Source organism: Shewanella sp. SW1 (assembly GCF_025653545.1).
GTDB classification, from domain to species: Bacteria; Pseudomonadota; Gammaproteobacteria; order Enterobacterales; family Shewanellaceae; genus Shewanella; species Shewanella oncorhynchi.
Genome location: NZ_JAKKSG010000001.1, coordinates 1 through 57671, shown reverse-complemented (window position 1 = coordinate 57671; position 57671 = coordinate 1). Strand labels below are relative to the sequence as shown.

The window sequence follows — 57671 nt, the reverse complement described above, 5'->3', positions numbered from 1 at the left end:
CATCCGCAGCGACAGATGAAAGCCCGCAAAAAATCAGTTTATCTGATGCGGTTACCATGACTCTCACTCATCATCCTGATTTACAAGCTTTTGTATCGCAGCAGCGAGTCTGGGAGGGGCGTATTCAGCAAGCGAGTGTCGGTGAACGCCCAGAAATTGGGCTGATGATTGAGGATGCGTTAGGCACGGGGGAACACAGTGCATTGAAAAGTGTGCAATCTACGCTCACCTTCTCATGGTTGCTGCAACAGGACCTAATTGATAGTCGTGTTAACACGGTAAAAACGGAAGCCACTAAACTGGTCATAGAGAAGCAAATCAAGGCGCTCGATTTGTCTTCACAGGTGGCTAAGCACTTTATCGATATACTGGTTAAACAGGAGCGTCTTAAGCTCAATGTGATGGCAAAAGCTCAGGCTGAGAACGTTGTTGATACGATTGCCAAGCGGGTGCAAGCAGGTAAAAGTTCGGCGGTTGAAATGCAGTTGGCAAAGGCTGAATTTATCCGCCGAGGACTGGCGGTCGAAGATATCGAACACGAGCTGAAAGCGAGCCAGTATCAACTAGCCTCTCTTTGGGGTAAGCCCAAAGCATCATATTATTTCAACGGTGATCTGCTGGACATGCCAACAGTGCCGTCGGTTGACAGTCAGCTTACCCTGCTAAAGCAGAATCCGCGTTTTCAACAGTTTGCCAGTGCTCAGCGTATTGCTCAGTCACAAATGGAACTGGCACGAATTGAAGCCAAACCCCAGTGGCAATTTACCGCTGGCGTTCGTCGTTATGAGGCAAGCGATGACTTTGGTTTAGTAGCAGGCGTCTCTATCCCTTGGGGCACAAGTGACCGTAATGCAGGGACAATCGCAGCCCTCCACGCTCAGCAGGACGTGTTGGCCAACGAACAAAGCGCATTAATGCAAGCTCAAGATGCTCAACTCTATGTACTGCTACAGGAAATGGCACACTCTGCGCATGTGATAGACACAGTGCGCAACAGTATAGTGCCCACCCTCGAAAAAGCACTGTCAGAGGCAAGTAATGCTTTTGATAAAGGTCAACTCAGTTATAACCAATTTAATGATGTGTATCGGGAATTACTCAGTGCTCAATATCAGTTGCTGGATGCCTTTGAGAGCTTGCATTTGCAACACATCGAAATTCAACGCCTGACGGGTACGTCCATTTCTCAGTGAGATTACTTATGAAAAATAACCACACCCTTTCGTCACTGAGTTTGGCGATACTGCTCAGTATGGGTATGAACGCCTTCATCCCAACACCTGTAATGGCTTCCTCAGCCCCTGTTGCTGAGCAGGCTGAGCCAGAAAAAGGCCCGCACCGTGGACGTATGCTGCGTGAGGGGAATTTTGCTTTAGAGCTGTCCATTTTTGAAACGGGTGTCCCCCCAGAGTTTCGAGTGTGGTTGACCTATGAAGGGAAACCACTAGATCCCAAAACTGTTGATTTTAGCGTTAAATTGACTCGCTTAGGCAATGTCGTGGATGACATTCGCTTTAACGCACAAGGGGATTTCCTCCGTGGTGATATGGAGATCTATGAACCCCATTCGTTTGTGGTCACTATTGAGGCTAAATACCAAGGTAAAACGTACCTTTGGCAGTATGACAACTTTGAAGGTCGCACCACGATAGAGCAAGCCGTCGCCACCGCGATGGATATTCAAACCGATATTGCAGGTCCTGCCACTTTGCACCAAACAATCCCTGCCTATGGCACATTGGCGCTACCGGTAGAATCGCAGCGTGCCATCGCCGCTCGCTTTGAAGGAGAAATTACGCAGTTGTATGTTGGACTGGGTGACAGGGTAAAAAAAGGCCAACCCTTGTTAACCATAGAAAGTAACGAAAGTTTGAAGCCGTATCAAATCAAAGCGCCATCCGATGGCGTAGTCACGCAGCAGTTCGCTAACAGTGGCGAGCAAACCCTTGGCCGTTCGTTGCTGACGCTCACCGATAACAGTCATTATATCGCTAAACTGGCGGTATACCCCATTGATTATCAAAAGGTTAGCATCGGTGCTGCCGTCACTTTGCAGATAGAGGGCTCGGATGAGACTTATCAAGGTACTGTTTCATTTATCGAGCCCCAAGTGCGTGATGATCAAGCCCGTATCGTGTGGGTAAAACTTGCTAATGAAAAGGGAGCGTTTACCTCCGGCAGTTTTGTTCACGCCAAGATTGAAGTGGCCACCATTGAGGTGCCTTTGGCAGTTAAACGAATTGGATTGCAAGGGTTTCGTGATTTCACCGTGGTGTTTGCCAAAGTCGGTGAGCAATATGAAGTGCGTATGCTGGAGCTAGGCCGTCAAGGCGGTGAATGGGTTGAGGTACTGGGCGGTTTGAAACCTGGCACTGAATACGTCACCGAAAATAGCTATATCTTAAAAGCCGACATTGAAAAGTCTGGCGCATCCCACGATCACTAGGAGTGTAAGTCATGTTGGAATCGATTTTACGCTTTTCGATAAAGCGAAAATTCCTAGTGCTGGTGATGGTATTAGCTTTAGCCGGATTAGGCATATGGAACTTCACTAAATTGCCGATTGATGCGGTGCCGGACATCACCAATGTGCAGGTGATGATCAACACCGAAGCCCCAGGTTATACCCCGCTTGAGATTGAGCAACGGGTCACCTTTCCCTTGGAAACCGCTTTGGCAGGTTTACCTGGGCTAACTTACACACGTTCCGTTTCTCGCTATGGCTTGTCTCAAGTGGTTGCCATATTCAGTGACGACACGGATGTGTATTTTGCCCGCCAGCTCGTGAACGAACGATTATCCGCTGCCCGTGCTGAATTGCCTGTAGGACTTGAGCCGCAGCTTGGCCCTATTGCGACAGGCTTAGGTGAAATCTTTATGTTTACGGTGGATGCATTGCCTGATGCAACCCATGCCGATGGTTCGCCGATCACGCCAATGGATTTACGCACTGTGCACGATTGGACGATTAGACCGCAGTTGATGCGAGTGCCCGGCGTTGTTGAAGTGAATCCTATTGGTGGTTTTGAACGTGAAATTTTAGTGGCTTTCAAACCAGAAAAACTCTTGGCCTTTGGCTTAACTCAGGCAGATGTTGTCGATGCCATCGCTAAAAATAATCAAAATCAAGGTGCGGGTTTTATTGAGCAAAACGGCGCACAGTGGCTACTGAGAATGCCAGGTCAGGCAGAGGATATGGCCACGATTGGCAATATCCCGCTGAAATCGACCAATGGTTCAGCCTTGACCATCAAAGATGTGGCAGAGATTGAAAATGGCCAAGGTTTGCGAAACGGTGCCGCCACGCAAAATGGCCGTGAAGTGGTCATGAGTACCGTGTTTATGCTAATTGGTGAAAATAGTCGCACCGTAGCCCATGCCGTGGGCGAAAAGCTCAAAGAAATCAATGCAACTTTACCAGAAGGGATTGTGGCCACTGCCGTATATGACCGCACCACCTTGGTAGATAAAACGTTACAGACAGTACAAACCAATCTACTTGAAGGCGCAATTCTGGTGATCGTGGTGTTGTTTGTCTTGCTAGGAAACTTTCGGGCGGCATTTTTAACCGCATTAGTCATCCCTTTTGCCATGTTGATGACCATTACGGGCATGGTGCAGACTCGTGTTAGTGCTAACTTGATGAGCTTAGGGGCTCTGGACTTTGGTTTATTAGTGGATGGCGCGATCATCATTGTTGAAAACTGCCTGAGGCGTTTAAGTCAGGCGGGGGATGATCCCTTACCATTAAAAGAACGTTTAGAACTCGTCTTTGAGGCCACTCGCGAGGTTATTCGCCCGGCACTGTTTGGTGTCTTTATCATTACGGCGGTCTATTTGCCGATTTTTGCGCTGGAAGGCGTGGAAGGCAAAATGTTCCATCCAATGGCCATTACAGTGGTGATTGCACTGTTAAGTGCAATGCTGCTTTCCGTCACCTTTGTTCCTGCAATGGTTGCATTGCTGTTTAAAAAACCGGTGAAAGAGAAACACAGTCCACTTATTCGTGGCGCAGTGTTCTTATATCGCCCGGCCTTAAGCTGGGTCATTAAAGGGCGCTGGATGGTTGTCATCGCTGCCACGCTGTTAGTGGCAATCTTTGGTTATCAGGCGACGAAATTAGGCAGTGAATTCGCACCTAATCTAGATGAAGGGGATATTGCTATGCACGCCCTTCGAATTCCGGGAACCTCGCTGAGTCAGGCAATCGCCCTGCAGGAAACACTGGAAGATAAAATTAAACAGATGCCAGAGGTTGAGCGGGTATTTGCCAAAATCGGCACGGCTGATGTGGCTACCGATGCGGTCCCTCCCAGTGTGGCGGATAACTTTATTATCTTAAAACCGCGAGAACAGTGGCCCAATCCTGACAAATCGAAAGTACAAATCGTCGAAGAACTTGCAGCCCTAGTCGCCCCTATACCGGGTAACCGTTATGAATTCTTGCAACCCATTCAGATGCGTTTCAATGAGCTGCTGGCAGGGGTAAGGGCAGAACTTGCCATCAAAGTGTTTGGTGATGATTTTGATACGCTCACAGCACTGGGCGCAGAAATTGAGTCCGCCATCGCTCAAGTCGAAGGCGTTGCAGATATTCAGGTTGAGCAGAGCACGGGGCTGACGATGCTGAACATCATTCCAAATCGTCAAAAGCTTATGCAGCATGGTATCAGTATCATGGAGGTGCAATCTCAAGTTGCTACCACGATGGGAGGGACTGTGGCGGGTAAGTTCTACCAAGGGGATGTGCGTTCAGATATTGTGGTGCGTCTTGATGAGTCGCGTAGGCAAAACATCGATGCGCTCAGTTATCTACCTATTGCTTTGTCTGGCGGTCAAAGCATTCCACTTCAAGAATTAGCCTCCTTAGAGCTGGTTTCTGGCGCTAACCAAATAAACCGTGAAAACGGTAAACGCCGAATGGTCGTTACTGCTAACGTGCGTGGACGAGATTTAGGCAGCTTTGTCGCCGATATTCAGACCGTTATTGGTGAAAAAGTGGCAATTCCCGCAGGTTATTGGCTGGAGTACGGTGGCACCTATCAGAAACTGCAATCGGCTTCAAAACGCCTCAGTATTGTGGTGCCTGTTACCTTGTTGATGATTATCGGGTTGCTGATGTTGGCGCTTAACTCCTTTAAAGACGCAATGATTATCTTTACTGGTGTGCCTCTGGCGTTAACTGGTGGGATTGCGGCGCTGTTGCTGCGCGATATTCCGTTCTCAATTTCGGCCGCGGTTGGCTTTATTGCGCTATCGGGCATTGCGATTTTAAACGGTCTGGTAATGGTGTCCTTTATCCGCCAATTGCGTAAAGAAGGGATGGGACTCGATAGCGCCATTTTTGAAGGGGCACTTACAAGACTGCGTCCGGTCATAACCACCGCATTAGTCGCCTCGCTTGGCTTTATTCCTATGGCCCTCAATACCGGTATTGGTTCTGAAGTGCAACGGCCACTGGCTACCGTAGTGATTGGCGGTATTATCTCCTCTACGCTATTAACGCTATTTGTTATCCCCGCGCTATATCGAATTTTACACAAAGAAAAGGAGTCTATTTTGACTGAAGTAGAAGCAATGGAGTTAGCTGATGCCAAATAAGCTATTAAAAATCAGTCTATTCCTCTTAATTGGACTGTTAGGTTTTATCAGTGTCGATGTATTGGCCCATGGGGTCGATGACAATACCCGAGCCTTTTTAGAACAAAACCAAGGGGTGCAATTTATTCCGTTTTTGTATATCGGGGCTAAGCATATGATCACCGGATACGACCACTTACTATTTTTAGTGGGGGTGATCTTCTTTTTGTACCGCAGCAAAGATGTGTTGTTGTATGTCACCATGTTTACTATTGGTCACAGCACGACGTTGTTACTTGGCGTTATGACTGATGTTCAGGTTAATGCGTATTTGATCGATGCCATTATCGGCATTTCAGTGATCTATAAAGGTTTTGATAACTTAGGTGGTTTCAAGCGCTGTTTTAACTGGCAACCCAATACCAAAATAGCCGTGTTAATCTTTGGTTTGTTCCATGGCTTTGGACTGGCAACCAAATTACAGGAATTTGATCTGTCACAGGAAGGCCTGTTTACCAATTTATTGGCATTTAACATCGGGGTAGAGATCGGACAATTTGCTGCGCTGGCCTTTATTTTAATAGTGATTAACGCTTGGCGTCACTTTCCTTCATTTCAGCGATTTTCAACGCTCACAAACACGGCACTTATGAGTGCCGGGATCATGCTGATGGGCTATCAGCTTACCGGCTATTTCGTCAATTAAACTAATAATAAGAGAATATTATGCAACACACTGTCAGTACAACCACTTTAGTCAAAGCCAGTATTTCCGCAACTGTCATTGCGGCTATTGCTCTGGTGACTTTTATCCTTCCTGCCGAGTACAACATTGATCCGACAGGCGTAGGCCAAAAATTGGGATTAACGACACTTGCACAAGCCGCTGAAGCCGAAGGTGTGGTTTCAACGCAGGGCTTAGGTGAGAAAAACAGCCAAGAATTTCAAACGATTGAAGTGGTTGTTCCCGCTGGTCGAGGCGTCGAATACAAGTTTGCTATGCCACAGTATGCCAAAATGACCTATGAATGGTTAACTGATGGCGACGCTTTGTATTTTGATCTCCATGGTGAACCTGAGGGAAATACCACTGGATACTTTGAGAGTTATACCATTGCAACATCAAACGAAATGAAGGGCAGTTTTACCGCTCCCTTTACAGGTTCACATGGTTGGTACTGGAAAAATAAATCGGATAAGCCTATTGCCGTACAGCTACTGGTTAAAGGACAGTATGACGTCATTGGTCTTAAGCAATAATTGACATAATTTGGAGAATGCTATGAAAAAATTGATAACAGTTGTCGCCCTATGTGGCCTATTAATGAATGGTAGTGCTTTAGCTCATGCTGATCATGGTGTGATGAGTGGACAAGGTGCGATAAAGGTGGCCGCTAAGTCACTTAATCAAATGACATTTAAAGACTTTGGTTTTGAGGTCGGTAAATTAGATGGCTCATGGAAAGATGTACCTGAATCACAATTATCCATTGTGACTTTTGAAGGTAATTTCTATGTGGTAAGTGCTGTTAACCCCACCACTAAAAAACAGGTCTTTCTGAAAATCGCCAGTAACGGTGAATTATTGGCAGTAAATGACTCAAACAAGTTTTAATTCTTTCAGTATGGCGCTGCTGGTGTAACTGACAGTGCCATAACTCATATCGGTTGTCGTTTTTAGCCTTTGTTAATAGTCGTTTACCATACTTTTAGTGATCTAAAATTTAACCCTGTTTACTGTGTTTCGAAATCGCTTTTGTGCCAAATGTGTTGCCTACACGGCGTTTGCAGCAACAACCTTGGTAAAATTCATTATCCAATATAAACACATATATTCAGTGTGTTAAATTGATTTTGGCAAAAATTCCAGAATCACGACGGACCCTCAACAAATGTTGCTTATTAACATTTGTTCAGCTTTTTATTGCTGTAAGAGTTTCAGTCTCTTTTATTCGACAATATGCTAATAACTCTCAAGAACCACACTAATTTAAGCGTACTTTCTTAAAGTAGATTTTTTTAAGTAAAGTGGGATACAGCTAGCAAAGTTGGGTTATTGTTAATTTTTTGAAACAAAATGATATGGTATGATTGCATTCGATACGGGGCTTAAATACTTTTTGGTTCAAACCGATGATATTTTGAGACCTATCACTCTAATTAGATATAGCAACTCAAATGGATCTACTTTAAAAGGTTATTTCATCAGCATGAGGTTTCATAAAAAATAAATTTTATACTCCGCAGGTCGCTACTGTTTTTTGGAGATTTTATGACAGAAAAATTTAAAACAACTTGGTTCTGGTCAAACCTTAAGACAATTGAAAGTGACTTAGACTATTTACTTAACCAGAAGTCACACTGCATATCATTGCCTAGTGTAGATTTTGATGACTTTGCTAGATGTCTCCAGAACGCATACGAAGAGCTAGATACTGATGGATATGATGTTATTAATGTAGTGCCCATAATAATGAAGGAGCCGGTTGATACTAGCCAATCTGACGATACTGTCGGAAGTATTACTCGCGGCGCCATTGTTATTGGTAAAAAGAAAAATTGATATTACATATAGAATGGTAGTCACATTTTTAATATATAAACCACAATTAAAAATAAACTCACTTGTATAAAAAAGTATGCATATTGTTATGTGTGACAGCTTTCACACATAATCCCTATGGAACGATTATATACGCTCAACTGGGCTCACATTAACACCTAATAAAACGCTTCAGCTGGGCAAAGGCATTCCGAGTCTTCATATTGAGTTCAAACCGTCTTTCGTGCCATGTTGATATTTTCAGTAACTGATTCATCACGCTGCTTAAAGCCCTCCCAACAGCTCGTTTCCTGCTATTCTGGGACAGTTTTTCACTGAATATGAATAAAATTCTCTTCAGAACAGATTCAAACCGATGTAAAACACCAATATGGCAACCTGACAGAGTAAAGCCGTTGACTTGTTCTGAGTCAAACAACACCACATCTAAGCGCTGGGTTTGATCTGGCTGCGCTGCTGTAATACGTTTAGCAACGCAATTAACGTATTGCGTTAGCTTTTTATTGCTACTCACTTTTTGCTGCTTTTTCATTTTCTCGAAGGAAGCATCACCCATCTGCGTCGCAGAAAAGTGCAAGTTTACCCACGACCCGTTGGCGATTGCGTGGTCGCACAGGCCGATAATCCGAGTACGACAGCCAAACCCACTAAGCCCAAACTCATTGATTTAATGTGGTACTCCTTAAATCCCATGACGGGCGTGAAGATCCTTGAGCCAAACGGGCTCTACTAATGGAAAGATTTTACTGAGCTAGGGCCGATAAGCCAAATGTAAGTCGATGCAACCCAATTAAAGTGACTCAACATTATTTTTACCATCACCATGACAGAAAAAGATTAATCTCCATAAAAATTAACAAATGTAAATAACCTGCAAAACTTTTCAGTAATAATTATCATTCGTGCCCTTCTTGCTTGGTGCATAAGTCTTTGGTTGGACTCAATGCTAGGTTTTATTCCGTTTTCACTTATATAGGATTGACTATGCGACTCGCGCTCACCCCCTGTGCAGCTTCAATACGTTATGCCTTAGTTGGTTCAGTGTTATTCTCCGGTATGGCCTTTGCCACCACACCAGTGACCTCTACCACGCCACCTGCAAATATTGAACGCCTGATTATCTCAGGAAGTCGCGTCGTGGAGCGTATTGATGAAGTCCCCTCATCTGTCACCTTAATTGATAACGCCACGCTTAACCAAGATCTCAAGGTCAGTTCCGAGCTACAGAATATTCTAGCAATGCGAGTCCCTGGCTTAGCGCCATCTTCAGGAACCTCAAGTAATGCAGGACAAACGTTACGTGGCCGTAAGGCACTCATACTGATTGATGGTGTACCGCAATCGACACCATTGCGTAATGGCTCGCTTGATATGCGCTCAGTGGATGCGAACGCCATAGAGCGTATCGAAGTCATTAAAGGTGCAACCTCGATTTACGGTAATGGTGCAGCAGGCGGTATTATCAACTACATCACCAAGAAACCTGGCGACAGTAAAGCACAAGTTAATCTTGGTGCCTCGAGTAAATTCAGCACAGTCAAATTTGAAGACAGCGCTGGCTATCGCTTTAATGCTGGAGTGGATGGCTCACTTGAAAAGTTCAGTTATGTATTAAATGCTGTGACCGAAGAAACTGGCCTACAGCGTGATGCTGAAGGTGACGTACCAGGCCTAGTTTATGGATTATCCGAAACGAAAACACAAAACCTATTTACCAAATTGCAATACCAGTTTACTGATGCAAAGTCATTGCAATTCACCTACAACTACTACGAAGCACAACAGGATGCAGACTTAGTTGATGTCAGTGGCAGTATCAATTCTGGCGTTAAAACCTACGCCATTAAAGATACCTCAGGCAAGCCTAAACTCGGCGAACCACAGGGACCTAAGGGTAACCATAACGTTACCTTGAAGTATGTTGACGATGCATTATTAGATAGCACACAAATGGTGTTAGACGCCTACGGCCAAAAAATTGATAACATGTTTTTCTTCTCTTCCTCACTCGCTAATCCATCAGAAGGATACAGCGGTGGGCAATCAATTATTCTGTCTGAAAAAATTGGCTTACGCGCCAACTTTAATACCGAGGTCGATTGGGACAACATAGTCACCAATTTTGTTTATGGGGTCGATGCTTTGCAGGATATCAGCAGTCAGCCCCTTGAGGATGGCCGTATTTGGGTACCTGAAATGGACATGACCAATCTTGCTTTCTATCTGCAAACTAAATGGGTGATATTTGATGATTGGGTCATTAAGGCGGGAGTTCGTCAGGATAGTGTGGATTTAAGTGTTAAAGATTACAGTACGTTAAAACTGTGTGCGAGTGCGACTCAATGTACCGAATCGATTGATGTTAAAGGAGGCGATCTCGGCTTTAACGCCACCACCTATAACTTAGGGCTACGTTATACAGGCAGCAGCTTTGCTAGCCCGTTTATCAGTTATTCCCAAGGAGCAGATATTTCTGATCTTGGTTTGTTGTTACGCGCTGCGGCAGTCAATAATATCGCCTTAATCAAATCACAGGCAGCCATTATTGATAACTATGAGATAGGCATTTCAGGCTATGTTGATGCCTTTTCCTATGAGCTAGCGGCCTTTTTCAGCGAATCAGAACTCGGCACCAGCAGCAAATACGACGCAGTATCAGGTGCCTATGTTCCTATTCGTGCCCCGCAAGAAATTTGGGGTTACGAAGCACAAGTCAGTTACGCTTGGTTAGACAATCTCAGCACTGGCATGAGCTATAGTTTTGTCGAAGGTAAAGATACCGAAAAAGATGAGTATTTAGACGGGCAAATCATCTCACCACCTAAATTTACCGCTACCTTAGATTGGCAACCAACAGACAACAGCAATATTAGCCTTGCCTATTTATATATCGGCGATCGCGACCGATTCGAGCCAATTAATGGTGCATATGTTGGCAGCCAAGGCCCCGTTGAGCATTACAACATTGTCAATTTGAGCAGTAGCTACCAAATAAATGATTGGACTTTATCCCTTGGTGTAGAAAACCTGTTCAACGAAGATTATTACTCTGCCCGCTCGCAATCTTTTACCTTTAAAGGCTACAACACTAAAGGCTTAGGAACCACAATGAATGTCGGCGTGAGCTACCAGTTTTAAGGTGCTCTCGAAAAAGAGTTAATCAAAGAGTAAATGAAGCCAAATGGGATTGAGCATTCTACTTGGCTTCATACTCTACACCCACTACGAAACCTGCAGGTAAATGGCTCATGCAAAAGTCGAGACTATAAAATCGTCTGCGTAAGTGGCTTTATCAGAACGATATACAGTCATCGCTTACAATCATAAACTGCGTCATAGCAGGCTTCCAATCTAATCGCGGTATTACCCACTTTTTAGCAGTATCTGGTAAAAACCATTGGTGAAGCTACAACATTATCAGGCTACTAAAACACACATAAAAAGACTGATTTCCACTGGTAGATACCTATCAAGCAATCTTGAGCAAAAATTGCTTGAACTGCGTGATATGTCAATTCACTGCGATAAATCTTAAACAGATGTAAAACAGCTTTCTGACTTGATCAATATCCTCGAACGCGAATATCAACTTCCAGCTTGTGTTTTGATGCAGAGATGAAGTTTCAGCCACTGGCTGAAACTTTTTATTTACTGCCAGAGCACGTGATGTGCTCTATATGAAGCGGTGCAGATCGCTTATCAATTTAATGACAATAAGCCACAACTGAATATCACTAACACAGAGTTGAATGCTATTGCAGTTATAACTTATTAAACCGAACTCAAATTAAATAAGAATTGATCTAAATCATAAATCCAAATGCGAATTGTTTGCATTATTTAAACCAATGTGTAAAATCGCTAACAATTTTTACATACATTTACAAATTGTAACCATTTCAGGGGAAATAATGAAAAAAACACTACTTGCTACTGCGCTATTGAGCCTCTTTGCTAGCCATCAGGCGCTCGCGACGAATGAAACACAAGAACTGCGTAAAGTAATTGAGCAGCAACAGCAAGTGCTGCAGGATCTTGAAAAACGCTTAGAAGAAACTGAAAAACGAGTAGAAAAAACCGCCGATGCCGTTGAAGAAACTAGCTCAAGCAAGAGTGCAACGACTATTGGTGGTTATGGCGAACTGCACTACAACAACATTTCAGACAACATTAAAGGCAAAGACAAAAAAGAATTCGATTTTCATCGTTTTGTGTTGTTCGTTGGCCATGAATTTACTGAGAAAACCCGTTTTTTCTCTGAGCTAGAAGTGGAACATGCATTGGCTGGTGAAGGTAAAAAGGGGGAAGTCGAGATAGAACAAGCCTATATCGAGCATGATTTTAACCAGAGCTACACGGGTAAAGCGGGTTTATTCCTGATGCCTGTCGGTATTATCAACGAAACCCACGAGCCACCTGCATTTTACGGTGTTGAGCGTAATCCGGTTGAAGCTGACATCATCCCTGCTACTTGGTGGGAGGCGGGTTTAGCGTTAAATATTAAAGCGGCACCTGGCCTTGCATTTGATACCGCAGTGACTAGCGGTCTTGCTGTTGCCACAACGGGCGACAAAGCATTTAATATTCGTAGCGGTCGCCAAAAAGTATCTAACGCTAAGGGTGAAGATTTAGCCTATACCGCCCGCGTGAAATACACGGCTGTGCCCGGTTTAGAGCTGGCTGCTTCTGCACAATATCAATCTGATTTAACCCAAGGGGCTGCGGATGTCGATACGGCATCGGCCACACTGTTAACCGCGCACGCTATCTACAGCATTCAAAACTTCACCATTAAAGCACTTTATGCTCAATGGGATATCGATGGCAAAGAGGCAGAAGCCCTAGGACAAGATAAGCAGAAAGGCTATTACATTGAGCCTTCATATCGCTTCAACGAAAGCTTTGGTGTCTTTGCCCGTTACAATGCGTGGGATAACAAGGCTGGCAATGATGTTGACACCGAAATCACCCAAACTAATATTGGTGTGAATTACTGGTTACATGAAAACGTGGTATTTAAAGCCGATTATGAAAAAGCGGGCGGTGCTAAAGACGCCGACGGTTTCAACTTAGGCGTGGGTTACCAGTTCTAAACTTTGTTTCTCACTTTCGTCAAGTCACACATCTGCAGATGTGTGACTTTATTCGTTATTTTTGAAGGTTATTATGGGCACATTTTTCGCAGCACTGACAAAGGTGAGCCAGCGCCTTGGCAGATCATTGATTAGCAGCCTAGCGATATTATTACTCGCGGTATGCCCTCTGCGGCTAAGCGCCGTCGAATATCAAAGTACCGATGCTTTTATTCAACAGGCGTTTAATGGCAATAAAGGCACAACTAAGGTCTTTTGGGTTGATGATCATGCGAAGCAGGTTATCGAATCGATACTTGCCCATAGTTTCAATAAGATGCGCATTCGTTATTGGCAGCAAGACAATGAAACCGTGTGGATTTTAGATGAAATAGGCAAAGAAGCACCAATCACCGTCGGGATCCATATTAAAGATGAAGCCATCGTCAGAACGAAGGTATTGGTCTATCGTGAAAGCCGAGGCGATGAAGTTCGCCATGATTTCTTTACGGATCAATTCAAATCAGCCAAACTCGACGACCAAACACAACTCGATCAGCATATTGACGGTATTACTGGTGCCACCCTTTCGGTCAGAGCCTTGACGAAACTATCTCGTATTGCTTTGTGGCTCCATAACCATGTTACCAAAGCAGAAATGAGTCAATAATAGTCAACTAACTAGACGTAAATGTAACTATGACTCGAAAGCACAAATCACAAGCAATACCGACTATTCGCTACAAACTTGCCCGCGCACTTCGCCCTTGGCACCGCCGGCTGGGTATCTTAAGCTGTTTATTTATCCTATTGCTCGTCGTGACAGGTGTAGCCATCAATCACAGCCAAGCACTGCAGCTGAATAAATCCCCTGTGCAACAAACGTGGTTGTTGGATTATTATGGGATTGCGCCCCCCCATCATGTTGCCCAATTTGGCAGTCAAGTCCAGCCACTATTTGTCACAGATAACCGACTTTGGCTAGGGCATGAACCAATACTCGAGGCTCAAAGCCAATTAATTAGTGCGGCATTTTTATCTAATCTATTGATAGCTATTGATAATGATCAACTTTATCTGTTTGATAGCCAAGGGCACTTACAGGAAACTCAAAATAGCAGCACAGGTTTACCAAAGGGTTTAGAGGCCTTAGCCATAGAGTCATTCACTCTCGATGCAACTCGTCTCGAAACAGTCAATCGTGTTTGGCTTAAAACCACTTCAGGCTATTATCAAACTGATGAAAATCTTATCGATTGGATACCTGCGCAGCCATTAGCGCCGTTGCATTGGGTTACGCCAAAAGATTCAGTAGATGCTGATTTGATTCAATACGCCCGCAGCGCAAACCTCAACTGGGAAAGAGTGATGCTAGATCTACATAGCGGCCGCTTATTTGGAGCCTACGCCGTATGGATATGGGATATTTTCGGATTGGCATTGTTGTTGGTATCGCTGAGTGGTCTTTGGCTCTGGGTAAAGCAAACTAAACCTAGACGATAAACTATTTAACGGAGTCATGTTAACTAACCATAACTGCGCACTCAGTCATACGTTTTCAGTGAGTCTGACTTACCTAGCATGATTCACTGCCCTCTAGTAGAGTTCATAATTCTGCGATAGAACCACTTTGTTTCTTTTGTGTGTACATGTCTCCTTATCTATTTTATTCACCGTTCAGAGAGTTCACCGACCACTTTCCAACAAGGATATATATGCTCTGTATATCGCGTTCAATAGACAGATCATAAAAGAGCACATGCAAAGCTGGATCAATTACTTTGGCATCGCCAACACTTACCAAGGGAGTGTCGATGTGTACGAACGCACTTTTCTGTTTGAAAATAACAATGTCACTACAGTCTAAAAAACTGCCCGATACAGCAACTCAGAACTTTAAGCTCATACGAATCGGTGAGAACAGCCCGATAATGAATACGCGGCACACTATCCATTTACCGAGATAACGGGCCGAACCTTTGATAAAATCCTGTCAACGGGTTAGCAGTCTTGGTGGACAACCGTCTAACCCGCCAGCCCTCGCAAGAGGGCGTTCCTTCTAATTCATCCTATCTAGCAGTGCCATTTCAGCTTTTCTTAGCCAGAAGATGTAAGATTTTTTGCTGTCAAATCCCATTAAAGCCCACTGCTCTTTACAGAGGTAATGGGCGCGAATAGCGCGTTTGCAGTTAATGGATAACTGCTCAACGAGGTGGTCAAAATGGGCGACGTGGGCAGGCACGTTGAGTTCGTGCTTTAAGTTGCCGCCGCCCAGCGCTTCACCTAAACGGTCGCAGGCGCTGCGGTTTGAAAACCCCTTGCCCAACTCTTGGTACGCCCAATAACGGCCCCAGCGATACAGCCCTAACCGCAACGCCTTAATGTTCATCCTCTGCTCGGGTTCATCGCTAAAGCCCATTGGCCACCTCATTTATCTTCTCGATGGAAAGCTTAAAGACATCAAGGCATATCGATGTCACATCGTCATAGGGCGCAGTAGTACGGCCATTTTCCCAACGTTGATAAGTGTTGCGGCTAATGCCGTAAATCTCAGCCACTTCGTCTTGGGTCATGCCCCGTAAACGGCGCCCTATTTTCAATACATCCGCGGCGCGATTAGCCATAAATCCTCCTGCGTGAAGTCCATAACCCACTCGTTTTATTTGTGATTGTCATTGTCATTGTCATAACCACCCCACTAACATTGGCTCGTCTGGCTCAGTGGTCGATTGGCGCATAATCTCGGGCGCCACATCATCAAACCCCAGTGTGATTAAGTGTGCGTGGTAGGCATCTAATGCCATCAACATGCCCTTATCTAAGGTGCTGTTAACGTAAGTACGCAGCAGTAATGGCAAGGTGTGATTCAATATCCGCTCACCGACCATGGTATCTACGCCCATGTCGGCAATAATGGTGCGGCACAGTTTGCGCAGTGCATGGGAGGTAAACGCCTTAAACCGAATCGTCTCACTCCAATACTGTGCGGTGCGTATGCTCACCGGCCCTACTTCGCCTGGGAACAAAAACGCCCGCTTGCCCACATGCGTGTATTGCCATTGGGCGTAATGGGTTATGAGCTTCTTGGCAGTGGGCGTCATAGGTAAGCGATGCTCTTGGCGGTTCTTGGCATTCTCAGCGGGAATAAACCAGTAATCGCCGGCAAAGTGGTCCCATCTGGCTAAACGGGTTTCCCCTATGCGGGTACCGAACATCAGCATTAACACAAACAGCATGGCTACCGGTCTTGCTGCATTTCGCAATGCGCTGAATAACGGGCCCACGTCCGACTCGCTTAATTGCGTGCCCACCAAAGGCGGCATCTTCAAACTCATTTGCACCCGATACCCCGCCAAACTATTGGTGTCTAACACCCGTAAATCGGCCGCAACCGATAGCGCTCGCTTTAACACTTTCACCGCGGCTTTGATGTAATTGGCCGAGTAGCCTTGCGCCAACATGGGTTTGATTAAATAACTGTCCACCGCGATAAAGTTCAGCTCATTGAGTGGTAACTCACCAAAGCAGCCGCTGAGATGTTTACTCACTAACGATTTACAGTTACTGCGCCAGCTGTTACTTAAGGTGCGATTGCACTCCACATGGGTGACAAACCACGCCAGCAATTGCGCGACGGTGGCAAACTCGTTGCTGATGACCGTTTGGCCCATGCTGCGTTTGGCGAGCAAACTGGGTAACTCGGTTAAAAAGGTCTTTAAGCACATCACTGGCCACACGCCCTGCTTTTGCCACACGGTTTTGCCTGCTTCGTTCATCACTAAATACACCGAGGCTTGGCGTCTATCGGTCGAGGCCCGTAACCGCACCGCCGGAAACTGCGTATCCCGAAAGTCCCGCGTTATCCCTGCCCGCAACCAACGGCGCAATACCGCATCGTTTAACTTGCCTTGCTCTACGCCTGTTGCTGTCATCATCTGCGCCATCTAGCCCTCCAACCGATATTCAAAGGTGTGATGGGTACCCGAGCGAATGCGTTTTACCCGCTGGTTCATCGGCATATCCCGAAACCGCGCACTTAACGCCGTCTCGCTGTCGTGAACCCCAAAGCGGTTAAAGCTCTCTTGCTGGATTTCAAACAGGGTCCAAAACCGTTTGCCGGTGATGATGCGCATCAAGCGTTCGCGCTGGGTCAGAGGTTTATTCGCCATCGTTTGCCCCCTTAAGTCCAAGGTTGGTTCGTAGCGTGGCAATAATTGATTTCGCCTTGGCCGCCTCAGTGGGCCGTGTCACCGTTTCAGGTAATGCCTTTGGCAACTCAACATCGGTCAACTCGCCGCGGCTAAAGCGTCTGCATAACACTGTGTAATTGCGCTCAAAGGTCATTAACACGTCCTTTTCAAGCCCGGTCGCAAACATCCAACTGCCTGTTTCACGCACCGCTAAGCGCACCACATCATGGCTCCACGTATGCTTATCAGGGTGATGGTAATGGCGGGTCGCTTCCTTGAACGCCGCCTCTAACTTGGGCAATCCCAAATCACAGGCCGTGGGTTGGCACCACAAAGCAAACTGGCGCGGTGTCGGCCAAAACTGCCTATCGCCCTGCTCGCGTCTCGCGCGATTCAGCCCCGCTTGCACTTGCTCGCGGCTGGCAATCCCCTGCGCCGCCAAAGTTTTAAGCCACTCGGCTTTGTGGGTCGCTTCGTCCTCAGGCCGCGGCGCACTCACAGGGAACAACACCCGCAACTTGCTAAACACGCTGTCCACAATCGCCATGTCCATCGCCGTCGGCTCAGGTTGGCTAACACGCCCCTGCCCAACCAGCGGCTGGCGGATTAAGGTCTGCAGTGATTTCATGCTCGCATTTTGGTTGGCCGTCATATCAAGGGGTCCTCTGGGTCATACACCGCATAACTCCAATCCACTTGCCCAACGGCGGTTGCCATCGGTCTTGGCAACGGCGTTAACCAGTGGCGTTCACGGATAAACTTGGTAATACCGAGCACAAACTGGCCGTTCGCGCTAAAACCCCAACTCGCATCCTGCGCCGCAGCATCCTTCAACCAGCTCACCGCCAGCACACAATCGGCGTCGGTCAGCTTTTCGGCCTTCCACGCTTTCCACGCAGCCGAATCCGAGCCGCCTTTGCGATGGGCGGGATAGGCTTTGAAAAACGCATTGAAAACCGACTTAGCACTCGTTGCTGGACAAGAGTCTTTTAAAGATTCATTGATAGGTTCAAAAGAGTGACAGATTCTGGGTGCAGCTCCTGCACCCTCAGAGGGTGAATCTCCTGCACCCATGGGTGCATTTGCTGCACCCTCAAAATTGGCTAAGGGTGAATCTGCTGCACCCCCAGTATTTTCTAGGGGTGAATTTGCTGCACCCTCAGTATTTTCTAGGGGTGAATTTGCTGCACCCTCAGTAAAAGGTAGGGTTTGCGCAGGTTTATCACTCAGAACACACGATGAAAAATCCAAAATATACAGGTTGGATGTATTGCGTTTATGCTCACTCTTGCGGGTAATTTTGCGCACCAGTCCGACGTCAACCAGCGCGTTAATGTGGTTAATCGCCGACCGTTCGCTTATCTCGCAAGCCTGCGAAATATACTCGTAACTCGGCCAGCATTCGCCTTGGTCATTGGCGTTATCAGCCAGCTTGATCAACACCAGCTTGCGCAGTGGATTGCCCACCTTGGCCTTCATCGCTTTTACCATCAATTCCATACTCATAAGTCACCCCCAAACAGAGCAACCCACAAACTCGAATTGACGCAAACCCCATGCTTCAGTAACATGATATTGCCTCACTTAGGTATTAAGCCCGCATTCGTCGCCAAAACTTCAGCGGGCTTTCTTATGTCTACTGCAACGGGTCAACTGCAATGCGCCCCGTTGCCCTCCGCTCGCTCGCCTTCACCGCCAAGCAAGTAAACCTTGTGCGCCAAGTTACTGCGCAACTGGCTAAAAAAATCACGCCGTTTAATGTGCACGTTGCGGCTAGTCACGATGGCATTCACATTAGCTGCACTCATATCAACCGCGCCCACATCACCCGCACCTTTATCCACCGCCAATAGCGCAATAGAACGTTCCGCGCGTTGTTCTTCCATCAACAGATAATTCATAATCCAATCGATGCTCACCGTCGGCAGCAACAACTGCTTGCCACTGCCCAGCAACGCCTTATCCACGATGTCGGTCGCGATAACCGCCAAACGCTCGGGGCGACTATGCTGCAATTCATCGCAGCTCCTTAACACCTCAACCATTCGGCCCACCTGCGTTCGCTTAAACAACTCCGCCGTGGTATGCCCATGAAAACAGGCAATGTCTTTGCCCATGTTCACGCCGCTTAACGCAGCCCGCTCAGAGGTTGCCGCGCTAAGCTCAGGCACATTAGGCTGAGTGCTATTAGGCATGTTCGACTTAGCTTTAAGCGCCATCGCCTTAAGCATTAACTGCTTTGCCTGCATCATGAGTAATGTCACTTGCGCGGTTTCCATCTCGGTAAGCGCGGCCACGACGGGCCCATCAGCACGGCTAACTTGCCCATGTACCGAACACGCGGCGCCGCCCTCCAAACAACAAATTAAACATTCAGGATCAAACATCGTTATGCTCCTCACTGCCACTTAGGTATCAAGCCCGCATCGGTCGCCAAACTGTGGCGGGCAATTTGATAACGGCGTTTTTTACGCGCCCAGTTATCACTTAACTGATTTGTGAACATGCCATTCACTCCTTCTTTCATTTCAACAGCTCATTCCAACAAGTCATTTCAACAACTGCCACTTATGCCCATTGGCACACACGGCGCGTTTCGAGCCCGACTTGGTTTGCTTTAAAGCCAAACCGCATTGGCCACACGGCACATCAGCCACCCGCTTAAGCATCACCGCATTAATCTGTGCGCTGTGATTCGCGCGTTTAGGCCGATAACCTAACGCCCGCGCCACTTTCACATACTCTTTCGCAATCCATTTGCCATCGGGTTCTAAGTGCAAACCGTCGCCGATCATGTCGCCCAAGCGGATCAACTGCTGATGCAACTCGGTCTTAGCACTGGCGATAACATTGATGTGAAGGCTCGATTGCGGCATCACTGTCACTTCTCGGCCGCGTATTGCGCCGCCTTACCGCCATGACTCGCTAAATACGGGTACGCCAACTCTAACGCCGCCATGCTGGCTTGCGTGGTTGCCGCCGACTCTTTTAACTCGCGGTGCGCCGCCACTAACTGCTCGCGCTTGGGCTCATCGCCCAAATGGATCACCGCCACTTGCGCCTCGGCGTTCTCTTTGGTGAGCGATGCCGCCATATCAGCCACATGCAACACATGGCCATCATTCATGCGATCAGCAATGACAGTCACCCCAGTACAACCAAATACATCGTTGAGATACTGCACCCGCAAATGCTCGGGCAGTGCCGCCACCAGTGCTTGCTCAACATGAAACAAGCGGTCAACCTGCGGATGCTGGCCCTCGTACTGGCCAAGCCAGCGGAACAGCTTTTGCGCATTTATCCGCGCATCGTTGTGCACGTCTTGAGTGCGGGCAAAGCTAATGCCCTCCGCCGCTAACACCTCGCTTAGCCCAAGGCGTTCAACCGCCGCGACAAAATCTATCGCCAGCGCAAAACGTGTCATCTTGGGTAACTCCAACACCCGATGAATCGTTTTCATCAACAAATTCAAACGGCTGTCATTTTTACGTGAACTGGTTTTCATGTGTACAGTCCTCCTTCAACCTAAAGTGAATCTAAGCCACACTTGCCGACTCAGGATTATCTAAAACAACAACGGGGTTAACTTTGAGTGCGCCGTGGGTTAGGCGCTCGATTTGGTAAGCGCGGAGTTCGGGAACGTCTTCACCCCAACCTGAAACTGACGGGCTTTTAATGTTCAGTGCAGCCGCAGTTGCTGCGGTTCCACCAAAAAAGTTAAGGACATCTGTCTTTTTCATGAAGACCCCTGAAATGGATTTAACAAAAACTTGAAAAGATAATAGTAGGTTTTCCTACATGTGTAAACTAAAACTACGATTACAATGTAATGGTTTTTATGTAGTCTTGCCTACATGTAATATCTGGAAGTGCTATCAATGAAAAAAACCATGGGAAAACGAATTGCTGAGCGAAGGAAAGAGCTGGGATTATCCCAGAATGAAGTAGCTCAATATGTAGGTATTAATCGCGTATCAGTCAGCAATTGGGAAACAGATGGTAAGAATGGCACCTCACCAAAAGGTGCCAATTTGATAGCATTAGCAGAACTTCTCAAATGCACTCCAGAATGGCTACTCAATGGCGATGTAGAGCCTAAAGTAACAGTGGAGTCTAATGCAGAGTGGCATGCTGGCTTTGATTTGTGGGATGGTGATACGCCGCTAAGGGATGATGAAGTAGCATTACCTTTTTACCGCGAAGTCGAATTGGCCGCAGGTAATGGCTCTACGTTCGTGCAAGAAAATGGTGGTTGCAAACTCCGCTTTGCCAAATCCACCCTCAAAAAGAGTAATGTCGATCCCCAGCATGCCGCCTGTGTCACCGTTTCCGGCAACAGCATGTTACCCGTCCTACGTAATGGCACCACAGTTGGTGTCGATACCAGCAAAAAGAATATTGTCGATGGCGAAATGTACGCAATCGATCACGATGGTATGTTAAGGGTAAAAATCCTCTACCGTATGCCCGGTGGTGGCATTCGAATCAAAAGCTACAACAACGATGAGTTTCCTGATGAATTTATCCAACCAGAAAAAATGGCAGATATTAAGATCATCGGTTGGGTATTCTGGTGGTCAGTGCTGAATATTTGGAATAGTTAAGTACGAATCACTTGTAATACGCAAACAGCCTTTATTATTAAAAAACAAATACTTAAATATAAACCACTTCATTGCTATGAATGATTGATTTAATACGATGTGAATAAAACAGTAATGGGCAAACAAGAAATTTGAAGTTCTTCATTTATTAAATAACTAGTGAAGGTGATATCTAAACAAAGATGTGACTTACATCTTTGTTTTAAAAATTTACTTCCCCTCTTCAAAATGAGTAAAATATAACCAGTTTTTTCTGCAGAAAAATATCGCTAGCAAAAAATAAAGATAATAATAAATTCAAACACATAGCGTCACACGTTACTTTAGATCCATTTTGATTTTAATGGTATGATTGGGTTAACAATCCTGCAGTCAAAGCACCATGAACCAATTAACGAAACATAACGATGTAATACGCAGTATCTTAATGTCTTCAAATGTTAACTCTATGAAACATCTAGTCGATTTAGATTCTATCGACCTAGTATTGAGGGAATGCTTAACTATTGAAGAAATGCGTGATGCAGGAAGTTTTTTTACTGGTCAGTTATTAGCCTCCAAAGCTGTCAATTCTTTTGATGTACCTATCACATTTAGCTCAGTTGTCCTTGACCCTACTTGCGGCGCAGGGAACTTACTCATAGAATGTTCAAGAAAACTTGGTGTAGAAACAACGTTATCTAGCACATTAAAACGTTGGGGTCAGGTATTGTGGGGATTCGATATTCATGTTCATTTTATTGAAGCAACAAAACTACGTTTAGTTGTTGAAGCGATTAATCGAGGGGTTGAACGCGATTGTTCTTTAGAAGATGCATTAAAATTCTTATATAACATCAAAGTTCAAAATGCATTAACGGTAGATGCTTCCGATCTTGAAACTGTAACGCATGCAGTAATGAATCCACCATTCACAATTGGCCCATCACCCAAAATTAACTTTTGGAAGGATGGGAAAGTAAATCTTGCAGGTGTTATTTTTGATAAGTATCTAAGACTAATGCCAAAAAACTGTAACATAAGCGCAATATTACCAGATGTTCTTCGCTCAGGGAGCCGCTATCAAGATTTTAGAAGCTTCGTTTCATCACAGATGACAGCAATCTGTAATGTATGGGGGCAGTTCAACAAAAAAACTGATGTCGATGTCTTTTTGTTATTTGGAGTATTAAGAGAAACTTCCAAGCAGATTTGTTGGTATAAAAAAGAAAATGTCACTACACAAATTTCAGACTATTTTGATGTAAGGACAGGACCATTAGTCGCCTATCGTGATCCAGAAGAAGGTTCTAGATACCCATATTTCTACCCCAAGAACTGCCCGGCATGGGAGACATTAACTAGTGCGAATGAATATAGACGGTTTTCAGGCACCGCACTGATACCTCCATTTGTTGTAGTCAAAAGAACTTCGAGCCCTTCTGACAAAGCCCGAGCTTCTGCAACACTAATAAACTTGAAGAAACCTGTAGCAATTGAAAATCACTTAATTGTAATTAAACCTAAAGATGGAAAAATAAATACTTGTAAGAAGTTACTGCGGGCACTTAGCTCAGATGAAACAAACGCATTCCTTAATGAAAGGATCCGTTTACGTCATCTAACTGTAGGTGTAATTAAGGATATTCCATTTATTAAGGTTTAAATATGGCGCGTAGATTACTAGGTAAAAGACCATTCGACTTTTCAGCTAGAGTCCCTTTACAACTAGGTAGAGAGAGCATTTCTAGCTCAACAGTCGCAGTTTCCGAGCTAATTAAAAACTCGTACGATGCGGATGCTGAAGAAGTAAAGTTGCATTTTTACTTACGTAACAAGCCAACTATTTCAACAATTGTACTTCAAGACAATGGTAATGGAATGAGTGCAGCTACACTTTATGACCATTGGCTAAAAATTGGTACAGACTTTAAATTTGGAACTGAGTTCTCACACACAAAACAGCGTGTTTTGACAGGAGCAAAAGGATTAGGCCGGCTTGGTCTCGATAGACTATGCCATAAAGTAGTACTTTACACAAAAACTAAAGGTTCTGATTTAGTTACTCAATTAATCGTTGATTGGCGTAAATATGAAGGCAAAAATGCCACTATGTCAGAGATACAGCATAGTATATACGAACTAGACCTGCCTATTACCGATAAATATGGTGATATATTCACATCGAATGAAGAAAGTGGAACGTATATGGTTCTCATCGGATTAAAGGATCAATGGGACCGAGAGTTCTTAAACTCACTCAAACAAGAACTAAGATTGCTCATATCACCATATCGTTCTGCAAATGATTTTTCTATTGAACTAAGTACGCATATCAATAATCAAAGTCCAAAAAAAGAAATAATTGATTCCCAAGAGATTTTATCTGCTGCTAGTTGGGAGATTAAAGCTCAAGTTGATAATCAAAATCGAGTAGAACTTTCATTCAAAAATAACACAAGCGGTGAAACTATAAAACAAGTGCCTGTGCCATGGAAGCATTGGATCTCCAATCAAGGAGACTCACCTCTATTCGGGCCACTAAGATTTGATTTTTATTATATGGTTAACAAGAAAGAGTTCACCTCAAAGATAAATATGAGGAGTACAGATTGGTCACAGTTTATGACTGTAAACCAAGGAGTAAGAATTTATAGAGATGACTTTCGCGTACGACCATATGGTGAGCCTTCAGGGAAAGGGGATTGGTTAGATATTGGCCTTCGAAAAGTCTCAAGTCCAGGCGGTATAAAGCAAGGTGGATGGAAAATTGGTCCGAATCAAATTATTGGTGCTGTTAGTATAACCAAAACTAAAAATCCACAACTAAATGATCAAGCAAACCGAGAAGGAATTGTTGAGAATGACGCTTATTTGCAACTTCGCACTTTCGCAATTAAGGTAATTCAAACATTTGAAATAATTGCGCATAAAGATGCACAAGATAATGAAGAGATCAATCTAGCTGATGAGTTAGAGAAGACATTTAAAAAGTCAGATGAAAAATTAGTTCAAGCAATTGATTCTTTAACCGAGTCAGTTGGAACAATTAGAAAGTCATTTTCAAATAAGAAAGTAAAGAAAAAGAAGTTATTACCACCTGCTGTTATTGTATATCAAAAATTAAGAGAGTTAGAAAGAGCTAAAATCTCTCATGAAAAAGCACTCAATGATTATTACAACCAACTAGAAAAGGAGAGAAAACAATTAGAGAATCAAAAAAATACAATGTTAAATCTCGCATCTATTGGTGTACTAACAGTTTGCTTTGGCCATGAGATTAAGACGCATTCTGCCATAGCATTAGAAAATGCAAGAGAATTATTGTTAGTTTTTGAAGACAGTAGAAAAAACAATACAAATTTAGATTATGAAGACCTTGCGGACATGACAAAGGATGTTATTAATGGAACGACATATGTAAATAACTTTTCTGAATTAGCAATTAACAATATTAAACCAGATAAGAGAACACGAACAAAAAACAATGTACCGGAAATTTTCAATTACATCTTTGAATTAATGAAGGCAACATTCAACAAAACAGGGATAAATTGGGAATTCGATTTTATCAGAATTAAAAAAGAAGATTTTAATGTTCGTTCTTTCAGAATTGATTGGGAAAGTATTGCAATCAACCTAATAACAAACTCGATTTGGGCAATGAATAGAACTCCAAGAACAGACAGAAAAATAAAAGTTTGCTTTGAAAGAGTTGGAGGCACTAAGTTGATGGTTTCATTCCTTGATTCAGGTTGTGGCCTCGAAACTGGACAAGAAGAAACAATCTTCTTGCCTATGTATAGCGCTAAAGTCGATCGTACTGGAAATACAATAGGTACTGGTATGGGGCTTGCGATTATCAAAACTCAAGTTGAAGACCATATGTCTGGTCTGGTTTATGCTAAACAATTCTCATCAATAGGTGGGGCAGGTTTTTATATTGAAGTCATACAGGATTAAAAAATGATAGGTAATGTGATTTTTATCGATGATGATTCAGATATCAGAAAAATTTATAAGAAAAAACTACAGCGTATTTTTGGTGATGAATATGACATAATATGTCCTGAATTGTCTCGTACTGCATCAGATATGTTGAAATTACTTAGCAATATAAAATATATTGTAACTTATTTTATTGATGAAGATCTTATCCATACTGGAATTGCTGATTTTATGGGTAGCGAATTAATTGAAAAAATTAGAGTTAACGAACCGAACGTTCCTATATACATTATCACTAGTAATTTGGCGAGTATTGATGAAAAGCTTGGAGATATTGAGTTTGCCATTGATAAAAACAAGTGGAATGAAGAGGAAGACAAATATGCAAAGCGATTTCTTCGTCATATAAATACTTTTCGAACAATCAAGACTGAACAAGCAAGACGATTTGATGAGCTATTTTCAAAGTCTCTTACACAATCACTTACAGAAGTAGAAAAAAGTGAATATGAAAACTTAAATGTCTTACGTAGCAAGACTTTAATTGATGAGACCATTATTTCTGATGAGAGTGTTGCTGAACTTGAACGTCAATCTAAACAACTTGAACAACTGTATGCAGAACTAAAAGCATTTAAGGAAAGTGGTGATGCCTTTTGAATTGCACTATCCCATATTAAATCGTCAACCTGAGGATGCATACCGAAATCGCAAAGGTGAATTTTATGCAGCATCAAATTATCAAAGTAACTATGATAAAATTGCAGAAGATTGTAAGCATCGCTGTGTATATTGTGATGCAACAGAAATAGAATGTGGTGGAGAACGCTTTTCTTTAGACCATTTTCGTCCAAGGGCAATATTTGCAGATAAGTTTAATGGAGTTTTAGTCTATCACCCTTACAACCTACACTTGGCATGTCAAAAGTGTAATGTATTAAAAAGTATGGACTGGAAAGGTTGTTTAGAGGACAAAGATGGACCAACATACATTGATGGCAAAGGTTATATTGATAGATTTAAGTCTGACCTTTCAATGTTCTTAGATGTAGGTATAGATGGTAGAGTTATTGCCAAACAACCTGATCCAGCTAATAAAAGCCCTGCCGATTATATGATTAACCGTTTACTTTTGAACAGACCCAATAGAATTTACATTAGGAAAAAACGTGTTCTTGAACAATTAGTTAAAGATATAGAAAAGATTTTTTCCGATTGCACAGACGATATTATCCTGAAATCTAAAGTTGGAAATATAACGTGTAATCAGGCCATGCTTAGAATTGAAAGATTAGAAGATCTACGTAAGATACTTTTTAAAATAAAAAATCCAAATCCCCCATATGTTTAGAGTATGTTTAATCAGAAATGCTTTATCGTCATTCTATATTAGTCATCGATTACAAGCAGTTATTATGTTACTACATATAGCTGCTTCTCCCAATCTTGCCCTTCCTCTTGGCTTTGTTTCCTAAAAGCACAAATAACTACAGAGTACTTCCTGATCGCCAGAATGGCGCTTAAAACCCTTGTTTCATCGTCAGTCATTTATCTGTAATCAGAATATTATTTTGATTTAAACCCGACAAACATTGGATTTCACTATTAGGAAACAAAGCCCTTTCTCTTTATAAGCTTAAAACTCGCATCTTTCACTTTGAATCATGATTATTCATCACAAACAATTTACCACCTTCTTATATTTTTTCTCGATCTTTCAAGCGCTGTAGGTTTTCCTACATTCAACTTGACACCAAATAGTAGGTTATCCTACTATCATATTGTTCCCATTAAAACTGCCTTGCAGAAAGCTAACCCCAAGCACTGACATTTTGAACCATAAACGACTGACCGCCCTTTCGAGCTTTGCTCCCAATGGGCACTACCGAGGACAAGGAAATGATTCTAGCGAAAGTTCACACCACACCTAAGCAACGCGATGAGTTTCGTCTACTGGTTGCAATACGTTTTGCCTGCTTGATGGCGCTGGCCAAGGGCCACACCGACCCGATGGATTGCCTAAGAGTGCAAGCCCGCTGCGCCGAGCTGGTCAAGCATTTTGCCTATCACCACCCTAGCGCCGCCTTTTACCGCCAGTTTATTCGCCACACGGGCGAACTCGGGCTCAACTTCTGCCTGCGCTTCACTGAGCCCCTACAAGGTTTGTACGGCAAGGTGATGGTGTGGCGTAACGACTCGCAAGCCGTCACTAATGTGCATCCGCTGCACACGATGACGCCAGCCGCGCCCGTCGGCCACTAACGCAGTAGAGCCGCAGAGCCGCCGCGCACATTCACGATTTAGGCAGCCAAGGCAAAGCAACCAAGGGGTGATGGTCCATATCCCTGTAACGATAACGGCGACAGTTTCACCTTGTTGGAGGCAATTATGTTTTTTGTTTACGGCGTGTCCATGACCTTAGCGAAAAATCAAGCGGCCAAAAAGTGCAGCACCTCAGTCGGTGCTCACCCTAACCGCCGTCAACTGAGCCCCGACGAGTACCAAGCTAAGTTGGATGATATGGCGCAGCACTTGTTTGAAACCATGAAGCCACAACGCCTGTCGCATTCGTTATCGACGCCCGCGCTGTGCCAGCAATATATCGTGCTAGCCATGACCCAAGAAGCCCACCGCGATGTGCATATTCGCTATCACAAGCTGTCGGACAAGGTGAACCCCAAAACCAAGAAACCCATCATCAATCTGGTGGTGTTTAACGGCGAAACCGCAGCTTAGAACTGCGGTGTGTGATGACGAGAGAAGGAAAGCAGCATGTTAATTGATGACAAACCGCTACACAGCGATATCAAAATCGGCGTTGGCCATATCGTCGCGTTTAAGGAAGGTTGGATGTTGCCCGGTGGCAAGTTTACCACCGACCGCACTGTCGCCATTCGTGCCGCCAAAGGTCTGCACCGTTTCTTGGTTAAAAGATAAGGAAATCAACATGAGCCAATTTGACTACATCAAGCAGCATTACGCTGTTCCAGCAGAAATAGGCCGCTTAGTTAAAGTGAATGGCCGCGCTGGCGTGATCATCAAAGATTGCGGCCATCACCTTGGCGTTAATTTTGACGACGATAAGCCAGGCGTTATTCGTCATTGCCACCCAACTTGGGAAGTTGAATACGGTGGCATTGGCAAGATCCGCAAACAGACAAAGGCCCAACAGCGTTATCAGCGCTATTTAGAGTACGGCGACGGCTTTAAAAACTTTATTGAATTTTGTTGCTGGGATGCAAGCCCTGAGCACGAGTGGAACAGAGGTGAAGCATGAAACAGCGCCCTATTATCTTCAACACCGAAATGGTGCGCGCCATCCTTGATGGCCGTAAAACACAGACGCGCAGAATGTTTAAAGCTCAGCCGCATGATGATTGGGCGCCATTTTCTAGAAATGCCGAATGGTATACACCGACAGTCATTGATAAGCACGGATTCTATCAACCAGCCAATGATGAGGTTTTTGGTGTTAGCGATGAAGATTGCGCGTTTGTTTCGCCGTCCGGCACGCTTGGTGCTCAGCTGTGGGTGCGTGAGGCAATGACCAAAGCACACTGGCCTGATTTGCATTATGTCTGTGGCGGATTAACGGCAGGTACGGGTGATGAAGACTTTGATTACCGTGGCGCTGAATATCGCGGGTTTATTCCGTCTATCCACATGCCACGCTGGGCGGCGCGCATTCTGCTGGAAGTCACTGCGATCAGGGTTGAGCGATTGAATGAGATCTCAGAAGACGATGCCATAAAAGAGGGTTTTGATCATTCATGCTCAGCCGCGGCGAAATCGGCGGGCTGGTATGAGAAGCCGCGGGCGGCATTCCTGCGCACTTGGGAGCAAATCTATCACAACGTTAATGCTAACCCGTGGGTGTGGGTGGTCGAGTTCAGGGTGATCAGCACCACAGGCGGTGAAGCATGAACCACTTACTCCCGGGCTTTGAATCACAAGAGCGCGTTGCGTTATTGCTGTCACTCACCCGCATTAGTTCGCCCGAGGTGATTGCCGCATTAACGCTGCATTACACCAGCGCCCTACCCGCCGAACGTGCGGCGGCTCGCCACGGTATTGAACTGTCTAACTTTATGCGCGGGCAAAAGAAGCTAGAGCAAATCGCCGCCACGGTCGAGGCCATTAAAGCCATCGACTGGGCCAAGCTGCAATTAACTCATTTGCAATCAAGCGCTTTGCTAACAACTCCTTTGCAACCGAAGCAGGTGGCCTAAATGACTCAATCAGCGGCGTTTCGCCATCTGTTAAATCATTACCGCAGCCATAAGTTGAGCCTGTTACTCAAGGCCACAACGGGCGACAGCATCAAAATCGCACTGGCACTGGGCGCGCTAGATTGCCTGTACTGGCAAGCATTGGGCAACGGTTTAACCAACCTCGCCAAGGGCATTAGCCGCACCATAGTGTATTCGTACCGATATCACCCAATGCGCCTGCCCTGCCATTCGCCAGTCAGCCAAACCAGCGACAACCAAAACAAGGAGGCGGCATGAATACGTTTAGCACCAAAGATGGCGTGGTCACGTTATCTAAGCCCTACTCCACCTTGATGTGCGATCAGCAACAAATCGAAGTGAAGTACACCCCCAACAACTATCACGGTTGGGGCATTTGTAAGTCTTTTAACGCCATCGAGTGCAGCGACTTCGGCCAAGCCGACGCCGAAGTATTCGCACTCAACGCAGAATCAAAACTCAGGATAAAAGGAGAAGCAGCATGAGCACACCCAAGATTAAAGCGTTTCAAGTACAAGAACATTGCGAGGGCGCAGCGTGCATTGTGTTTCATCAACATGCTGCCGCCGCTCGCCGCATAGGTGCGGGCGAACTCAATCTGACCTTTGAAGATGATATGTCAGTTACTCGCTGCCCTGAATATGACCAATACGCTGAGCAAGGCAACGTGCCTTATCAAGTGTTACTGGCCGATAGTTGGTGTTTTACCTGTTACCACTGCGGCAACCCAATTAAAGCCGAAGACGATGAAGGCAATGCGACGGACATTGAAGCGGTAATCTGCATCGGCGAGGCGTTTTATTGCAACGCGGCGTGCCATTCACAAAAGCAAGCTGACATTACGCAGCACAATGCTAAGGCCGAAGCCTTTAAGCAACGACTGTTATCACTGCGCCCTGATCTGACCTTCACGGCGTTTAACGGTGCATATCCACAACTGTATTGCACTGCGACATTTACTTTTGAGGGTGCTCAATATGGCGGCTCAGTGGCCTATGACAAGGCTGGCGAGCTTGATTGGCGAGTATCAAACACTGATTTGCCCGCATGGCAAACATATCAAGCCCAGCGCCAAGGAGAAGCAGCATGAAGTCGATACAAGCAGCAACAGTTGAACGTGAAGAAGGTTATTGGACCCATCCAGATATGCCCGAGTGGGATGAAGGTGTGACCCGCGCAGAGTGTGAAGCATGGGCTGCACGCCAAGGCGGCGAGTTTGTGGCGATTTGGTTTGAACTCGATGCGCCTGAAAACCTCATCGAGCGTTACTTTGACGAGGGCGACAACGATATCAGCGATTGGCAACCCGTTTGCGACAAGGCCGGCTCATTCTTGCTGAGTATTCACGACACCGAAGATGGCCCCGTCGCACTGTTTTTCGCTCCGAAAGATAAGGAAGCGGCATGAAGCTTCAACAGGTGTTATCCGTGTTGGTAAACCATAACTATGTGAAGGAGTTTAGACCATGAGCCAGCTATTAACTGATGCTGAACTTGAAGTATTGAGTGGATTAAAGCGCCCAGCTGCGCAAGTAAAATGGTTACGTGATCAGGGCATAAACTGCTTTATACGTGCCGATGGTAAACCTTCTGTCACTTGGGATTTTGTGAATAATCCTCGGGGTATGTTGGTTCATCACAAATCAAGCGAGCCCAACTTTGGAGCACTAAGCAATGCGTAAACGTAAACCTGAGGATGCTTGGTTACCACCTTCAGTCTACATTCATCGCCGTGCGGGAAAGCCTATTTGTTATGTGATTAAGCGTCCTAACTCGACCAAAGTGCTGTGCAAGATCACGGCGAGTAAAGCCGAGGTATGGACTGCATACGAAAAGGCAGTTGCTGAGTTTAGCCTTGAGTACACAGTTGACCGTTTAGTGATGGAGTATTTGGACAGTGCAAACTTTAAAGAGCTTGCCCCCAGAACCCAGCGAGATCGGGACCGTGAACTTAATGTGTTCAGTAAAGTGTTTGGCAGTATGTTACCGGACCGAATTGAGCCGCATCATATTAGGCGCTATGTCGATTTGAGGGGGCAATCAAGTAAGACCCAAGCAAACCACGAACTCGCGGCTGCCAGTGTAATGTTTGCTTGGGGTTATGAACGTGGGCGCTGTAAAAGCAACCCCGCAAAAGGGATTAAAAAGTTTAAGGTAAAGGCTCGCGATAGATATATTACGGATTCGGAGTTTGACGCCCTGCTTTCATGTGCTGAGGTAAGGTTAAAAATTGCGTGTGAAATAAGTTACCTATGTGCTGCAAGGCAAGGTGATGTTTTGCAATTAACTTGGTCGCAGGTTAATGAAGATGGCTTGTTTATCCAACAGGGTAAAACAGGGAAAAAGCAAATCAAAGCTTGGTCGCCTCGACTACGTGAAGCAATTGCAGAAGCAAGAACTCTGCATTCAGGCATTGCCAGTATTTATGTCATCAATAAGCATCCCAGCGGGAAATTAACACAAGAAGGATTGCGCAGTGCTTGGAAGCGAGCGATGGCAAAAATGGAAATGGACTATCCGCAGATTGAACGCACTTTCACGTTCCATGATATTAAGGCTAAAGGTGTATCAGACTTTGAGGGAACACTGTCAGAGAAGCAACAATACTCGGGCCATAAAACCTTGGCACAAGTGAACACTTACGACAGAAAAGTGGAAATAGTACCGACAATTGGTAGCGTTAAAAAATGATTATTTATTCAATCCGAGTAAAATCATTTTCTACGTTTTATTCTACGCAAAAGAAAACGGCTCGCATATTTCTATGCAAGCCGTTGTTTTATTTGGCAGGGGTGGCAGGACTCGAACCCGCAACCATCGGTTTTGGAGACCGCTGTTCTACCAATTGGAACTACACCCCTGTTGACGTGGGGCATTATGCTAAAAGCACTTCCAAAGGTAAAGTACTTTTTATGGCAAAACTCATTAACTGAAGGTTTTTCAAACAAGTTAGGCTATTGCTGTTGATTTAACTGCCACTGAGATTAAAAAGCCATCGCATATTAGCTTAATGACGTAGTAGATACTTAGTTTAGAGCCCATAGGTTAATAGTAACTCGACTAAATGATCCCACAACAAATCAGTTTGATGACGTCGAATAAGTGTGCCGTTTCGGCCATTTTGAGGTTCTTAAGGGTTAAAGACGCGCATTTATCGAAAAAAGATCTGAGTTCGATTTATAAAATCGGCGTTTTATAGTATAAGCATCGTCAATTTCATACACAGCTCGACGGAACCACTCATGTCTGACAAATTTTTCTTCAAGGGTCGTAAAACCCCTAAGCCGAAGCACGAAAGCTATGGCTACAACACTAAGCGTGCCGCTAAACCGGGTACAGAAGCATTACCATTACAATTAATTGTTGCCGACGAAGCGCGTAAACTCGAAGTTGCCGCGATAGTTGCCGAACACCAACTGCTCGCCAATATCGAAGTCAATGCCGACGTCGCTGAAGATATTGTTGAATTAGAAGGTTTATTAAATAAGCCTAAGACCACGACTTTCGAGAAAAAACCGAATCGTAACGAGCCTTGCGTTTGTGGTAGCGGTCAAAAATTCAAGAAGTGCTGCGGCAAGTAAGCGCTTTCATCAGCGTGATATAGATAGGGACTTTTGCTGTAACGCTTTTGTGCGTCGGGAATCGCCCCTTTTCTCCCCTCTTTTTAATTTCTCTCCCCAAAGCCAATTAATCTTCCAACTTTGAGATAAAAATCCGCTGCAAATCGTTATTCCATAGCTGAATAATTTTGCGGGTCTTTTCTTTATTCCAAAAACATTTACCAAATAAAATCAAACCCGCACCTTCAAAGCAGCGTTTATCTTCTATTTCAAATTGCGCTAATAATGGTTGCTTTATCCCATCGATAGGAATGCCGATATCTTTGCTGTCGGCAGGATTAAGCCAACTCATCGTCGGGTCAGTGTGGGATATCGTGCCCCAATACATGTGGGGTTTATTGTCGCTTGGGTCCGCATCGGCAAAATTGACAAACAGGTTCTTCGCCCGCCAACGGTATTTTCGCTCAGCGTCTGTGTATACCCAGAGATCCGATTTTGCTAAATCTGTACCGCGCAATAAACTGTGGAGTAACTTTTCGAGCCCTTGGCTAGGCACTCGTTTTTCAGTGGTATGTTCAGCGGTGTTAACTTGGTAGCCTGTTTTCGACTCTTGTATTCGATCATCCACTGACGATGCAACAGACGCTTTCGATGGCTCAGGCATAGAGGACAATTTAGGCGTTGGCTCAGTCTTGCTGGTTAATACCTCTGCAGTCGAAACTTTGTTTGCAGGTGAATGGCGACGAGGTTTACGGCTAAAGTCGATCATTAAGGCATCGGCGTCCACCAGCTGTTGCTGCACTTCAATGGCATCTTGCTCCTCACGGGACTTTTGTGCCGAAGGTTTAAATTCAATACAATCGGCTTGGTGATATCGCGAGCCAAAACAAGCGGCTTTACCGTCTTTTGAGGCTTTACGGAAATATGCTTTACCACCGCAGGCGGGGCAAATTAACCATTGCCGCAAACGCTCGATATCCTCATCGGGTAATTGTTGAAACTTAAAAACACTATAAGTCGTTCTCGCAATTAAATGATCCTCTGTTTCGAGTTCACAAATAGCATCTAACATAGTGTTGTCCTTTATTTTCGACTGCTGGCAATACCGCTATCTATGCCCAAGCATTAATCCCAAAAGTGATAACACTTAACAGAAGCAAGATGCCAAGTACGCGATAAATCAAACCTAAAGTACTGGTGCCTTGCGAGCTCACATCCGAATGTAATGGCATGATTTTAACTTTTGCAGCATCTTGGGTTTTGTGTTTCATTCTGCATCCTTAAAATATTTCGCCAAGGGCACTATCAAACTTGAAGGAATGAATAATGCGGCTTTTGCGGCACTCGATGCATGATAAAAGGGTGTCAGTTGAGTGATTAACGCGTTGAAGCATTTGAGTGCGGCCAAGGCATCGGCTGCGGCATAATGAATTTGCGCACTGGATAAAGGCACGAGCTGCCAATTCGATAAGGTGACTTTTTTAGGTTTGTCGATACGTACACCCAAAAGCGCCGCAACTAATTGGCGCGTCCCCATTTCCTTCTCCGCTCCAAGTTGAGCCAGTGCCCAATTTAAATCTAATGTTGAGGCGACATTAATGCCCCATTGCCGCCTGAGAGCGTGTGCATCACTGCGTAAACCAACCCCGACTTTGAGTATGGTTTCATCTTCTAATAAGGCTTTTAACTGGGTGAATTGCTCACCCAAAATGGCATGCTGAAATAAATAACAGGTATCCACTGTCGCGATTTGAATAAGACTCAAGGGATGTTGCACGCCGCGCTCAAAGCTTGCACGGGTTTCAGTATCAAAACCTAAGACTTGCTCAGCCTGTAATAGTGCTAATACTGTATTAAACTCCGACGGATCAACTACCTCGATGCGGACATGTTGAAATTCAAAAGCTGCTAACGCTGCAAGTTCAATATCATCAATACGTGTAGTCAAAGCGATACGTTGCTGCAGCCACAAATATGCCCACTGACGCTGCGCTTGAAGTTGAGTTTTAGCTTTAATCGCATTTTCAGCCTCGGCCGATACCTGCTCACTTTTCAGCGGCTCGGTCAAGGCATTGAGGTTATCAAGATAAGCCGTGCCAGCAGCATCCATTGCCGCCATTAACCCATCGGCATCTTTGCCAAACTCTTTACGTAACCAAGCCAGCTTACTCGGGGAGACACAGTACTTCATTAACTTCATCGTGCTCATCCTTGATGGTTGATGCGCGCAGCTCGTTAACTACGCAATTTCTGTATTCCTGTCATCGCAATAAGTGCAACAGCGCCAGCAACGACACCAAATAAGCCATTAAGAATACTTGGCGTCAGCACAGCAAACACAGGTCCAACAACACCAATGGCAGCAACCGCTTGTTCAGCATGGTGGATTTGCTCGCCGACTAGGTGTAGGCCATGAGTTAAAATCCCACCGCCCACCATAAACATGGCTGCCGTGCCAATAATCGTTAAACTTTTCATTAATACGGGAGCTGTGCTCAATAAACCAAAACCTAATTTACGGTTCATTTGAGTTAATACAGAGGCGCCTTCACGTTGGCTCAAGTACAAACCCGCATCATCCATTTTCACAATTGCCGCCACTAAGCCATACACGCCTATGGTCATGACTATCCCAATGACAGCTAACGTAAAAAACTGTGTCGATAGGGATTTGTCCGCCACGATACCAAGGGTAATGGCAATAATTTCCGCCGATAACACAAAGTCGGTACGAATCGCCCCTTTGACTTTTTCGGCCTCGTAGGCGGCGAAATCTTTAATCTCAGGTAACTCATTCTCTACTTGGGTTTCGTGTTGTTGCTGGCCTTTTCTATGGCTATAACTGTGATGCAGTTTTTCAAACCCTTCGTAACATAAAAACAGTCCACCAAACATTAATAAAGGGGTGACAGCCCAGGGAATAAAAGCACTGATAAGCATTGCTGCTGGTACTAAAATCAACTTATTACGGAATGATCCCTTGGCCACCGCCCACACTACAGGTAATTCACGATCGGCGCTTACGCCCGTCACTTGCTGGGCATTGAGGGCTAAATCATCCCCCAATACACCCGCGGTTTTCTTTGCCGCCACTTTACTCATTACCGCTACGTCATCCAAAATCGATGCGATATCGTCGAGTAAGGTTAATAAACTCGCGCCTGCCATGCTAAATCCCTCTACAAATCATCTATAAACCATTCTGCTTTTGCCATAGTAGCTTAGTTAGATTAGTGGCGTATAGCGAAATGCTTTCCAACTTAACTGCTTAAGTTACTTACGTTATTGGGACTGCTTGCTAATGTGAAAATGCCAGCAATCTAGATCACACCCACGGTGGAATTGCGCCACATTATTTATCGGAAAAGAGTATACTAAGCCCAGAATTTTTTACTCATTTGCCGTTACAGGATGTCAACATGACTCAAGATGAAATGAAAAAAGCTGCCGGTTGGGCCGCACTTAAGTACGTTGAAAAAGACAGCATTGTTGGTGTTGGTACGGGTTCGACTGTGAATCACTTTATCGATGCACTGGCGACCATGAAAGCCGATATCGAAGGCGCAGTCTCTAGCTCTGAGGCATCAACTCAGAAAATGAAAGCGCTGGGTATTCCCGTTTATGACTTAAACAGCGTCGATCGTTTATCTGTCTATGTGGACGGTGCCGATGAAATCAACGACCGCATGGATATGATTAAAGGTGGCGGCGCGGCATTAACTCGCGAGAAAATTGTCGCGGCTGTGGCTGAGAAGTTTATCTGTATCGTGGATAACACTAAGCAAGTCGATATACTAGGCGAATTTCCACTACCCGTAGAAGTCATTCCGATGGCACGCTCTTATGTAGCGCGTCAACTCGTTAAACTTGGCGGCGATCCTGTGTACCGTGAAGGCGTTGTTACCGATAACGGCAACGTGATCCTCGATGTGTACAATCTTAAGATCCTTAATCCAAAAGAATTAGAAAGTCAGATCAATGAGATAGTCGGTGTAGTGACTAACGGTCTGTTTGCCAAACGCGGTGCGGATGTGTTACTCGTTGGCACCCCTGATGGCGTAAAAACCTTTACCGCCAAATAAGTTAAGCGTTTAAAGAATCCATCGCAGTCACAAGGCTGCTGATTGTAAAAATACGCTGTAAAAATGCCAGCCACTTTTTCAAAGGGCTGGCATTTTTTATGGTTCTTTTTATAGCTCTTTTTTATAGTTCAATGTTATCTGACTCAGCTGCCCATCGCAGACAGCTTATATCAAACGCTGGCTTACCAAGCTCTAGCAACTAGACCTTTTAAGTAGAATCCTTCTGGGAAGGCGCTACCGATAGGGTGATCGCTCGCTTGGCTTAAGCGTTCAATAAACTGGATTTCACGTTTCGCATCGAGCGCGGCATCGGCTACGATTTTTTGGAACAGATCCGCAGGCATTAATCCTGAGCAAGAGAAGGTCAATAACACGCCGCCCGGATTCAATAACTGCAATGCAATCATGTTGATGTCTTTATAACCACGGCAAGCCCCGTTTAACTGTGCCTTGTTATCGGCAAACTTAGGCGGGTCGAGCACAATCACATCAAAGGTTTTGCCTTCATCACGGTACTGGCGCAACAACTTGAACACATCGGCTTCGTTGTAATGCACATTGTCATCACTCAAACCGTTCACTTGCATATTGAGGCGCGCTGTCGCCAAGGCTAGAGAAGACACATCGACGTTTTCAATACTGGCAGCACCTGCTTTCGCAGCGTACAGACCAAAAGTCCCTGTGTAGCAAAAACAGTTCAATACCGATTTATCTTTGACAAAACGGGCGGCAATGGCGCGGTTATCACGTTGATCGAGATAGAAACCTGTCTTATGGCCTTTAATCACATCGACGGCGATCTTGATGCCGTTTTCTTCGATAATCACTGGCATTTCTGGCAGAGTGCCGTGCAGTAAACCCGTAACAGGCAGCAGGCCTTCTTTCTTACGGGAATCCACATCGGAACGCTCATAGATAGCACAATCTGGATATTGCTCAGCCAATAGCTCGACTAAGGTATCGCGCCATAAATCAGCACCTGTGCTCAGTAACTGGCACACCAACACATTGGCATATCTGTCGATGGTGATCCCAGGTAAACCATCGGACTCAGCAGCCACTAAACGGTAACCCGTTAAGCCTTGCTCGCGGATTAAATCGTTACGGCCGATTTGCGCCCGCTGTAAACGTCTAGCAAAAAACGCGCGATCAATTTCCTCTTCGCGATCGAAAGTCCAAATCCGCACTTGAATTTGCGACTCAGGCGACCAAGCACCACGACCTAACCAATGACCATCATGCGCGACCACATCGACTGTCTCACCCGCTTCAGGTTTTCCCTTAATGTTATGAATAGCATTGGAAAATACCCAAGGATGGCGACGCTCGAGTGACTTCTCGCGGCCGGGTTTAAGTTTGATTCTGATAGCCATAGTTGCCTTTAAAAATAGGGCCGCCACTAAAAAAGGGCTGCTGTCTAAAAATGGGAAACGGATGATATACCCAATGCCACCTAAGTGCGAGTACCGAACACGCCGCAGCGCTTATTTACCATCATCCACGGGTGGCCGATCATACCTTATTTTAACGGTTAATTCTGAATGATCTTCATGCGAAATGATGTTGGAATGGTTAATGAAACAACGCTAACAAAACCGTAAAGACAACTGACATGATTTGAAATAAGACGAATTAATCAGTGAACACGAGAACTTAGCTACGTAGCGCTAACTCAACAATGACGGGCGCATGGTCAGTACTGTAGGCGTCGCGTTCATATTCAGGTCTAACTAAGTGTCTATCGCAGGTCTGATAATCCACCACTTGCGCTAAACTGCGGCCATGGCTCGCATCAAACTCACTCGAAAGCAAAATATAATCCAGCACTGAACCTTTAGGGCCATAGTAATGGGTCGCCGCTCTGTGTTCCCTATGGTAAGCGGTATTGCCAGTCAAACTGTCCCTCAAGTTCGCTTCAATAAATAACTCATAGGCATCCTTAAGTTGATACTGAGCAAACACCGCCGCTAACGCCGCATCCGATAAATGCCCAAGGCCCGCGGCTTTAATGTCATTACTGTGGATACTCTCGCCCTGTATCATTAACGCATCTAAGGCGCCCATCGACAGACTGTCATTAAAGTCCCCCATCACGATAACGGGATGTTTAGATTCTTGCCTGCGTACCAATATGCCATTGAATAATAATGCTGCTTCTGCGCCGCGCTGCATGGTAGATGCCCAGCGGCCTAAGGCTTGCTCTGTGAGTAATTGGGTTTCTGAATGCAGTTTCATGCTCGCTGCGGGCGCTAAATTATCTAAACTAAGTGGCTGATGTCCGAGAGGTTGATGTTCAAATAGCTTAGGTTCAAGTGCTAATCCGGCGCGTTTTGACTTAAAGTGCACCACATAATAGTCACACTTGCCGATGTGTGGCACTTCAACGGTTGCGCGCAGCACCTTACGGCTAAAGGCAAATTCACTCGATAATCCCATGGCTGCCACTAAACGCGCATCAGGTTCGACACTGCTGATTTCCACTATGGGATACCGGGAGGCAAGCGCGACCACAGGGCTACGATAAATGTAATCACTGATAAGAGTTGGCTCATCAACGATCGCAAAATACCCTAGACCTTGCCCACTGGCGATTCGTTTGAGCGGTTCAGGGCTAAACACTTCTTGAAATCCCACAATATCGGGCTGGCGATGTGCGAGAAACTTACTCAACCACTGACACTTTTTCTGCCATTGCCCATGGCTATAGATATTTTCAAAATCATAGTAAGCCAAAGGCGGCTCAATAAAGTTAAACAGATTGATACTGGCGATCTTGATATTCGCGGTGCACTTATGATCGATAGGTGCAGCTATTGATTCCAACTCATCGATATTGTGTGCCACAGCTTAATCCCCCAAATCTGAATACAGCAAACTATCTTAATCTGAGTGAGCACAATGACTCACCGCAGGCACGACAAGGGTATACCCGAAGTGCACTAATGCCAAATCCCCCATTATGGATAAAGTGTTAACTCATCTCTGGCGACTCAAATACAGCTTACTGAGATAAGTCATACCGTTAAAAACCACAATTCAATATCAGAGTTAAATCCGACAACAAAAATCAACCGCTACCAGCCAAAAAACAAACAATCAAACAACAATGATTAGCACGCAAAACCACCAACACTCCCAACAAAATCACGCAAGCCCAAGAATAATCATAAAATTGACTTTTCCTTAAAGTATAAATTCAAACAAAAACATATGTAATAACATGTGCGGTTGACTTTACATTTCAGTCCCTTAGAATGTGGCGACTTTAATCATTGCGGAGACCCACTGTGGGCACACACATAAGCGACAGTAGATGCCCTGTCCAAAAGACAGGATTTAACGCCTAGCACTAGCCCGCAATATTTGCTGCTACCTGCTAAGCAGGGTAGTAGTGTGAACCATTCTTCACTCCGCCTCCCCCAAAATATCAATCACAGACAATAAGCCTGAGCCTATGGCTGCGCTTTAGCAATTCCAGCATTTTGCTGGGGTTCAGTTATGTGTATTTATTGCATCTCAAAGCAAGTTTTTTGCCTCAGTGGACTTCGTTTTCCCTATGGATTTACATCTATGGGTTTACATCTGAGGAGCCTAAATATGGCTTACATAAACAACACATCAATTTTGCGATCTTTATCCTGCGCAAGTATCAGCTTGTACTACAGCATGAGTGCAGCGGCATCCCATCTCGAAGTGGATGATCCCGCCCTCGCGGATCGCTGTGAATTAGAAATGGGCTGGCAACAACCTAGGTCGGATCATGCTCGCCCACAATTAAACGCGGCCACGACTTGCAGCCGCAATCAATGGGAATGGCATTTAGGATTAGCGTCCAATGCCAATGACGATATTCGTGAGGAGCAAGCTGAAGTCGGCATTAAGCTACCGCTCAACGTAAACTCCCACTCAGATCCAGAGCAGCAACAGGATGATTGGCACAGCGCACTGGTAATCAACTTGCAGAAAAACCTCGATGCCAGTAACGAATTAGCCACCGAAGTCTTCGGCATTTTTGGCAAAACCTTAGGCGATTCTGATGTCAGTCTCTATGCCAATTTAGGTTTTACCCATGAGTTTAATCAATCAACCCAATTGCTTGTGGGTATCGCGGCGGCGTATGAACTCAGTAGTCACCATCGCGTGATAGCTGAGATTTATCAAAAAGAATTGAGCGAGACTACCTATCAGTTCGCTTATCAACACACACCGCAACAACAGCTACAGCTGGAATTGAGCTTAGGCAATGCCCTTCGTGGCAACGCGCTGCAACTTGGCGCAGACATCACCTTTTACTTTGGTCACTAGATCGTTGAGAGAATGAACTATGAACATGAATAACAGCACAAACAACACTAAAAAAATCATCCATAACCTGCAAATGATTATCGAGCAACGCAGTGCCAGCGCCATGGCTGAATTAGCCGAAAAACGCCACCCTGCCGATATTGCAGCCGTATTTAACGTCTTTAATCAAGCTCAACAAGTCCTATTATTGCAACTGGCCTCACCTAAGGTTTGCGCCAATTTGTTTCGCTATCTGACCGATGAATTGCAGGCGAGCTTAGTACAGCAATTAGATAAAACCACGCTATCTGCGCTACTGGTTCACATGGCTGCAGATGAACGTGCCGACCTCTATAATCTGCTCGATGAAACCCAGCAAGCGGCGATTTTACCTGCGCTCGCATTGGCCAAACGGGAAGATATGCGCACCCTCGCCGCCTATGATAAAGCTAAAGTCGGCGCAGTCATGACCTCGGATTACACATTACTGAATAGCCGCCATACTGCGGCAGAAGCCATCGATACTCTGCGTACTGAAGCGGCTGATAAAGAAACAATTTATCAAACCTATGTGGTGGATATGTTAGGCCGCTTAATAGGAACTGTATCATTAAGGCAGTTATTGCTGGCGCAGCCGCACGAGCGAGTGGTCGACTTTATGAAACCCGATCCCGTCGCGCTCGATGCCAATGCCTTTCGCGAAGAAGCGGTTCAGATGATCGCCCATTACGACTTAATGGCGCTGCCAGTAGTCAATGGCAAAGGCCAGCTCGTCGGTATCGTCACCTATGATGATGCTATGGATATCGCCAGCTCACAGGCGGATCTTGAGTTCACAAAAACCGCGGCCATCGGCAATATTGACCATAACCTCAAGACTGCCAGCATAGGCTTACTTTACCGTAAGCGCGTGGTTTGGCTGGTAATCTTGGTTTTTGGTAATATTTTCTCGGGAGCGGGGATCGCCTTCTTCGAAGACACCATTGCCAGTTATGTCTCTTTAGTCTTCTTCCTACCTCTGCTGATCGATAGCGGCGGCAATGCGGGCTCACAATCGGCGACCTTAATGGTACGTGGCTTAGCCACAGGGGAAGTGGTTCTCAAGGATTGGTTATCTATGCTAGGGCGCGAGTTATTTGTCGCCGGATTATTAGGAGCCAGCATGGCGGCGGCAGTGTCCTTGCTCGGATTTTGGCGCGGCGGACCTGAAATCGCGCTGGTTGTGGCACTCACAATGCAAATTGTGGTGATTATTGGCAGCTTGATTGGTATGTCTCTGCCTTTCTTACTGAGCAAGTTAAAGATGGACCCTGCAGCCGCTAGTGCGCCACTCATCACCTCCATCGCCGATATCATAGGTGTACTCGTGTATTTCAGCATAGCCACAGTGGTGCTCGACTTACCTATGCCATAGGCCTAAGACCTAAGACCTAAGACCTCAAAGTGAACCAAGCTAAGTTAACCTTAGCGTGGTTCACTTATCATTCGATAGTACTAACCCATTTATGACAAGGCATAAAAGCTTCAATAACCTTAAAAAAATTAAGAATAAAGCTTAAAGATCAGTTAATATTTCCATACCTGAATCCTTTTACTTTTTATTAACATTGCAGTATTTACCGCTGAGCCCAGTCACAGTAAGTCGATAAGCAATAGTGATAGTCCTAGCGACTTGAGAGGTTTTATATGTGGTTTAATTCCCAGCTCAAAGCTGAAAACCAGGCGCTTAAAGAGCGACTCATCCAACTAGAACGCCAACACCAAAATGAAATAGATGAACTGCGTGGCATGATCCGTGAAAATGAGACCATGCAGCAACAGTCGCGCCAAAATGCAGACCACTACACTGAAGTGATCGCCTGCCAAAACCTAGGCGGAGATATGCTTAATGCCGTGCGCGAAGGCTTAGCCAGCAGTGCCGAATTGCTCTCTGCGGAAAAAGAATCACTGTCTGAACTCAATCACGTTTTTGATCAAACCCGTGTGGCCATTGCTAATTTAGGCACTAGAGCGACTTATATTAATGATCAAGCATCGAACAGCATGAAAGCTGTCACAGAACTCGATGCTACGACCTCTTCAATCAATCAATTTGTCGCGGCTATTCAAGGAATTTCAGAACAAACAAACTTGCTGGCATTGAACGCCGCCATTGAAGCCGCCCGTGCAGGCGAAGCAGGACGGGGGTTTGCCGTGGTGGCCGATGAAGTGCGCCAACTTGCAAGCAAAGCCCATGAAGCCAGTAGCCATATTGAAAAGCTCGTGAAACAAATCGTCGCGCAAGCGGCTGAGATTAAAGAAATTGTTCATAATAATCAAAGTAGTGCCGTCGATGTAGCCACCTCATCAACCCAAATTGGCCAAGTCGTTGAAGATGTCCTGCAACGCTCAAAACAAATGCAGCACGTTATCCATAACGCAGCCACAGCGTCATTCTTGAATACCACTAAGCTCGACCACGCAGTCTGGAAAAGTAGCGTTTATCAATTAATTGAAAAACCACAGCATAACCACAATGTGAACTCACACACTGAGTGCCGCCTAGGGCAATGGTATTTCAAAGGATTTGGTGCCGAGAATTATCAGCATTTAAGTAATTTCAAAGCATTAGATGCACCACATAAAGCGGTACACGAGGCAGGAAAAGCGGCGCTCAATGCGAGACAAAAAGGTAATTTGCCTGAGATGGTCAAACAACTGCACTCAATGGAAGACGCCAGTATGCGTGTTGTGCATTGCATTGATAACCTTATGCGAGATGTATATCGAGCGTGATATATAGGCACAGAAAGATAAGCTATCACCCATAAATAAGCCTACCTAAGAGCGCCATACAAGCGCTCTTTTTTTATCGTTCAAAACGGTATAGTAAATTTAATCTTAGAAAATGAACCCCTAGCTATACTTGATTTAAGCACAGCCTTCATCTTTAATCGTTTCAAGAGCAAGCAGTGAGACTCAATTATAACATTCTAATTTTTAGGGTTATTAATGAAATTAGTCACAAGTTTATTGCTATCACTCACCCTTAGCAGCGCATTTTCTCTTCGCGCGCAGCCGCTCAACATCTATACCGAAGAATGGTCACCAATCAGCTTTTCTGTCGATGGCAAACCCGATGGTTTAGCTGTACAGGTAGTACAAGAAATTCAAAAGCGCATAAACAACCCAGATCCAATCAAGGTCGTACCTTGGGCTCGCGGCTGGAAAATGCTGACCGAGCAACCTAATACTGTGTTGTTTACTATGACGCGCACAGCAGAAAGGGAGCAAATGTTTACTATGATTGGGCCTGTTGCTGTCGGCACGACTAATTTTTATGCCTTAAAAAATAGCGGTATAAAAATAACCACTATAGAGGATGCAAAGACAGCTAAGGCAATTGGTGTCTATCGTGCCTCGGTGGAAGAACGCCTATTGCTCGAACTGGGATTTACGAATGTTGCGGCCTCATCCGAGCCCTTATTGAGTGCCAAACAATTGATGAAGCAACGTGTCGATCTTTGGTGTAATGCCAATCTCACCGCGCCGAGTATTCTGTCAGATGCGGGCGCGAGCATTGATGATGTAGAGTCGCTTTTCACGATTAGTGCTAATCATCTTTACATTGCCTTCTCACAAGGCACGCCCAATGATGTGATCGAACAGTGGAAAAACAGCCTAGAAGCGATAAAAGCAGATGGCACCTTCGCAACGATTTACCATACTTGGCTCCCCAACGATACGCCGCCAATGCAGACCGAACGTATCGGGTTTAGCAACTAAACCCATTGCTCTAAATTCTACGTGCTAAGTGCTGAATGCTGAGAGCTAAACTCTATTGCTCTTTTAAAAGCGCTTAAAAAGGACACTCACAAACCCAGTCGATACGCTCACCCGTGATAGGATGATTAAACGCTAAGCGGGTCGCATGCAGCATTAATCTGCTGCTCGTCGTATTAGTGATATCAGCTTCATCTGCATCAGCCTTATCAGTCACGCACTTACCCACGCCGCCGTAGAGATCGCACCCCAGTATTGAGTGACCCAATTGCTGACTGTGGATCCGCAGTTGATGAGTGCGACCAGAAACAGGGGTAAATTCGACCCGCGTGGCGAAAGGTTCGGTTAATCGTTCCAGCACCTGATATTCACTGATCGCAACTTTGCCTGTGCTATGGCAAATCTTTTGTAGTGGAAAATGGTCACTATCTTTAGCGATCGGCAGATTAATCACTCCGCTGTCAGCGGCTAAATGCCCGTGGAGCAAGGCGGTATAACGCTTTTCAACCGTGCGCGCCTGAAACTGCTTTGTCAGCAAACCATTCACGCTTTTATTCAGCGCCACCAGCATGATGCCCGAAGTGCCAAAATCGAGTCTGTGCAACAAAGTGGCCGTCGGGAAATCCTGCACTAAACGATAATGCACTGAGTCGAGATTCAGCGGATTCTTCCCCGACAGACTCAATAATCCGCTCGGCTTATCAATCAATAGAATATCGTTATCTTGATAGAGCACACGTATTTGCCCGAGGCAAGGCGGCGCAATAAAAGTATCAGCTTTGGCAAGGCTATTGGCTGGCGCAGGCATAGTTTTCTCAGGCAATCTAAGTAGAAGATAAAATGAACGAAGCGCTCAAAATGGACGAAATAATAAGGCCGCATAACCTAAGTTATGCGGCCCTCTAATTAACGGCATTAACGCTGTGGCTTATTTAGCCAGTACGCGCAGATGCAGTTCTTGTACTGACGTCACGTTAGTACGATCATCGGCGGCATGGGCCATACAAGTGGCGAATGCAGCATTCATGGTCGTCGTGTAGTTAACTTTGTAACGCAGTGCACCGCGGCGCAATTGACGAGAATCTTCAATCGCTTGGCGACCTTCGGTAGTGTTCACGATATAAGTGTATTCACCATTCTTGATGCGATCGAGAATGTGTGGACGCCCTTCGTGCACCTTGTTCACTAAACGTGGGTTGATACCCGCTTCGCCTAGGATAACCGCAGTACCATGAGTCGCATCGATTTGATAACCGAGCTCAATTAACTTAGCCGCTAAATCGGCAACGCGTTTCTTATCGCTGTTACGCACAGACAATAATGCACGGCCCGACTTAGGCACCTCAGAAGTGGCCCCTAACTGCGCCTTAGCATAGGCTTCGGCGAACGTATCGCCCACGCCCATGACTTCACCGGTAGAGCGCATTTCTGGGCCTAACAGTGGGTCAACACCTGGGAACTTATTAAAGGGCAACACCACTTCTTTCACTGAGTAGAAAGGTGGGATCACTTCTTTAGTGAAGTTTTGCGACGTTAAGCTTTGACCTGCCATCACACGCGCGGCAATCTTAGCTAAAGGCACACCGGTCGCTTTGGACACGAATGGCACAGTACGGGCAGCACGTGGGTTAACTTCAATCATATAGATTTCGTTATCTTTCACGGCGAACTGTACGTTCATCAGACCGACAACACCGAGTTCCATCGCCAACTTGCCGACTTGAACGCGCATGCGATCTTGGATTTCTTGGCTTAGCGTGTAGGGAGGCAGCGAACAACCTGAGTCACCTGAGTGAACACCCGCTTGTTCGATATGCTCCATAATCGCGCCAATCACCACGATTTCGCCGTCACATACTGCATCGATATCCACTTCAATCGCATCATCTAAGAAGCGATCGAGCAGTACTGGCGATGCATTCGATACGCTCACGGCTTCGTTGAAGTAACGCAGCAAATCTTGCTTGTCGTAGACGATTTCCATCGCGCGGCCGCCCAGTACGTAGGATGGACGCACAACTAACGGATAACCGATACGCTCAGCGGCAATCACAGCACCTTCAACCGTAGTCACGGTATCGTTTTCAGGCTGCTTCATCTCTAAGCGTTGAATCGCTTGCTGGAAACGCTCACGGTCTTCGGCGCGGTCGATGGCATCTGGGCTAGTACCAATCACAGGTACGCCAGCGGCTTCTAAGGCACGGGCCAATTTCAATGGCGTTTGACCACCGTACTGCACGATAACGCCCTTTGGCTTCTCGATACGGACGATTTCTAATACATCTTCCAGTGTGACGGGTTCGAAGTACAGACGGTCTGAAGTGTCGTAGTCGGTTGAAACGGTTTCAGGGTTACAGTTCACCATGATGGTTTCATAACCGTCTTCACGTAGCGCTAACGCCGCGTGCACACAGCAATAATCGAACTCAATACCTTGACCGATACGGTTTGGCCCGCCACCTAACACCATGATTTTGTCACGGGTCGATGGGTTAGCTTCACATTCTTCTTCATACGTTGAGTACATGTAAGCCGTGTCTGTTGCAAACTCAGCCGCACAGGTGTCTACACGCTTATAGACTGGGTGCAGGTCGAACTTATCACGCAGCTTACGTACTTCGGCTTCGTTCACGCCTAATACATCGGCCAGACGCGCATCGGCAAAACCTTTACGTTTCAGTTTCCGCAGTAAGTCGATATCCAGACCCGCCAGACCCGCTTCAGCAACAACACCTTCGAGCTGAACCAGCTCTTCGATTTGCACGAGGAACCAAGGGTCGATATTGGTCAGTTTAAAGATTTCATCTAAGCTCAGCCCCGCACGCATCGCATCGGCTATGTACCAAATACGGTCGCAACCAGGCTCTTTCAGCTCGTGGCGAATACGCGACATCGCCTCAGGTTTAGACATGTCTGTGACAGGATCGAGACCGTTACGGCTAACTTCTAAACCACGTAAGGCTTTTTGCAGTGACTCTTGGAAAGTACGGCCAATCGCCATCACTTCACCCACAGATTTCATCTGTGTGGTTAAGCGATCATTGGCGCCGGCAAACTTTTCAAAGTTAAAGCGTGGCACTTTAGTCACAACGTAATCGATAGCAGGCTCGAATGATGCTGGCGTGCGACCACCAGTGATGTCGTTCATCAGCTCATCAAGGGTGAAACCAACCGCTAACTTAGCGGCGATTTTTGCAATCGGGAAACCCGTTGCCTTTGATGCCAATGCTGAAGAGCGCGATACCCGAGGGTTCATCTCGATGATAACCATACGGCCATCTTTCGGGTTAATACCAAACTGTACGTTCGAACCGCCTGTCTCAACACCAATCTCACGCAGTACGGCCATAGAGGCGTTACGCATGATTTGGTATTCTTTGTCAGTCAAGGTTTGCGCTGGTGCAACTGTAATAGAGTCGCCCGTGTGCACACCCATAGGATCGAAGTTTTCGATAGCGCAGACGATAATGCAGTTATCGTTGCGATCGCGGACCACTTCCATCTCGTATTCTTTCCAACCGATCAGTGATTCGTCGATCAGCAGTTCACTCGTTGGCGATAACTCTAAGCCCTGTGAACAGATCTCTTCGAACTCTTCCCTGTTGTAAGCGATACCGCCGCCTGAGCCACCCATAGTAAAGGATGGGCGGATAATGCAAGGGAAACCCACTTGATCAAGTACGCCATAAGCTTCGTCCATATTGTGGGCAATGCCCGCGCGTGGACAATCAAGACCAATACTTTTCATCGCTTTATCAAAGCGGCTACGGTCTTCAGCTTTATCGATAGCATCGGCAGTCGCGCCAATCATCTCGACGTTAAATTCTTTCAGTACGCCTTTGGCTTCAAGTTCTAATGCGCAGTTCAGTGCGGTTTGGCCGCCCATGGTTGGCAGAATCGCATCAGGGCGTTCTTTAGCAATAATGTTACGGACCACTTCCCAGTGAATCGGCTCGATATAAGTGGCATCGGCCATTTCTGGATCAGTCATAATGGTGGCAGGGTTAGAGTTCACCAGAATGACACGGTAGCCTTCTTCACGCAGCGCTTTACACGCTTGTGCGCCAGAATAGTCAAATTCACATGCCTGACCAATCACGATTGGGCCGGCGCCTAGGATAAGAATACTCTTTATATCTGTACGTTTTGGCATTGCTTCTCTCTTCTCCTAGCTAGCGTACTACTTGGCGTTCTGACGGTATATGTCGATTAGCTCGATAAAGTGATCGAACAGCGGCGCGGCATCGTTCGGGCCTGGGCTCGCTTCAGGGTGACCTTGGAAGCTGAACGCGGGCTTGTCCGTGAGATGGATACCTTGGAGTGAACCATCAAACAGCGACTTATGCGTCACCTTAATGTTGGCTGGTAAGGTCGTTTCATCGGCAGCAAAACCGTGGTTTTGGCTGGTGATCATCACGTTACCTTTCTCGATATTGCTCACTGGGTGGTTTGCACCGTGGTGACCAAACTTCATCTTCAAGGTTTTTGCACCTGAGGCCAGTGCGAGTAGCTGATGACCTAAACAGATACCGAAAATCGGCGTGTCGGTTTTCAGAATTTGTTGAATCGCTTCAATCGCGTAATCGCATGGCTCTGGATCGCCAGGGCCGTTCGAAAGGAACACACCATCGGGATTCATCGCTAACACGTCGGCAGATGAAGTTTTAGCTGGCACTACGGTAACGTCACAACCGCGATCCACTAACATGCGCAAAATGTTTTGCTTAACGCCGTAGTCGTAGGCTACTACTTTGTATTTAAGCTCATTTGCTGGCGTATCTTCTGGTAAGCCGCCCACTAAACGCCAACTACCTTTACGCCATGGATAGGCAGTTTTAGTCGTGACTTCTTTAGCCAGATCCATGCCTTTTAAACCGGGGAAAGCTTTGGCAGCGGCGAGCGCTTTTGCTTCGTCTAAGTCTGCACCTGCCATAATACAACCGGCTTGAGCACCTTTTTCACGGAGAATACGAGTTAACTTGCGGGTATCGATATCTGCTATGCCAACGACATTGTTCGCTTTGAGATAATCACTTAAGCTTTGTTGATTACGGAAACTACTTGCGATGAGCGGAAGATCACGAATGATAAGACCACAAGCGTGAACCCCATCGGATTCAATATCTTCATCATTGGTACCAGTGTTGCCTATGTGTGGGTAGGTTAATGTTACAATCTGGCGTGAGTAGGATGGATCAGTTAAAATTTCTTGGTATCCTGTCATGGAAGTGTTAAAAACAACTTCACCAACAGAGAGACCATCGGCACCAATTGCTGTGCCAGAGAATACAGTTCCATCTTCGAGTACGAGTAAGGCAGACTTTGTCAACGCGACCTCCATAAAGAGCCAAGCCACTGAAATATAATGTTTTTATGTTATGTTAAGATACCAATTTCCGCTAATTTACGAAATTTTGACAAATTCCAGCGAGTTTACAGTAAAAACGCGAAACCGTCCACCCACTGGTAACTGGGTGCAAAAAAAAACGCCATATCGGCGTTTTTAATATTAATGCAAACCTAAAACCTGCTGCATATCATACAAGCCCGGCTTTTGCTCCACGAGCCAGTGAGCGGCACGCATAGCACCATTAGCAAAGGTCATACGACTCGAAGCTTTATGGGTGATCTCTAAACGCTCACCGATATCGGCAAACATGGCCGTATGTTCACCAACGAGATCACCAGCACGAATAGTCGCAAAACCGATAGTTTCACGGTCACGTTCACCCGTGATCCCTTCGCGGCCATATACGGCACATTTTTCAAGATCGCGACCTAAGGTCTTAGCAATCACTTCACCCATTTTCAGGGCTGTACCCGACGGCGCATCTTTTTTGTGTCTGTGGTGGCCTTCGATAATTTCGATATCCGTGTAATCACCCATGACTTCGGCAGCCAGTTCGAGTAATTTCCACATCAAATTGACACCCACAGACATATTCGGCGCCATCACGACCGGTGTTTGCTCGGCAAAGGCATTGATCTGTTCTTTTTGAGCATGATTGAAACCCGTTGTGCCAATCACCATGGCTTTCTTATGGCGAACACACCAATCTAAATGGACAATACTGGCGTCTGGCGCGGTGAAATCGATCAACACATCAAAATCATCGGTCGCATAATCGAGCGAATCCATGATCATGACGTTTAATTTACCCACACCAGCTAACTCACCCGCATCCACACCCACTAAACTTGAGCCTGCACGCTCAATGGCGGCACCCAGTAAAATATGGTCGTGATTGTAGGCCGCTTCAATAAGAGTGCGTCCCATACGACCACCGGCACCGACGATTGCCACTCTCACTTGTCCACTCATTTCAATCTCCTCAATCTTTCTTTGTATTCCATAAGAAAACGCCTAAGACAGGCTTAGGCGTTTTTCAATATTAGATGATATCTAATAATTCAACTTCGAATACCAAAGTTGAATAAGGAGGAATCGATGCCCCCGCGCCGCGCTCACCATAAGCTAAGTGATGTGGCACAAATAATTTCAACTTAGTGCCTACTGGCATCAGTTGCAGTGCTTCAGTCCAGCCAGCGATAACGCCAGAAACTGGGAACTCAGCAGGTTGGCCACGAACTACAGAGCTGTCGAACACATCACCATTGATGAAAGAACCATGGTAGTGAGTACGAACAGTATCTTCGTAAGTTGGAGTAGCACCGTCACCTTGGACTAATACTTCGAACTGCAGACCAGAGTCAGTCACAGTCACGCCATCACGCTTAGCATTTTCAGCTAAGAAGGCATCGCCTTCAGCAGACGCAGCAGCAGCAGCTTGCTCTTGAGCAGCTTGAATACGACCGCTAATTTCAGTGAAAGCAACTTGCAGATCTTGCATAGACACAGCACTTTCTAAACCGGCAAACGCATCGGCTAAACCCGCTTGAACGGCTGGAATATCCACGCCATCAAAAGAATTGGCGGCCAGTTGCTCACCCATTTGACGGCCTACACCGTAGCTTGCTTGCTGTTCAACAGTACTGAATTTATCAGACATAATTAACGACTCTCAATTATCAGTGGAATTTTGCGCGCCAGTTTACCATAGTTCAGCGAGCTATGCTGGTAAACTGACTGCTTATTTAACTAAGGAGGCTTTTTTACACACTTATTGCGTATTTATCCAAAAGCATAAATAGGTTAAGGACACATATCTCTCCACAAACGACAGCGAACACTCACTAAACGGGCACTTAGATCTTAAATAGACTTCAGCTTATTTCGGCGCCACACATTGATTGTTCACCTGCGCTTTAGCACTGGCATAAAGTGGCTGCATCTGTGCTTGCAATTGTTGTAGCTGAGCAATGCGATTACTGTTCGATGGATGGGTCGATAATAACTCCGGCCCTTGGCTACCGCCCACCTTCGACATATTCTGCCATAACTCAACACTCTGAGCCGGATTGAAACCCGCTCGAGCCATTAGCTCTACGCCCATAATATCGGCTTCGCTCTCTTGGGCGCGACCAAAAGGCAGAATAACCCCCACCTGAGCACCGAGTCCCAATGCCGACATATATAAGTCGCGATTCGACACACCACTCGCCCCTAGCGCTGCATCGGCAATCTGCATTCCAACGCCCGTTAACTGTCCACGGGAAACCTGCTCGTTACCGTGCTGCGCCAACACATGCGCGACTTCGTGACCGAGCACAGTAGCAAGCTGATCAGGTCCCTTAGCGACCTTAAGCAATCCGGTATAAACCCCAATATGCCCACCCGGCAGAGCAAAAGCGTTGACTTGTTCTGAGTCAAACAAAACCACATCCCAGCGTTGGGTTTGGTCCGGCAGCACTGCAGTAATACGATTAGCGACACAATTGACGTATTGCGTCAGCTTTTTATCACTACTCACTTTTTGCTGTTTTTTCATTTCCTCGAAGGAGGAATCGCCCATCTGCTGCATTTGCGCCGCTGAATACAACAAGGTCTGCCCTCGCCCCGTTGGCGATTGCGTGGTCGCACAGGCCGATAATCCGAGCGCGACCGCCATACCCACTAAGCCTAAACGCATTGATTTCATGTGGCACTCCTTAAATCCCATGACGGGCGTGAAGATCTTTGAGCCAACACGGGCTCAACTAATGGAAAGATTTTACTGAGATAGACAAGATAAGCCAAATAGAGAAACACTGGCGGCGCGCGTTAGCGATACTTTGCACCTAAAAGGAATTAATACTCCTCCTTTAACAAGGCATAGACGAACTCATCGCCCCACGCACCTTTAAAGAAGATGTTTTTCACATAATGGGCTTCGCGCCTAAAGCGGAGTTTTTCGAGTAAGCGACAGCAGGCAAGATTTTGTGCATCGGTGATGGCAATAACTCTATGCTTATGCAATTCAATAAAGAGGTAATCCAGCAATGCGCTGACGGCCTCAAAAGCAATATGTTTACCTTGATGCTCAGGCGCAATCGTAAAGCCAATTTCCACCTGCTGCTCATCAATAAATTGCAGCGCCAGATCGCCAACTAATTGGGTTGGTGTAGTTCCCGATGCGACAGTGACAATTGCAAGCTGAAACCAAGTACCAACCGCACCAAATTGTGCATAATCCATCTTCTCGAACAACGTGAGTGCATCGCTATAGCTGTAATCCGTCCAGCTTTGATATTTGGCGACCTTAGGGTCGGCTCGATAGGCGGTAAAAGCCTCAAGATCCGCTCGCTGGAATGGCCTAAGTACAAAGTGCTCGGTCGTTAAACCGTTATTCACCACTTTATGAAGTGCTTTGCTTAACGCCAATGTCGATCCCATGACTTAGCTCCTTAATGTAAATAAGTCACTAAGTTACACCCAGAGCGAAAGTGATAACAGCGGCCAATGCGCTTTATTCTGTTATCTGTTTAGTGATTATGGCACGCCAAACTTGAACGCTATGAATAGCTTCAAGCTCAGCGCTTACCTTTAAACTCTTTGGCGCTGTGCTTATTGATGCTACGGCGATTCGCCTGTTTATCCCGTGGTGGTCGCTTACGCTCAACTTTGATCTCAGTGGCGCCATCAGTGATTTTTTCACTCGGCTTATCCGTTACCGGAAAGTCAGCCAATAATGCCAGCGGTAACTCCCGCGCGGTTAAGCTGCGAATTGCCGTTAAAGTTGCCATTTCACCGTGGCACACGAGGGAAATCGCCAGCCCTTTTTCGCCAGCGCGGGCGGTGCGGCCAATGCGGTGCACGTACACAGGCGCACTCATGGGCAAATCCAAATTGATAACAACTGGCAAAGCATCGACATGAATGCCACGCGCCATTAAGTCTGTCGCCACTAATACTTGAATGCGATTGGCTTTAAAGTCGGCCAAGGTTTGGCTGCGCACGGTTTGATCTTTTTCACCGTGCAGCGCGGCGACTTTCATCCCCGCTTTGGCGAGCCGTTTAGCGACGGCATCGGCATCATCACGGGCGCTGATAAACACCAGCACCTGCGGCCATTGATATTGTTTTAATAGCGCAATCAATGCCTGTGCTTTACTGCCCTTGTTGACTAAATAAAGCTGTTCTTCGATTTCACCAGCTACAGAATTCACTTTGTGGGCTTCGACCCGTAGCGGCTCATTCACCAGCAGCTTTTCGGTTAATGTATCCAACGCCTCGGGCAAGGTGGCAGAAAATAACAAGATTTGCTTAAGCTTAGGCATAAACGCCATCAGCTTTTGCACATCGGGCCAAAACCCCATTTCCAACAGGCGGTCAGCTTCATCCAGCACAAGATGTTTTATCGAATCGAGGCTGATGTGGGACTGTTTGCATAAATCCAGTAAACGCCCAGGGGTTGCCACTAATACCCGCGGCTTGGCTGCAAGTTCGGCTAATTGGTCTTCCAGTGCGACCCCACCGCACAGAAGCTGAATGATCAACGAAGCCGATAACTGACTTGCCACCGCTTGCAACGCTTCAGTCACTTGCAGCGCTAATTCCCGTGTAGGCACCAGCACTAACGCCAGTGCATTTGGAGGCGGCACAGACTTAGCACCCTGTAACTGTGTTTGCTGTTGCAACAAAATTTGTTGTAGAAGTGGCAAACCAAAAGCTAAGGTTTTCCCGCTACCGGTTTGTGCTAAGGCTAACAAATCCCGTCCCGCAAGAATGGCCGGAATCGCCAATTGCTGCACCTTTGTCGGATGCGCCAGTGTTGCAGGCAAGGCCTTAAGTAACGCCGAATTTAAGCCAAGCTCAGCAAAAGTTAACGACTCAGGGGAAGAAGAAAGCTCGGGAAAGGTCATCACAGCACCGGATCAAAACATGGGAGCGAAAGTTTACTGAGAGTTGCCTTTGAATACCAATGTTGTTTCGGCTTTTACGCAAGCTGTCGCTTCGGTGTTCGTGGTTTATCTTAAAAGTGACTCTAGCCGCATCTTTCTTATGTGCGCAAAGTTAACGCAGGTGATGGAATGGTAGATTTTAATCCCACAGCTTTCGTGAGCGCTTATGGTAGAATCCCGCCCAATCAGCTTTATGAATGTGCAACACAACTCATTTGTTTAACTGAACGTAGTGGAACACTACCGTGATTAACTAAATGAGGAGAACAGATTATGAGTAAGTTAAATGCCGAAGAACGTAAAGCCCGCGATAACGCCCGTTTTTCACAACGCGTCGATGAACGCCGCACAAAAGGTGAAGACGTGGTCGCCTACGTACTGGGCAACAAGCTCGCGTTTAAGTTTCTAACTAAACCAGAGAGACACGAATTTAAACAAAGAGAAGCTGCACTTGAAGAAGAAGCCAAACTTAAAAAGCAGCAAGCGTTTCAGCTTAAAACCGAGCAAGAATTAGAGAAAGTCGAAGCCACATTTACTGTTCCAGAAGAGTAACCTCTCAAAAGAGCCATTGATCATCATTGATGGCTCACGCATACCCCATTTCCAAACTTCGTTTGGATTTTTAAATCCAAATCAAAATCAACGACGTAGGACTTCTCCCCTGATTTTTTATTAAGAAATCGACCAAGGAGGACTGCTCGTCCTATCCTCCTTAGATGCTCCCTTGACGAACAACCTCCATGTCTAACTGCCAGCCTTGGCTCTCGTTCGAAACGCTGCTACGCAGCACTCACCCTAGCGAAGTTACATGCATTGCTCATTCATTAATAACAGCAAGGTCTCATACTCCAACAAAAATTGCCTAATGGCTCAGATGGCACATCCATGTGCCCCCGAGCCTGCACCATCATCCATGATGTCGCCACGGCATTTTTACTCCGTATTTAGACAACTTCGCAGGGAATATGAACTCCTGAAGTTTCAGTGTTACTTATTCGTATTTAAAAAAAGAACTAACACTCCATCTTTCTAAAATTTAATAATGAGTGTCTCAATAACATTTCCTGCCTGTCCAATCATTTCAATGACACGGCATACAAACCTCCTTGTTCAATGCTTAAGCAAAGCTGGAGATTAACTACCACGCAATTACTGTGGATGCCCGTCTGATCTTCTGGGCATTATCATGAAGGGAGTAGTGGCTATATTTAAATTTGGTACAAGTTTTATTATTTAGTGGACAATTAAATTAATAGGTTTGCAAGTCCGCAGGGGCTGATTACACTTTTTGACCAGTTCCAAAAATAATCTCTTCTCTGAAGTCATCACTCCAACATGCTCGATTAAATTTTTGAGTTTGGCTGGTTTTAGCTGGGTGTAATTTCACCAGATTTAAGGCCCAGCGGCGTAAAATGGCCAAGATACTGGCGCCATCTTCATCATACATTTTCTGCTTATCTTCTTGAAATAGCTTATCTAAAAGCCAATGTTGATTATTTTCAGTTTGCCAATGAGCC

59 protein-coding genes, 1 tRNA gene and 2 pseudogenes (1 of these 62 running past the window's edge) are annotated in these 57671 nt (G+C 45.7%); 35 read left to right on the top strand and 27 right to left on the bottom strand.

Annotation, left to right across the window (positions count from 1 at the left end):
* The 7 genes from L5M71_RS00310 to L5M71_RS00280 form a co-directional block, all read left to right on the top strand.
* Window positions 1-1193, top strand: partial view of a TolC family protein gene (locus L5M71_RS00310; RefSeq protein WP_263205798.1) — the 3' portion only. Its footprint begins 91 nt before the window's first position; only the last 1193 of its 1284 coding nucleotides appear in the window; its start codon lies beyond the left edge, outside the window; its stop codon occupies window positions 1191-1193.
* An 8-nt stretch (window positions 1194-1201) separates the two neighbouring features.
* On the top strand, window positions 1202-2446 hold the full coding sequence (locus L5M71_RS00305; protein WP_263205796.1) for an efflux RND transporter periplasmic adaptor subunit: 1245 nt from the start codon (window positions 1202-1204) through the stop codon (window positions 2444-2446).
* Window positions 2447-2457: 11 nt separating this feature from the next.
* Entirely contained in the window at window positions 2458-5601 is a 3144-nt protein-coding gene (locus tag L5M71_RS00300; protein ID WP_263205793.1) for an efflux RND transporter permease subunit, read from the top strand.
* The gene (locus L5M71_RS00295; protein WP_263205790.1) at window positions 5591-6286 is read left to right on the top strand and encodes a HupE/UreJ family protein; all 696 of its coding nucleotides are present in this window, start codon (window positions 5591-5593) and stop codon (window positions 6284-6286) included. Before L5M71_RS00300 ends, L5M71_RS00295 begins: the two co-directional genes overlap by 11 nt.
* Window positions 6287-6306: 20 nt before the next feature.
* On the top strand, window positions 6307-6840 hold the full coding sequence (locus L5M71_RS00290; RefSeq protein ID WP_263205788.1) for a hypothetical protein: 534 nt from the start codon (window positions 6307-6309) through the stop codon (window positions 6838-6840).
* A 22-nt stretch (window positions 6841-6862) separates the two neighbouring features.
* Window positions 6863-7195, top strand: a complete 333-nt coding sequence (locus L5M71_RS00285) for a DUF6488 family protein (RefSeq protein ID WP_263205786.1) — start codon at window positions 6863-6865, stop codon at window positions 7193-7195.
* 657 nt (window positions 7196-7852) lie between these two features.
* Window positions 7853-8143 (top strand): hypothetical protein, encoded by a 291-nt coding sequence (locus L5M71_RS00280; RefSeq protein ID WP_263205784.1) that lies wholly within the window; start codon window positions 7853-7855, stop codon window positions 8141-8143.
* Window positions 8144-8504: 361 nt separating this feature from the next.
* Here L5M71_RS00280 and L5M71_RS00275 read toward each other — a convergent pair.
* A pseudogene (locus L5M71_RS00275) lies at window positions 8505-8815 on the bottom strand (M48 family peptidase); the annotation flags it as partial.
* Between the two features lie 312 nt (window positions 8816-9127).
* Here L5M71_RS00275 and L5M71_RS00270 point away from each other — a divergent pair.
* The 4 genes from L5M71_RS00270 (at window position 9128) to L5M71_RS00255 (ending at window position 14718) form a co-directional block, all read left to right on the top strand.
* The gene (locus tag L5M71_RS00270) at window positions 9128-11281 is read left to right on the top strand and encodes a TonB-dependent receptor (protein ID WP_263205782.1); all 2154 of its coding nucleotides are present in this window, start codon (window positions 9128-9130) and stop codon (window positions 11279-11281) included.
* Window positions 11282-12054: 773 nt separating this feature from the next.
* Window positions 12055-13236, top strand: coding sequence for a porin (locus L5M71_RS00265; RefSeq protein ID WP_263205780.1), 1182 nt, complete (start codon window positions 12055-12057; stop codon window positions 13234-13236).
* Between the two features lie 73 nt (window positions 13237-13309).
* Window positions 13310-13885 (top strand): FMN-binding protein, encoded by a 576-nt coding sequence (locus L5M71_RS00260; RefSeq protein ID WP_011846737.1) that lies wholly within the window; start codon window positions 13310-13312, stop codon window positions 13883-13885.
* Window positions 13886-13914: 29 nt separating this feature from the next.
* The gene (locus L5M71_RS00255) at window positions 13915-14718 is read left to right on the top strand and encodes a PepSY-associated TM helix domain-containing protein (RefSeq protein ID WP_263205775.1); all 804 of its coding nucleotides are present in this window, start codon (window positions 13915-13917) and stop codon (window positions 14716-14718) included.
* A 556-nt stretch (window positions 14719-15274) separates the two neighbouring features.
* Here the strand turns inward: L5M71_RS00255 and L5M71_RS00250 are convergent.
* From L5M71_RS00250 to L5M71_RS00205, 10 genes are all read right to left on the bottom strand, one after another.
* Window positions 15275-15634, bottom strand: a complete 360-nt coding sequence (locus tag L5M71_RS00250; RefSeq protein WP_263206135.1) for a hypothetical protein — start codon at window positions 15632-15634, stop codon at window positions 15275-15277.
* The gene (locus tag L5M71_RS00245; protein ID WP_220592831.1) at window positions 15624-15839 is read right to left on the bottom strand and encodes a helix-turn-helix transcriptional regulator; all 216 of its coding nucleotides are present in this window, start codon (window positions 15837-15839) and stop codon (window positions 15624-15626) included. The genes L5M71_RS00250 and L5M71_RS00245 overlap by 11 nt, the downstream gene beginning before the upstream one ends.
* A gap of 60 nt (window positions 15840-15899) precedes the next feature.
* Window positions 15900-17159, bottom strand: a complete 1260-nt coding sequence (locus L5M71_RS00240) for a tyrosine-type recombinase/integrase (RefSeq protein ID WP_263205772.1) — start codon at window positions 17157-17159, stop codon at window positions 15900-15902.
* Window positions 17160-17384, bottom strand: a complete 225-nt coding sequence (locus L5M71_RS00235; RefSeq protein ID WP_012088970.1) for a hypothetical protein — start codon at window positions 17382-17384, stop codon at window positions 17160-17162.
* Window positions 17374-18057 (bottom strand): replication protein P, encoded by a 684-nt coding sequence (locus tag L5M71_RS00230; RefSeq protein ID WP_012197506.1) that lies wholly within the window; start codon window positions 18055-18057, stop codon window positions 17374-17376. The genes L5M71_RS00235 and L5M71_RS00230 overlap by 11 nt, the downstream gene beginning before the upstream one ends.
* Window positions 18054-18911 carry a helix-turn-helix domain-containing protein gene (locus L5M71_RS00225; protein WP_263205768.1) on the bottom strand — a complete coding sequence of 286 codons (858 nt, stop codon included), beginning with the start codon at window positions 18909-18911 and terminating at the stop codon, window positions 18054-18056. The genes L5M71_RS00230 and L5M71_RS00225 overlap by 4 nt, the downstream gene beginning before the upstream one ends.
* Before the next feature lie 143 nt (window positions 18912-19054).
* The gene (locus L5M71_RS00220) at window positions 19055-19792 is read right to left on the bottom strand and encodes a hypothetical protein (RefSeq protein ID WP_263205765.1); all 738 of its coding nucleotides are present in this window, start codon (window positions 19790-19792) and stop codon (window positions 19055-19057) included.
* A 162-nt stretch (window positions 19793-19954) separates the two neighbouring features.
* Window positions 19955-20281, bottom strand: a complete 327-nt coding sequence (locus L5M71_RS00215; protein WP_263205763.1) for a hypothetical protein — start codon at window positions 20279-20281, stop codon at window positions 19955-19957.
* Between the two features lie 5 nt (window positions 20282-20286).
* Window positions 20287-20910, bottom strand: coding sequence for a hypothetical protein (locus L5M71_RS00210; RefSeq protein WP_263205761.1), 624 nt, complete (start codon window positions 20908-20910; stop codon window positions 20287-20289).
* Between the two features lie 31 nt (window positions 20911-20941).
* Window positions 20942-21145 carry a Cro/CI family transcriptional regulator gene (locus L5M71_RS00205; RefSeq protein ID WP_263205758.1) on the bottom strand — a complete coding sequence of 68 codons (204 nt, stop codon included), beginning with the start codon at window positions 21143-21145 and terminating at the stop codon, window positions 20942-20944.
* A 150-nt stretch (window positions 21146-21295) separates the two neighbouring features.
* Here L5M71_RS00205 and L5M71_RS00200 point away from each other — a divergent pair, with 150 nt between their 5' ends.
* The 17 genes from L5M71_RS00200 to L5M71_RS00120 all read left to right on the top strand — a co-directional run bounded on the left by L5M71_RS00200 (window position 21296) and on the right by L5M71_RS00120 (window position 32876).
* Complete coding sequence (locus tag L5M71_RS00200; protein ID WP_263205756.1) at window positions 21296-22009, top strand: helix-turn-helix transcriptional regulator; 714 nt, start codon at window positions 21296-21298, stop codon at window positions 22007-22009.
* A 448-nt stretch (window positions 22010-22457) separates the two neighbouring features.
* A complete protein-coding gene (locus tag L5M71_RS00195) occupies window positions 22458-23654 on the top strand; it encodes an N-6 DNA methylase (RefSeq protein WP_263205754.1) in 1197 nt (398 codons plus the stop codon).
* 2 nt (window positions 23655-23656) lie between these two features.
* Window positions 23657-25951 (top strand): ATP-binding protein, encoded by a 2295-nt coding sequence (locus L5M71_RS00190; protein WP_263205752.1) that lies wholly within the window; start codon window positions 23657-23659, stop codon window positions 25949-25951.
* A 3-nt stretch (window positions 25952-25954) separates the two neighbouring features.
* Entirely contained in the window at window positions 25955-26596 is a 642-nt protein-coding gene (locus L5M71_RS00185; RefSeq protein ID WP_263205750.1) for a hypothetical protein, read from the top strand.
* Window positions 26586-27287: an HNH endonuclease gene (locus tag L5M71_RS00180; RefSeq protein WP_263205747.1), complete on the top strand. Its 702-nt coding sequence runs from the start codon at window positions 26586-26588 to the stop codon at window positions 27285-27287. The genes L5M71_RS00185 and L5M71_RS00180 overlap by 11 nt, the downstream gene beginning before the upstream one ends.
* 548 nt (window positions 27288-27835) lie before the next feature.
* A complete protein-coding gene (locus tag L5M71_RS00175; RefSeq protein WP_263205745.1) occupies window positions 27836-28198 on the top strand; it encodes a hypothetical protein in 363 nt (120 codons plus the stop codon).
* 126 nt (window positions 28199-28324) lie between these two features.
* A complete protein-coding gene (locus L5M71_RS00170) occupies window positions 28325-28672 on the top strand; it encodes a hypothetical protein (protein ID WP_263220655.1) in 348 nt (115 codons plus the stop codon).
* 36 nt (window positions 28673-28708) lie between these two features.
* Entirely contained in the window at window positions 28709-28873 is a 165-nt protein-coding gene (locus L5M71_RS00165; protein WP_263205741.1) for a DUF1317 domain-containing protein, read from the top strand.
* A 10-nt stretch (window positions 28874-28883) separates the two neighbouring features.
* Window positions 28884-29213 carry a hypothetical protein gene (locus tag L5M71_RS00160; RefSeq protein WP_263205739.1) on the top strand — a complete coding sequence of 110 codons (330 nt, stop codon included), beginning with the start codon at window positions 28884-28886 and terminating at the stop codon, window positions 29211-29213.
* Window positions 29210-29860, top strand: a complete 651-nt coding sequence (locus tag L5M71_RS00155; RefSeq protein ID WP_263205737.1) for a hypothetical protein — start codon at window positions 29210-29212, stop codon at window positions 29858-29860. The genes L5M71_RS00160 and L5M71_RS00155 overlap by 4 nt, the downstream gene beginning before the upstream one ends.
* The gene (locus tag L5M71_RS00150; RefSeq protein WP_012197003.1) at window positions 29857-30165 is read left to right on the top strand and encodes a hypothetical protein; all 309 of its coding nucleotides are present in this window, start codon (window positions 29857-29859) and stop codon (window positions 30163-30165) included. The genes L5M71_RS00155 and L5M71_RS00150 overlap by 4 nt, the downstream gene beginning before the upstream one ends.
* Entirely contained in the window at window positions 30166-30444 is a 279-nt protein-coding gene (locus L5M71_RS00145) for a hypothetical protein (RefSeq protein WP_011847799.1), read from the top strand. It abuts the gene before it with no gap.
* Window positions 30441-30671, top strand: a complete 231-nt coding sequence (locus L5M71_RS00140; RefSeq protein WP_012586784.1) for a hypothetical protein — start codon at window positions 30441-30443, stop codon at window positions 30669-30671. Before L5M71_RS00145 ends, L5M71_RS00140 begins: the two co-directional genes overlap by 4 nt.
* Window positions 30668-31276 carry a hypothetical protein gene (locus tag L5M71_RS00135; protein WP_263205733.1) on the top strand — a complete coding sequence of 203 codons (609 nt, stop codon included), beginning with the start codon at window positions 30668-30670 and terminating at the stop codon, window positions 31274-31276. Before L5M71_RS00140 ends, L5M71_RS00135 begins: the two co-directional genes overlap by 4 nt.
* Entirely contained in the window at window positions 31273-31593 is a 321-nt protein-coding gene (locus L5M71_RS00130; protein ID WP_263205731.1) for a hypothetical protein, read from the top strand. The genes L5M71_RS00135 and L5M71_RS00130 overlap by 4 nt, the downstream gene beginning before the upstream one ends.
* Before the next feature lie 58 nt (window positions 31594-31651).
* Window positions 31652-31867, top strand: a complete 216-nt coding sequence (locus L5M71_RS00125; protein WP_263205729.1) for a DUF4224 domain-containing protein — start codon at window positions 31652-31654, stop codon at window positions 31865-31867.
* Complete coding sequence (locus L5M71_RS00120; RefSeq protein WP_263205726.1) at window positions 31860-32876, top strand: tyrosine-type recombinase/integrase; 1017 nt, start codon at window positions 31860-31862, stop codon at window positions 32874-32876. Before L5M71_RS00125 ends, L5M71_RS00120 begins: the two co-directional genes overlap by 8 nt.
* 93 nt (window positions 32877-32969) lie before the next feature.
* On the opposite strand, the gene L5M71_RS00115 is transcribed toward L5M71_RS00120, so the two are convergent.
* A tRNA-Trp gene (locus L5M71_RS00115) sits at window positions 32970-33046 on the bottom strand.
* Between the two features lie 381 nt (window positions 33047-33427).
* On the opposite strand from L5M71_RS00115, the gene L5M71_RS00110 reads away from it, so the two are divergent.
* On the top strand, window positions 33428-33766 hold the full coding sequence (locus L5M71_RS00110) for a PBPRA1643 family SWIM/SEC-C metal-binding motif protein (protein WP_263149149.1): 339 nt from the start codon (window positions 33428-33430) through the stop codon (window positions 33764-33766).
* Window positions 33767-33872: 106 nt separating this feature from the next.
* Here the strand turns inward: L5M71_RS00110 and L5M71_RS00105 are convergent, their stop codons facing one another.
* The 4 genes from L5M71_RS00105 to L5M71_RS00090 are packed head-to-tail and all read right to left on the bottom strand — an operon-like array spanning window position 33873 to window position 36913.
* Entirely contained in the window at window positions 33873-34817 is a 945-nt protein-coding gene (locus tag L5M71_RS00105; protein WP_263149148.1) for a hypothetical protein, read from the bottom strand.
* A gap of 40 nt (window positions 34818-34857) precedes the next feature.
* Window positions 34858-35016, bottom strand: a complete 159-nt coding sequence (locus L5M71_RS00100; RefSeq protein ID WP_173243196.1) for a hypothetical protein — start codon at window positions 35014-35016, stop codon at window positions 34858-34860.
* Window positions 35013-35945 carry a 3'-5' exonuclease gene (locus L5M71_RS00095; RefSeq protein ID WP_263149146.1) on the bottom strand — a complete coding sequence of 311 codons (933 nt, stop codon included), beginning with the start codon at window positions 35943-35945 and terminating at the stop codon, window positions 35013-35015. Before L5M71_RS00095 ends, L5M71_RS00100 begins: the two co-directional genes overlap by 4 nt.
* A gap of 35 nt (window positions 35946-35980) precedes the next feature.
* Window positions 35981-36913 carry a DUF808 domain-containing protein gene (locus tag L5M71_RS00090; RefSeq protein ID WP_263149145.1) on the bottom strand — a complete coding sequence of 311 codons (933 nt, stop codon included), beginning with the start codon at window positions 36911-36913 and terminating at the stop codon, window positions 35981-35983.
* Window positions 36914-37164: 251 nt separating this feature from the next.
* On the opposite strand from L5M71_RS00090, the gene rpiA reads away from it, so the two are divergent.
* Window positions 37165-37827: a ribose-5-phosphate isomerase RpiA gene (rpiA, locus tag L5M71_RS00085; protein WP_028761507.1), complete on the top strand. Its 663-nt coding sequence runs from the start codon at window positions 37165-37167 to the stop codon at window positions 37825-37827.
* A 182-nt stretch (window positions 37828-38009) separates the two neighbouring features.
* Here the strand turns inward: rpiA and L5M71_RS00080 are convergent, their stop codons facing one another.
* The gene (locus L5M71_RS00080; RefSeq protein WP_011788387.1) at window positions 38010-39200 is read right to left on the bottom strand and encodes a class I SAM-dependent rRNA methyltransferase; all 1191 of its coding nucleotides are present in this window, start codon (window positions 39198-39200) and stop codon (window positions 38010-38012) included.
* Window positions 39201-39480: 280 nt separating this feature from the next.
* Entirely contained in the window at window positions 39481-40671 is a 1191-nt protein-coding gene (locus L5M71_RS00075) for an endonuclease/exonuclease/phosphatase family protein (RefSeq protein ID WP_219251172.1), read from the bottom strand.
* Between the two features lie 753 nt (window positions 40672-41424).
* Between L5M71_RS00075 and L5M71_RS00070 the strand changes: the two genes are divergently transcribed.
* From L5M71_RS00070 to L5M71_RS00055, 4 genes are all read left to right on the top strand, one after another.
* On the top strand, window positions 41425-42132 hold the full coding sequence (locus L5M71_RS00070) for a hypothetical protein (RefSeq protein ID WP_219251171.1): 708 nt from the start codon (window positions 41425-41427) through the stop codon (window positions 42130-42132).
* A gap of 19 nt (window positions 42133-42151) precedes the next feature.
* Window positions 42152-43525 (top strand): magnesium transporter, encoded by a 1374-nt coding sequence (gene mgtE, locus L5M71_RS00065; protein ID WP_105251666.1) that lies wholly within the window; start codon window positions 42152-42154, stop codon window positions 43523-43525.
* Window positions 43526-43797: 272 nt separating this feature from the next.
* Window positions 43798-44886 (top strand): methyl-accepting chemotaxis protein, encoded by a 1089-nt coding sequence (locus tag L5M71_RS00060; RefSeq protein WP_028761511.1) that lies wholly within the window; start codon window positions 43798-43800, stop codon window positions 44884-44886.
* Window positions 44887-45102: 216 nt separating this feature from the next.
* Window positions 45103-45876, top strand: a complete 774-nt coding sequence (locus L5M71_RS00055; protein WP_219251170.1) for a substrate-binding periplasmic protein — start codon at window positions 45103-45105, stop codon at window positions 45874-45876.
* 73 nt (window positions 45877-45949) lie between these two features.
* On the opposite strand, the gene L5M71_RS00050 is transcribed toward L5M71_RS00055, so the two are convergent.
* The 8 genes from L5M71_RS00050 to L5M71_RS00015 all read right to left on the bottom strand — a co-directional run bounded on the left by L5M71_RS00050 (window position 45950) and on the right by L5M71_RS00015 (window position 56115).
* Window positions 45950-46681, bottom strand: coding sequence for an RluA family pseudouridine synthase (locus tag L5M71_RS00050; RefSeq protein WP_219251169.1), 732 nt, complete (start codon window positions 46679-46681; stop codon window positions 45950-45952).
* Between the two features lie 120 nt (window positions 46682-46801).
* Window positions 46802-50026 (bottom strand): carbamoyl-phosphate synthase large subunit, encoded by a 3225-nt coding sequence (carB, locus tag L5M71_RS00045; protein ID WP_105251663.1) that lies wholly within the window; start codon window positions 50024-50026, stop codon window positions 46802-46804.
* A 27-nt stretch (window positions 50027-50053) separates the two neighbouring features.
* On the bottom strand, window positions 50054-51214 hold the full coding sequence (gene carA / locus L5M71_RS00040) for a glutamine-hydrolyzing carbamoyl-phosphate synthase small subunit (protein WP_219251167.1): 1161 nt from the start codon (window positions 51212-51214) through the stop codon (window positions 50054-50056).
* A gap of 168 nt (window positions 51215-51382) precedes the next feature.
* Window positions 51383-52195, bottom strand: a complete 813-nt coding sequence (dapB, locus tag L5M71_RS00035) for a 4-hydroxy-tetrahydrodipicolinate reductase (RefSeq protein WP_105251661.1) — start codon at window positions 52193-52195, stop codon at window positions 51383-51385.
* 70 nt (window positions 52196-52265) lie between these two features.
* A complete protein-coding gene (locus L5M71_RS00030) occupies window positions 52266-52883 on the bottom strand; it encodes an FKBP-type peptidyl-prolyl cis-trans isomerase (protein ID WP_006083907.1) in 618 nt (205 codons plus the stop codon).
* A 219-nt stretch (window positions 52884-53102) separates the two neighbouring features.
* Entirely contained in the window at window positions 53103-53912 is an 810-nt protein-coding gene (locus L5M71_RS00025; RefSeq protein WP_212599359.1) for a M48 family metallopeptidase, read from the bottom strand.
* A 149-nt stretch (window positions 53913-54061) separates the two neighbouring features.
* Entirely contained in the window at window positions 54062-54646 is a 585-nt protein-coding gene (locus L5M71_RS00020) for a GNAT family N-acetyltransferase (protein WP_219251166.1), read from the bottom strand.
* Between the two features lie 137 nt (window positions 54647-54783).
* Window positions 54784-56115, bottom strand: coding sequence for a DEAD/DEAH box helicase (locus L5M71_RS00015; RefSeq protein WP_219251165.1), 1332 nt, complete (start codon window positions 56113-56115; stop codon window positions 54784-54786).
* A gap of 312 nt (window positions 56116-56427) precedes the next feature.
* Here L5M71_RS00015 and L5M71_RS00010 point away from each other — a divergent pair, with 312 nt between their 5' ends.
* Window positions 56428-56706, top strand: a complete 279-nt coding sequence (locus L5M71_RS00010) for a DNA polymerase III subunit epsilon (RefSeq protein ID WP_219251164.1) — start codon at window positions 56428-56430, stop codon at window positions 56704-56706.
* A 727-nt stretch (window positions 56707-57433) separates the two neighbouring features.
* Here L5M71_RS00010 and L5M71_RS00005 read toward each other — a convergent pair.
* A pseudogene (locus L5M71_RS00005) lies at window positions 57434-57671 on the bottom strand (ISAs1 family transposase); the annotation flags it as partial.

Excerpts from the sequence above, each read along its gene's own strand:
- L5M71_RS00305 (WP_263205796.1), top strand. The coding sequence starts at position 1,202 with ATGAAAAATAACCACACCCTTTCGTCACTGAGTTTGGCGATACTGCTC.
- L5M71_RS00300 (WP_263205793.1), top strand. The coding sequence starts at position 2,458 with ATGTTGGAATCGATTTTACGCTTTTCGATAAAGCGAAAATTCCTAGTG.
- L5M71_RS00295 (WP_263205790.1), top strand. The coding sequence starts at position 5,591 with ATGCCAAATAAGCTATTAAAAATCAGTCTATTCCTCTTAATTGGACTG.
- L5M71_RS00290 (WP_263205788.1), top strand. The coding sequence starts at position 6,307 with ATGCAACACACTGTCAGTACAACCACTTTAGTCAAAGCCAGTATTTCC.
- L5M71_RS00285 (WP_263205786.1), top strand. The coding sequence starts at position 6,863 with ATGAAAAAATTGATAACAGTTGTCGCCCTATGTGGCCTATTAATGAAT.
- L5M71_RS00280 (WP_263205784.1), top strand. The coding sequence starts at position 7,853 with ATGACAGAAAAATTTAAAACAACTTGGTTCTGGTCAAACCTTAAGACA.
- L5M71_RS00270 (WP_263205782.1), top strand. The coding sequence starts at position 9,128 with ATGCGACTCGCGCTCACCCCCTGTGCAGCTTCAATACGTTATGCCTTA.
- L5M71_RS00265 (WP_263205780.1), top strand. The coding sequence starts at position 12,055 with ATGAAAAAAACACTACTTGCTACTGCGCTATTGAGCCTCTTTGCTAGC.
- L5M71_RS00260 (WP_011846737.1), top strand. The coding sequence starts at position 13,310 with ATGGGCACATTTTTCGCAGCACTGACAAAGGTGAGCCAGCGCCTTGGC.
- L5M71_RS00255 (WP_263205775.1), top strand. The coding sequence starts at position 13,915 with ATGACTCGAAAGCACAAATCACAAGCAATACCGACTATTCGCTACAAA.
- L5M71_RS00250 (WP_263206135.1), bottom strand. The coding sequence starts at position 15,634 with ATGGGCTTTAGCGATGAACCCGAGCAGAGGATGAACATTAAGGCGTTG.
- L5M71_RS00245 (WP_220592831.1), bottom strand. The coding sequence starts at position 15,839 with ATGGCTAATCGCGCCGCGGATGTATTGAAAATAGGGCGCCGTTTACGG.
- L5M71_RS00240 (WP_263205772.1), bottom strand. The coding sequence starts at position 17,159 with ATGGCGCAGATGATGACAGCAACAGGCGTAGAGCAAGGCAAGTTAAAC.
- L5M71_RS00235 (WP_012088970.1), bottom strand. The coding sequence starts at position 17,384 with ATGGCGAATAAACCTCTGACCCAGCGCGAACGCTTGATGCGCATCATC.
- L5M71_RS00230 (WP_012197506.1), bottom strand. The coding sequence starts at position 18,057 with ATGACGGCCAACCAAAATGCGAGCATGAAATCACTGCAGACCTTAATC.
- L5M71_RS00225 (WP_263205768.1), bottom strand. The coding sequence starts at position 18,911 with ATGAGTATGGAATTGATGGTAAAAGCGATGAAGGCCAAGGTGGGCAAT.
- L5M71_RS00220 (WP_263205765.1), bottom strand. The coding sequence starts at position 19,792 with ATGTTTGATCCTGAATGTTTAATTTGTTGTTTGGAGGGCGGCGCCGCG.
- L5M71_RS00215 (WP_263205763.1), bottom strand. The coding sequence starts at position 20,281 with ATGCCGCAATCGAGCCTTCACATCAATGTTATCGCCAGTGCTAAGACC.
- L5M71_RS00210 (WP_263205761.1), bottom strand. The coding sequence starts at position 20,910 with ATGAAAACCAGTTCACGTAAAAATGACAGCCGTTTGAATTTGTTGATG.
- L5M71_RS00205 (WP_263205758.1), bottom strand. The coding sequence starts at position 21,145 with ATGAAAAAGACAGATGTCCTTAACTTTTTTGGTGGAACCGCAGCAACT.
- L5M71_RS00200 (WP_263205756.1), top strand. The coding sequence starts at position 21,296 with ATGGGAAAACGAATTGCTGAGCGAAGGAAAGAGCTGGGATTATCCCAG.
- L5M71_RS00195 (WP_263205754.1), top strand. The coding sequence starts at position 22,458 with ATGAAACATCTAGTCGATTTAGATTCTATCGACCTAGTATTGAGGGAA.
- L5M71_RS00190 (WP_263205752.1), top strand. The coding sequence starts at position 23,657 with ATGGCGCGTAGATTACTAGGTAAAAGACCATTCGACTTTTCAGCTAGA.
- L5M71_RS00185 (WP_263205750.1), top strand. The coding sequence starts at position 25,955 with ATGATAGGTAATGTGATTTTTATCGATGATGATTCAGATATCAGAAAA.
- L5M71_RS00180 (WP_263205747.1), top strand. The coding sequence starts at position 26,586 with ATGCCTTTTGAATTGCACTATCCCATATTAAATCGTCAACCTGAGGAT.
- L5M71_RS00175 (WP_263205745.1), top strand. The coding sequence starts at position 27,836 with ATGATTCTAGCGAAAGTTCACACCACACCTAAGCAACGCGATGAGTTT.
- L5M71_RS00170 (WP_263220655.1), top strand. The coding sequence starts at position 28,325 with ATGTTTTTTGTTTACGGCGTGTCCATGACCTTAGCGAAAAATCAAGCG.
- L5M71_RS00165 (WP_263205741.1), top strand. The coding sequence starts at position 28,709 with ATGTTAATTGATGACAAACCGCTACACAGCGATATCAAAATCGGCGTT.
- L5M71_RS00160 (WP_263205739.1), top strand. The coding sequence starts at position 28,884 with ATGAGCCAATTTGACTACATCAAGCAGCATTACGCTGTTCCAGCAGAA.
- L5M71_RS00155 (WP_263205737.1), top strand. The coding sequence starts at position 29,210 with ATGAAACAGCGCCCTATTATCTTCAACACCGAAATGGTGCGCGCCATC.
- L5M71_RS00150 (WP_012197003.1), top strand. The coding sequence starts at position 29,857 with ATGAACCACTTACTCCCGGGCTTTGAATCACAAGAGCGCGTTGCGTTA.
- L5M71_RS00145 (WP_011847799.1), top strand. The coding sequence starts at position 30,166 with ATGACTCAATCAGCGGCGTTTCGCCATCTGTTAAATCATTACCGCAGC.
- L5M71_RS00140 (WP_012586784.1), top strand. The coding sequence starts at position 30,441 with ATGAATACGTTTAGCACCAAAGATGGCGTGGTCACGTTATCTAAGCCC.
- L5M71_RS00135 (WP_263205733.1), top strand. The coding sequence starts at position 30,668 with ATGAGCACACCCAAGATTAAAGCGTTTCAAGTACAAGAACATTGCGAG.
- L5M71_RS00130 (WP_263205731.1), top strand. The coding sequence starts at position 31,273 with ATGAAGTCGATACAAGCAGCAACAGTTGAACGTGAAGAAGGTTATTGG.
- L5M71_RS00125 (WP_263205729.1), top strand. The coding sequence starts at position 31,652 with ATGAGCCAGCTATTAACTGATGCTGAACTTGAAGTATTGAGTGGATTA.
- L5M71_RS00120 (WP_263205726.1), top strand. The coding sequence starts at position 31,860 with ATGCGTAAACGTAAACCTGAGGATGCTTGGTTACCACCTTCAGTCTAC.
- L5M71_RS00110 (WP_263149149.1), top strand. The coding sequence starts at position 33,428 with ATGTCTGACAAATTTTTCTTCAAGGGTCGTAAAACCCCTAAGCCGAAG.
- L5M71_RS00105 (WP_263149148.1), bottom strand. The coding sequence starts at position 34,817 with ATGTTAGATGCTATTTGTGAACTCGAAACAGAGGATCATTTAATTGCG.
- L5M71_RS00100 (WP_173243196.1), bottom strand. The coding sequence starts at position 35,016 with ATGAAACACAAAACCCAAGATGCTGCAAAAGTTAAAATCATGCCATTA.
- L5M71_RS00095 (WP_263149146.1), bottom strand. The coding sequence starts at position 35,945 with ATGAAGTTAATGAAGTACTGTGTCTCCCCGAGTAAGCTGGCTTGGTTA.
- L5M71_RS00090 (WP_263149145.1), bottom strand. The coding sequence starts at position 36,913 with ATGGCAGGCGCGAGTTTATTAACCTTACTCGACGATATCGCATCGATT.
- rpiA (WP_028761507.1), top strand. The coding sequence starts at position 37,165 with ATGACTCAAGATGAAATGAAAAAAGCTGCCGGTTGGGCCGCACTTAAG.
- L5M71_RS00080 (WP_011788387.1), bottom strand. The coding sequence starts at position 39,200 with ATGGCTATCAGAATCAAACTTAAACCCGGCCGCGAGAAGTCACTCGAG.
- L5M71_RS00070 (WP_219251171.1), top strand. The coding sequence starts at position 41,425 with ATGGCTTACATAAACAACACATCAATTTTGCGATCTTTATCCTGCGCA.
- mgtE (WP_105251666.1), top strand. The coding sequence starts at position 42,152 with ATGAACATGAATAACAGCACAAACAACACTAAAAAAATCATCCATAAC.
- L5M71_RS00060 (WP_028761511.1), top strand. The coding sequence starts at position 43,798 with ATGTGGTTTAATTCCCAGCTCAAAGCTGAAAACCAGGCGCTTAAAGAG.
- L5M71_RS00055 (WP_219251170.1), top strand. The coding sequence starts at position 45,103 with ATGAAATTAGTCACAAGTTTATTGCTATCACTCACCCTTAGCAGCGCA.
- L5M71_RS00050 (WP_219251169.1), bottom strand. The coding sequence starts at position 46,681 with ATGCCTGCGCCAGCCAATAGCCTTGCCAAAGCTGATACTTTTATTGCG.
- carB (WP_105251663.1), bottom strand. The coding sequence starts at position 50,026 with ATGCCAAAACGTACAGATATAAAGAGTATTCTTATCCTAGGCGCCGGC.
- carA (WP_219251167.1), bottom strand. The coding sequence starts at position 51,214 with ATGGAGGTCGCGTTGACAAAGTCTGCCTTACTCGTACTCGAAGATGGA.
- dapB (WP_105251661.1), bottom strand. The coding sequence starts at position 52,195 with ATGAGTGGACAAGTGAGAGTGGCAATCGTCGGTGCCGGTGGTCGTATG.
- L5M71_RS00030 (WP_006083907.1), bottom strand. The coding sequence starts at position 52,883 with ATGTCTGATAAATTCAGTACTGTTGAACAGCAAGCAAGCTACGGTGTA.
- L5M71_RS00025 (WP_212599359.1), bottom strand. The coding sequence starts at position 53,912 with ATGAAATCAATGCGTTTAGGCTTAGTGGGTATGGCGGTCGCGCTCGGA.
- L5M71_RS00020 (WP_219251166.1), bottom strand. The coding sequence starts at position 54,646 with ATGGGATCGACATTGGCGTTAAGCAAAGCACTTCATAAAGTGGTGAAT.
- L5M71_RS00015 (WP_219251165.1), bottom strand. The coding sequence starts at position 56,115 with ATGACCTTTCCCGAGCTTTCTTCTTCCCCTGAGTCGTTAACTTTTGCT.
- L5M71_RS00010 (WP_219251164.1), top strand. The coding sequence starts at position 56,428 with ATGAGTAAGTTAAATGCCGAAGAACGTAAAGCCCGCGATAACGCCCGT.